The organism is Enteractinococcus helveticum (genome assembly GCF_001657475.1).
Classification (GTDB): Bacteria; Actinomycetota; Actinomycetes; order Actinomycetales; family Micrococcaceae; genus Yaniella; species Yaniella helvetica.
Window position 1 is genome coordinate 1 of record NZ_LXEY01000015.1, and the last position, 57671, is coordinate 57671.

Here is a 57671-nt window from a genome sequence, read left to right on the forward strand (position 1 = left end):
ACCAGCTACCCAAAACCCTGCAGCTGCCCGCTGCGGCCTGGATTAACCAACCCGCCCCACCGTCACAGGAGGACACACAACTCGCCGCCTAAACACACGCTGGTCTCACCCGACTTGAAAATTACCGGTCTGGATGGCGATTCAAAATGATTGATACTCGGTTATAGTTTCGGGCTCAGTTAGGCGTTGGTTTTGGACTCAAACTATGGTGCCGAGAAGTCGTAGTAAAAGCTCACTTCAAAAGACCGGAGACTCTCGGATCGAACCACTCACAGAAGCAATGGCGGCTCAACACTAAACTAGACGCCCAAACAGGTCAGGAAGCTCAAGGTAGCTACGAGTTCTAAAACAGAATCGAAATCGACGACTTCGAACGAGGCACCATCCAAGGGTGGACTTGCTCAGCGAGCCTCCTGGAGAAAGACAATCGGTTAACGAGGATTCAGATAGGACGTGTCAGGCTGGCGGCGGATACTTAAACTGAGAACGGCCCAAGAGCGCGTCTTGAAATGCTACGTTAGCAACTTTCAATACTGCCAATGACAATGTTGTTGGCGCATTGATAATACTGCGACGCGAAACCCTCCGCGCGGCTAGCGCTGCACCAACAGTAAGTAAACCACCAAGCATCAGCGTGCGCTGCACCCCGGTATCGCCCCAGGTTTCAGGGCGCTAAGTTTCAGCACCGAGTAGTGGTCTGCCACAGCGCCTTGAAAAACGCAGCATTTTCATACACAAGGTGTGCGAACCAATCGGTTGCGCTGAGTTCGTCGGAATCAGAATGCACCAGGTTGACTTCAATATCATCGCCAATACATTGCTCGAAAATGTAATGCGCCCGAAATGCATGCCACCGGCTCGTCACCACAGTTACAGTTTCCCAAGATTCCTGGGCTGCAATGTCACGCACGGCGAATGCCTCACCAATGGTCGCAACTTCTGACGGGGTAAAACAGATAACACCGTTCCCGCTGTGTTCCTCGCAGTAATCGGTCACGTCTATTTGTTGTTGCGACTCCCCGGAGCCATTGAGACCCATCTGTCCGTCAAAATGCGAAATGACCAGCGCCTCGGGGTTGTCAGCTTCGACCACTTGTAACGCCGTAAATAATCGATGCTCCTGCGGCGCCAGGCTTACTACTGCATCGCTGTGGGCTTCGATCTCACCTTGTACGGGGAACACCACACCCCCTGAGAAAAACAGGACCCAAACGGTGAGCAAGGCAAGAGCCGCCCGAATGAAAAGTTTCAGCGGAGTCGGTTTGACTCCAACACGTGTTTTCTTGTCATTCAGGGTAGTTGTCATCACTGCTCGTTTCGTCTTTGAGCGCGCAAGGAAATCTATGGAAGAGTCATTATCCTGGTTAGCTTTGGAATCGCGCGCCGACGTTAGTGTATTTCATCCTTGACACATAGACCAAAAAGCTGTAGGACAAACGCTACAGCTATGGAATATGACGACGGCGCTAGTGCCGCGATGTACTGCGCCGCGACACCCACCATGCGGTGAGTCCTGCACCAACACTGAGTAAACCGCCAATCGTGAGCAATAGCGTGCGCTGAGCGCCGGTGTCGGCGAGCTGTGCATCATGTGCGGAGCCGTCGAAGGTTTCAGCATCTTCCGTAGGAGCATCACCCTCGGATTGTGGCATAAGTGTAACGACTGGTGCGTGAACAGTCGGGGCCGCTGCGAGCGCAACCGGAACTGGCCCGGCCACCAAGAGTCCTACAGACAGCAAGAGCATGGCAAGAAATCTCAATGGTCGCCACGTAGTAGGGTGCCGATCGAGGAAACGCTGAACCCTCATGATCTACTCTTTCGTAGAAGAAACGACATGGACTTCCAAGGCACAGAAACCCAACACCTAATAATCCAAACAGGTCCAGGCAACGCACCAGCCACGCTAGGAAAAATACTCGCGTATATTCACGTGAACATCACGTAAAGTGCGCAATTCAGTTCACAAATGTGCTGTTTCAAAAGGGCGTCAGCCACCGGGATATGATCCTGGAATGAAGCTCACACCTTTGAAATTCCGGCGGGCTTTCGCCGGTGTCGCACTGATCGGTGCGATCACTGTTTCCGGTTTTGTACCGGCCAATGCTGCCGAACTGGCAGTTCCTGAAACCACCAGCTCGGTTACTACCGAAACACCAGCGGTTGGCACCGTTGAAACCCTCACCGCAGCGATCACAGGAACCCCACAAGTCGGGGCTACCCTCACTGCTGATACCAATGCTGAAGACGGATCAACCTTTGAATGGCTGCGCGACGGTGTCGCCATCCCAGCAGCCATTGCCTCAGTGTATGTACCTACCAACGACGACATCTGCTCAACACTTGCAGTGCGTGTCAGCCCACCAGCAGGCTCGGGACAAGAACCGGTCACCTCTGCATCCACTGAGCCCATCAGTTTCCCTGCCTCAGCTGTACAGCAGCCCACCGTGTCAGGTTCCAACGTTGTTGGCAAAGCACTGAGCGCGCAGAGCACCGGCTGGCCAACCGGCACTACGGTGTCGTATCAGTGGCTGCTCAATGGCACTCCGATCAGCGGTGCGACGTCATCGCGCTACACTCTGCAGGCAGCAGATCAAGGTAAACGCGTGACCGTTCAGGTCACCGGTGAGATCACTAACTGCTTCAGCCACCAGGTCACCAGCTCAGCAACGGCGGTCAGCAATGTACTCGGCGCTCCCCTGGCTGCGACCACCCCCGTCATCAAGGGCACGCCGAAAGTCGGCAACACCCTGACCGCTCAAACGGGTGCCTGGACCAAGGGGACCAAGCTGACCTACCAATGGCTGCGCAACGGCAAGGCCATCTCAAAAGCCACCGGTGCAACCTATAAGCCAGTCGCCGCTGACGTCGGCAAAAACATCTCGGTCAAAGTCACCGGTTCCAAAGCCGGCCACGAGACCATCTCCAAGGCCTCGAAAGCACTGAGCAAAACCGTTGCTGGCACGCTGAGATCCTCGACCCCAAAAATCTCGGGCACCGCCAAGGTCGGCAAGACCCTCAAGATCACCCACGGCTCCTGGACTTCGGGCACCTCGTTTAGCTACCAGTGGCTACGCAACGGCAAGGCCATCTCCAAGGCCACCAAGAAAACCTATACACCGGTCGCTGCAGACGTCGGCAAACGCATCTCGGTCAAGGTCACCGGTAAGAAATCGGGTTATAAGTCCGTAGCAAAGACCTCTGCGAAGAAGGCTAAGACCGCCGTTGGTACCCTGAGCGCTCCCCGACCGAAAGTCTCAGGCACACCGAAGGTCGGCCACACCGTCACCGCCCAGACCGGCACCTGGACCAAGGGTACCAAGCTGACTTACCAGTGGTTACGCAATGGTAAGGCCATCTCAAAAGCCACAAAGAAGACCTACAAGCCTGTTGCCGCAGACGTCGGAAAACAACTCTCGGTCAAGGTCACCGGCAAGAAGTCCGGGTATAAGTCCGTTTCCAAAACTTCGCCAAAACGAGCCAAGACCACCCGCGGCACCTTGACCGGGGCTCGCCCGAAGGTCACCGGAACCACCACCGTCGGCAAAACGCTGAAAGTCACCCGAGGCAAATGGACCTCCGGAACCACATTTAGCTACCAATGGTTGCGCAACGGCAAAGCCATCAGCGGCGCCAAGAAGTCGCAGTACAAATTGACCTCTGCAGATCGGGGCAAGAAGATCTCGGTTCGAGTCACCGGCAAGCGAAGTGGGTACTCCACGCTGAACAGAACGTCAGCCCAGGTTGGTCCTATTAAAGGGACGACGTCGTCCTCGAACTCCAAAACGTCAAGCAGCTCGAATAAGGTCAAAGCCACCGGTAAGAGTTGTCCAGCTAGCCATCCGATAAAGGGTAACCGTCCAACCGATGGTACCGATTGGAAGTATCACGTACGTGGTGGAGCTTTCTACAACGTCACCGTCCCAGAAGAATGCTTCAAGACCACCACCGCAGCTCGTGCTGCGGGGTACCGTGCATCTAAGCGGTAACCCCCTACCTCGCGTATAAACCGCAGCTGGCCTCTGAACGATTTCAACAAGATTCACTTTGGAAAATCGCTCAGAGGCCAAGCGATTTAACAAAACCATGACTACGCTCGGCAAGGTCCAAGAAGTTTCGGGGTAAATGATTCCCGCTAACCTATATTGAATATCGGGGTCAGCAAGAGTGCACGCTGTCTTGGACGAACGTGCTGCGGAGTTCGTGTTCCTCCACCATCAGAACGAATTCGACAAGAGTACCCTGTCTCTCTTAGCTAACGAGGACGAACGCTTCCGTGGAGCTATTGAAAATACTCATCCTGCAAAAGGCCCAAGCGTTGAGGATCTCTGTGGCGAAACCCAAGATCTAGAACCTATTGGTGAGAAAGCTACCCTCAACGAGTATTTCAAGGAATTGTGGCAACGACGCCACGTCATTAGCCGTAGTAGAAAATTTGATCATGGGTGACATTTTGGAAACTGATGGCGTCAGTTATGCTTCTTTTACTTCCGATGTCCGCACTCACTGGGTCTAATACTAAGTGCTAGCACGTGGCGTATATGCGTATATAGTCAGTTTTATGACTGATAACACCCCTAGGTTCCCAGAAATGGAAGACGAGTCCTCTTCCAAGAAGAGCAAAAAGGTTTCGTTGTGGGTTCTGGGGTCGTTTCTCGTCGCATTACTCATCGCCGCCGGTCTTGCATGGGGATGGCTGTCCAAGTTTCAAGATTTTGAGACCATCGGTGAAGCATTTCCAGAAGAAGAACTTCGCCCGGCGATAACAGAACCAGCTGAAGGACACGACGATCCTGCAGTAAACATTCTGTTGCTAGGTTCCGATTCGCGTGCTGATACATCGAAACCAATTCTTGATGACCTTGGCAGCCGCGCAGACTCAATTATGGTTGCCCATATTCCTTCGGATCGCAGCGGCGTTCAGATCATGTCGATCATGCGAGACTCCTGGGTTGATATCCCTGGGCATGGACAGTCCAAGATTAACGCTGCGTTGGCCTATGGCGGAGTGCCACTTATGGTTCAAACGGTTGAAGGCCTGCTCGACCAGCGGATCGACCATATTGCCGTCATCGATTTCAATGGCTTCAAGAACCTTACTGACGCTGTTGGCGGAGTCGAAGTCAACAATCCGCGCGCTTTTTCCGTGGACGGCATGTCATTTGCTGAAGGTCCAATTACGCTCGATGGCGACGAGGCTCTGATATTTGTTCGGGAACGCTATGCCTTCTCAGATGGTGATTACTCTCGTGCAGCCAATCAGCAGTTGTTCATGCGCTCATTCGCACAAGAAGTACTGACCCGTGATACTTTGACAAATCCCGCAAAGATGAATGAACTTGTGGAGACCACTACGCCGTATGTAGCATTCGACGGTGACTTCGGAATCAGCCAGATGCTTGGTCTAGGTACCTCAATGTCGTCTGTACGTTCGGATGATATCACGAGCTTCACCCTGCCAACCACTGGGACAGGTCGTGAATCCGGTGGCCAGTCCGTTGTCTATGTTGACTGGGATGAGCTGGAAGAAGTCCGCGAGCGCTTCAATAATGATGACCTAGCGGATTATCAACCAGAGCCCTACTAAGCACACTCCATTGACTGCCTTCTGACAGGCATGTCATATTCTCACGAGTTCCGACTATTTGAGTCGGCCTTTGACTCGTCGGACTCCAGCCATGGGTGTGGTTTGCTCAGTGTAGTAGTCCAGCCAGTACCCGTCTTCCGTTGGCAAGATCGTGTGTGGCCCGTAGGCACCTTGGATTGTAAAGGGGCTCATGCGTGTTTCAGCGAACTCGGTGGGGGTCAGTTTTTCTATTCGACTGATGGTCACGCCTCGACCGTAACTCACGGATCCGTCTTGCCCCGTCCGATATAAATTGCCATGTGCTCGGATGAGGGGCCCTGCCATGCGTGCCGAGCGGGGATCTAGGCACACCGGTGTTTGTGGATGGAGCGCCCATGGCCCAAACGGGCTGTCGCTAACCCAAAGCTCAAGCCGCTCCCCCACGGTTTCTGGTCGTCCACCGAACAGATACCAATGCCCTTCATGTTCGATCAGCGTGGGGTCGATAACGCGCTCGGTTTCAAGACCAAGCAGCTGATGTGTCGCTTTGGAGGTGAGCTGTTCTTCATCCAGTTCGAAAAACGTGGGAGGGCCGACGTCTCCCATTTCAGGAAAGAGATATGTCACGCCTTCGTATTCGAGAATCTGAGGATAGGAAAGGTGTCCCCCGTCGACAGGTAAATCGACACGTTGACCCTGCCCATCGGCATAGGCGAAAATCTCACCTTTTCCGGTGCTGCCGTGCATGACTTCTACATACAGACGGCCATTGTGATACGCGCAGGGATCCGCTGCGAAGGTGTAGCCTTCCGGAAGAGTAATGGGCTGCATATCGTCGAAATGAGGTTGTACCGGATTATCTGGGTCGAATGGTTGCGGCACATATGCTACGTTCCAACGTTTTTCACGAAATGCTCCATAAAGTCCGCGTCCGACCAGTGCTGTGGCCATCTTGCCCAGTGTTTTGAGCACCTGGCCGTTGGTCGGTAGTCGGTGTTTCAATTCTGGCGCTGTGTATGAATTGGTGCGCTGGTTCTCTAGAGTATGCATGGCCTTGGCAAGCAACGGAATACTCGCCTCATACGCATTGCTCAGGGTTGCACGGTATGAGGTTGGCACAACGCGAGAGGATCCTTCGGCCAGGATGCGTCCACCCTCGTGTGTGTCGCCCAGTTGATGCACAGCAATATTCATGGTTGCTTCGCCGGCTGTGAGTTCATGGAAGCCGTGTGGCCGCCCGCGATGCCCTTCAGGATTGGCGTCGTGATAAGCGACAACCCCGTGGGGTACGGGAAGGTGCTCAGGATCTTTGAGTAGGTTCATCCCAAATTTTAGGACAACGTCGTGACCTTCCAGCTGCTCGGCGAGACTGTCGGGGATGCGCTGCCAAGACTCTTCCCATTCGGAGGGGAAATACAGGACCTCGACGTCATTGCGTAATAGCGGCGTGACATCGCGTTCCCGAAGCATCGACATTCGCGAGCGACTCGCAAATGTGAGGGCATGGTATGCCGCATGTTGCGCTTTGCGTGGCGGCTCTTGGTCGTTAGTGCAGTGCAGAACTGTTGTAATGTCTAGACCTTGGTTGATGGCAAGCTCGAGGGCTTCGTATTCCCAGGCCTTGAGTGTCCTATCGGATCCCAATAAAAGGGCAGCACGCACGTGTTCCTCCGCAAGGTGTATGACTCGGTGAGATGGGTGTCACAATACACGATTTAGGGTCAGCTGCCGAGAGGTTATTGACTATCATTGGCTGGCCCATCAAGCTGAGCTGTAGCTTGTCAGTGAAGGAGTTCGACCCGATGTCAATCCAACGTCAGTTTCCAAAACTCGGTGAATTGCGAGAACTATTGCAGTTCAAGAAACCTGAACTCAACGCCACCAAACGTCGGTTGACACAGGCACTAACCGTTGAAGATCTGCGTCTGATTGCCAAGCGGCGGACACCGAAGGCTGCGTTTGATTACACTGATGGCTCGGCAGAAGGCGAGATTTCGTATCGTCGCGCCCGGCAGGCGTTCGAGGATATTGAATTTCACCCAGAAATCTTGAGACCTGCTCCTGAGATTGATACCTCGGTTGAGATTCTGGGTGGCCCCAGTGCGTTACCGTTCGGGTTGGCACCGACGGGGTTTGCCCGGATGATGCAGACCGAAGGTGAGATTGCCGGTGCCGGGGCTGCTGGTGCCGCTGGTATCCCGTTTTCGCTTTCGACTCTTGGGACTGTGTCGATCGAAGAAGTCAAAGCCACCAATCCGCAGGGTCGCAACTGGTTTCAGCTGTATTTGATGAAGGATCGCGATATTTCCTACGGCCTGGTGGAACGCGCTGCTGCAGCTGGCTTTGACACCCTGTTGTTCACCGTCGATACGCCAATTGCTGGTAACCGCATGCGGGATACACGCAATGGTTTTTCGATTCCGCCACAGCTAACTGCAAAGACGGTGATCGATGCGCTGCCGCGAACTTCTTGGTGGTTTAATTTTCTGACCACCCAGCGTCTTGAGTTTGCTTCCCTGTCGAATACCGGTGGTACCGTATCCGATCTGATTACAGCAGCGTTTGATCCCACGATTTCTGAAGCTGACCTGGCGACAGTTCGTGACATGTGGCCCGGCAAGATTGTTGTCAAAGGCATCCAAACGCTGGCGGATGCCCAGCGCATGGTCGATGCAGGGGTTGACGGGATCGTACTGTCGAATCACGGAGGACGACAGCTTGACCGTGCACCCGTTCCGTTTCATCTGCTGCCCGAAGTAGCGCGCGAAGTCGGCAATCACACAACCATCTTGGTAGACACCGGGGTGATGAATGGCGCGGATGCGGTGGCAGCACATGCGCTCGGTGCAGATTTTGCCATGGTCGGCCGCGCGTGGCTCTACGGTCTCATGGCCGGTGGCCGTGTGGGCGTAAATAGGATGATTGCCATTCTGGAGTCTGAAATTCGTCGGACCATGGGATTACTGGGCGTTAGCAGTGTGGCGGAACTTAGCCCCAAGCATGTCACGCAGCTGACGCGTCTGGCACCTCGAGATGTTCTTGGCCGCGTGAGCGATTCTCGAGTTTGAGGGGTCAGCAGCGGAAGGTGCCTTCATATAGCGCTTTGATAAACGCTGCATTTTCGTAGGCGAGATACCAGCCCCACTGCTCTGCCGTCATCTCGGAGTCAGGGTAGACGATGTTGACGTCCACGACGTCATCGATGCATTGGCTGAACAGGAACCGGGTTCTAAAAGTGTGCCACTTGCTGGTTACAACCGTGATTGAGTCCCAGGACTGTTCCGTTGCCAAGTCATTGATAGAAAATGCCTCACCGATCGTAGAGATTTCTACTGGAGACAGACACACGACGTCGTCGCGTGGTTCAGTCTGGCAGTATTCGACCACAGCTTCAGGGAGCTGCTGCGGTGTATAGCTTCCGAATTGTCCAAGTCCAGGCTCAACATATGAGATCACCAGGGTATTTGTGCCGGTATTTGCCCATACCTCTTCTGCAAGAGGCAACCGGTAGTGCTGCGGCGAGAGGCTGACCACAGCGTCATTTGGGGAGTCGAGGTCGCCCTGAGACGGGTACAGCACATTGAGCGTTACGAAGAGCAACCAACCGATGACCAAAGTAGCCGTGATGCCACTGATAATTTTGAATTTACGCACGGACCCTCTATTTTCTTTTGTGGAGTCGGATGGTGCTTTCACTATCTATCAGGACCTGGAAACTAGCAGTTGACTACTATCTTGAACTGACGGCCGTGCCTGTGCAAGAGCTATAGACAAATACTTTGACATAGTTTATGATTTGAGTTTTCTGTAACCCATTCATTTTCGCCGCCCTTGCGATAGAATCATGAAGCAACTCACAAATCTAAATGTCTAGGCGAATCACACCTTCTGTCGGCACACATGAAGAGGCAGCCATTTCGCGTAACGCCCTTAGCGGTTGTTGTCACGGCTTGGCAACCCGAGCGTATTGCACTGGTAATGCTCCTCCGCCTGTTCGAGTCGGCAGTGCCCAGGATCGTGGCGGATGGAATGGACCGTATGGCTAGTACTGTTACTGCAGGGCTCGAGATAGATGGTTCAGGACGCGCTGAAATATGGCTGAACTCGAGCGAGATTATCGGACTCCTCCAAATCACTGGCATTGGGGTTGGCTTCCAACAGGTGTACATGCTTGGTGTGCAGGAAGAAAACTCACCCACCAGCTTGAGTCGCACCTCGTTCGTCAGCCATCGAGACGCTAAGTGGCCAGCCGATGTCTGACACCGTTGATCTCAAACCGGCTAAAACCCGCGCTATCGACCGGTACATTTTTGCAGGCGGCTCCCTCAGCTGGGCCATAGCCCAGTGGTTTTTGGTCTGGCTATTCGCTCGCGTTGGCGACGGTGCTGCCGCCGTCGGCCAATACTCGTTGACCTTGGCGATTGTGACCCCGGTGTTTATTATCGGGCAATTGGGCTTGCGCACTGTCTATCTGAGCTTACAAACCAGTTTCACCTGGAAGTCCTATTTGATTCTGCGGCTGATCGGCACTGGGGCTGCAATTCTCATCATCGTGGCCTACTACCAGATTGATCCCAGCGCTAACCTCCCGCTGCTAGCTGCCGTGGTGGCGGTGCGATGCTTCGACGTCTATCACGACATTTTATATGCCCGGTTCCAGCGCGAGAATCGCCTGTTACTCATCGGGCTGCACAGTATCACCAACAGTGCCTTGACCATGGTTATCGCCTTTGTAGCCATCATGCTCACGCACAACATTGCCCTGACGGTGCTGTGTGTGGGTATTGGCTCCGCATTGGTAGCCGCCTCGGCGCAACGCTATGTGTTGAAAGTGCCCCAGGATCCGGCAGCCGCACCGGGGGGTTACCGGCGGATCTTGCGCGCAGGGGTGCCGACCACGATTTCTGAGTCCCTTGCCGCGCTCTCGTTGTATCTGCCCATTCTGTTCCTGTCGGTGATCGCCGACGATGCGACCACCGGTGTTTTTGCCACCGCAGCGTATCTGCTGACGGCCGCCAACCTCACCGGCGACACCCTCAAAGACATCTTCATCACCTCATTTCGTTGGACCTTCGAAGAATCCGGTGCACGCAAACTGCTGCGCCGTGCACATAAGGTCTCGGGAGCACTGATCATCCTGGTGGTCGTGGCGATCCCGATCATCATCTTTGCTGGTTCCCCGGTACTGGAATTCATCTACGGCGACGAATTCGCCCTGACCCACCTGGAACTTGCGGTGCTATCGGCCGCGATGATTCCGGTCGCGTCTTCCTACATCTACGAAGCCACACTCAACGTCCTAAATGCGTATGCCGGCCAAGCCTGGATCTGGTTCATGGCCTGCTCGCTGGGCGTGGGCGTTGGCTTCTTGGTCATCAGTGTTCCAGGCATCCCACCAATGATTGGCGCGATGGCCGTTGCCTTCACTACCGGCTGGGGCCGCTTCATTGGCGCGCTCAGCCTCGCCCTATCCGCCCAGCGTCGCGCCACGTAGCACCGCAGGGCACACAAGCACTCTCCACCGCCCACGCTCCATTGTCGTGGGCGGCTGAATTTTTATTTAAACCGCAACGCGTTGCACGAGAACTTTTTGTGCTGATTTTTGCATGTCGAAAACATGAACTTTCTGCCAAGAATCGATGTCTGATCCAGCAAATGGCCGCGTCAAACCTAGGGAGCGCGGGGGCACAAAAAATCTTTTCACAAAACTCTTGCATATTGCTTAGACAGCAACTAGATTGTTGTATCAGCAACACACCCCGTGATGCGAATCACAGAATGAACTTTAAAGGAGAATCCCATGGTGGATAGCGTTTACGAATCGGACGAAGCCTACAAAGAAATCGAAAACCAGCTAGAACAAGCACTGGACAACGCCTTCAACCTGGGCGCCCAGGAGATGGAAGGCCGTGGCTTCAAGCGTCGCGTTGGCTTCGGCACTCGCCCAGCGGTCATCCACATTGACATGGCTAACGCCTGGACCCGCCCAGGTCACGCATTCACTTGCCGCAACATGGATACCATTATTCCTGCTTGCCAGGACCTGAACGCTGCCGCTCGCGCCAAGGGTGTCCCAGTCATTTTCATCACCACCGCCTACGAAGTTCTCAACGCAGAACTGCCATCAGACATGGGCCTGTGGTCGCAGAAGATTCCTCTGGAAACCCTGGATCCTTCGACCGGTGCAGCTGACATCGACTCGCGCATCGCCCCAGAACCAGGCGAATTGGTCATCACCAAGAAGCGCGCCTCAGCGTTCCCTGGCACCTACCTGAACCAGTTCCTGACCGCTAACCGCATCGACACCCTGATCGTCACCGGCGTGACCGCATCCGCCTGCGTTCGCAACACCGTCGAAGATGCCATGGCTGAAGGCTTCCGTCCAATTGCTGTCCGCGAAGCCATCGGTGACCGCGTTGCCGGCACCGTCGCCTGGAACCTGTTCGACATCGACAACAAGTTCGGTGACGTCGAATCCGTTGGCACCGTTGTGGAATATCTCAACAACCTGCCGAACTTCGAAGACACCGTTCCCACCCCAACCGCCAAAGCCCCACAGCAGGCCCTGGCAGCCAAGTAAGCATTAGCACCATACTCTCCGGGACTTCACACTCTGACTGAGCGTGAAGTCCCGGAGGCGCTTAACAGGGACCCGCTGCGACCAGCACCCTCTCACGCGAGGCTATAACGCCAGATCACCGCGCCACAGGTGCATTGCCAGGCACAGGGCCATCTTTTAGTCACTCTTCAAGTCCCTCGAATTTGACGACCAGCCGCTCGGCTCAACCTTCACAATGCGTCACCCCTGAGCGGGCACGCCTATCCCCCGAAGAGCCTGAGCAGTGACTGATCGACAAACCCAACGAGCATCTACAGGACTTTGCTGCACCCCTTTTTCAGGCCCACCCGGCAAGAGGCCCTGAGTCCTGAAAGAGTGACAAATTTCTATAAATTTCTCACCAACCCCTCTTGATAATTGCTTAGTTAGCAACTAAATTGACTGAGTAGCAACAAAAGGTGATGTGAGTCACACGCCCGCCAAGTAGGTTCGAGCATCGCTCCTAACAGAAAAACTCCCAGCGGTTTTCGGGTTTTGGATCTCCCGTCCGCCTCCCTATTTCCAAGTTCGCGATACAACTTCCATGCCATTTCCATATAGGAGGAACACATGAAGCGCATAGGTGTAGACGTTGGTGGCACTTTCACCGACTTATATTACTCAGATGATGAATCACGCACTGGGTTTGTCGAGAAAGTCCCCTCAACTCCAGAAGATCCGTCGATCGCCGTTGTTGATGGTCTGAAGCGCTTGGTGGCGAAAGCCGGCATCACGCTTGCCGAAGTCGACCAGGTTGTCCACGGCACCACGGTCGCCACGAACACCGCGCTGACCCACAAGGGTGCAGAAGTCGGCATGATCACCACCGAAGGCTTCCGCGATATTTTGCATATTGCTCGCCACAAGAAGCCGCACAACTTCTCGCTGCAACAAGACCTCCCATGGCAGACCCACCCGCTGGTCAAACGCCGCCACCGACTGACCGTCAACGAACGCATCACCGCACCATACGGTGACGTGCTGCGCGCTCTGGACGAAGACGAAGTTCGCGAACGTGTCCGCGAACTGAAAGCCGCCGGTGTTGAAGCCATCGCCGTCTGCCTGCTGCACTCCTATTTGAATCCAGCCCACGAACAGCGCATCGGCGAAATCGTTCGCGAAGAATTCCCAGAAGCTTACTTGTCGCTTTCCAGCGACATTGTTCCGCTGTACCGCGAATACGAACGCTTCTCGACCACCGCTCTGAACGCCTATGTTGGCCCACGCGTCTCCCGCTACCTGACTCGTCTGCAAAATGAAATCGAGTCCCTGGGGTATGAACGTGAAATCCTGCTGATGCAGTCCTCCGGTGGCATGGTCCCAATTAACGAAGCCGCCAAACGCCCAGTGACCCTGATGATGTCGGGTCCTGTTGGCGGGCTGATCGGTGGCCTGTGGGCCGGTGAACAGTCCGGTTTCGAAAACATTGTCACCCTGGATATCGGTGGCACCTCCGCCGACATCGGTGTCGCCTACCAGGGTGAACTGCGCATGCGCCACCTACTGGATACCAAGATTGGTGACTACCAGGCCATGATCCCCATGGTCGACATTGACACCATTGGCGCCGGGGGCGGCTCGATCGCCTACGTGGACCAGGGTGGCGTGTACCGCGTTGGACCCCAGTCGGCTGGTGCTGACCCAGGTCCGGTTTGCTACAACCGTGGCGGTGAAGAACCAACCTCCACCGACGCCCAGTTGCTGCTGGGCCGTCTGCGCCCAGAGCGCATGCTGGCCGGTTCCGGTATCGACCTGCGCCCAGACCTGTCACAGGATGCCATGAAGAAAGTGGCAGACCAGCTGGACATGTCAGTTGAAGAAGCCGCTCTTGGTGCCCTACAGCTGCAGAAATACGGCATGACCCAGGCGATCGAAGAAAACTCGGTCCGCCGCGGGTACGACCCTCGTGACTTCACCCTGGTTGCTGCAGGTGGTGCCGGTGGTCTGTTCGCTTGCGAAATTGCCTCCGAACTCGAAGTTCCAAACGTGCTGGTCCCGGCAAACCCGGGCATTATCGCTGCCCTGGGGCTACTGGCCACCGATGAGCGCTACGAATTCGTCTCGACCGTCCGCTTCCCACTGGCTGACGCTGATTGCCCAGCTCTGCAGTCTTCCTACGAAGAACTCGAAGCTCAGGCTACTGCGCAGTTGGATGCCGAGAGCATCGCCCCAGAACACCGCAAGCTGCAACGTTTGGCCGATGCCCGTTACGAAGGTCAGGGTTATGAGATTCGCTTCGATGTCCCCGATGGTGAGATCAACGATGCCTGGTTGGTCGAAGCCGAAACTCGCTTCCATGCGGCTCACGAAGAAGAATATGGCCACCGCTTCTCGCACAGCGCCGTTGAACTGATCAATATCCGTGTCGAAGCAACCGCCGAAATGACCGAGCTGCCTGCGGTAAAGCCAACCACACAAGCCTCGCTAGAAGATGCCCTTATCGAAACCCGTGAGGTCACTTTCGACGTGGGCGGCAAGCCAGCAACCCTGGCCACCCCGTTCTACGATCGCGAAAAACTGGCCATCGGTCAAAGCTTCGAAGGCCCAGCCATCGTCGAACAGTACGACGCCACTACCGTGGTCCCTCCGGGCTTCGGTGTCACGATCGACGAGTCCGGCAACATGGTGATTGCTTGCCCAGCCAATGAATCCACCGCAGAAGACCTGGCAACCCCAATTCTGATGCGAGTCATCGGTGGTGCGCTGAACTCGGCCGCCAAGGAAATGGCCTCCGTGCTATTCCGTATGGCATATTCCTCGATCATTCGTGAATCCGAGGACCTCGGCGCCGGGCTATTTGATGTCGAGGGCAACGTGTTAGCCGAATCGGACTCGACCCCGATGTTCATGGGCTCCATGCCCAAGATTGTCAAGGGTGTCATCTCGGTGCTGGGTGACGATATCCACGAAGGCGATATCATTCTGCACAATGACCCATACCTAGGTGCGACCCACTCCCCTGACGTGGCGATCATCAAACCGATCTTCTATCAAGGCAGCCTGGTTGGCTTCTCGGGTGCTTCGGGTCAGCTGATCGACAACGGTGGCGCACATTCGGGGCTGATGGTGGATATTCAGGACATGCAGTCGGAAGGCCAGATCTTCCGCGCACTGAAGATCTACGACAAGGGCGTTCGCCAAGAACCGCTGATCAAACACATTTTGGATAACACGCGCACACCAACCTCCAATAAGGGTGACTTCCAGGCCATGATCGCAGCGACCGAGTTGGCGTCCAACCGCTACCTGTCGCTGGTGGAACGCTATGGCTTAGCAGCTGTACAGGATTCCGGCCAGGCCTGGATCGATTACTCCGAGACCATGCTGCGCCAGGAAATCGCCAAGATCCCAGATGGTGTGTACGAAACTGAAATCGGCTACCTCGATGATGATGGTCGCAACTACGGTAAGAAACTGCCGATCGCCGTCAAGGTCATTATCGAAGGTGACGAGATCACCTACGACCTGACCGGCTCGTCCGAACAGGTGCCAACCGCATATAACTGTGCATTTGAAGGAACCACCGTCTCAGCGTTTACCTTCATTACCCGCATGATGTTCTTAGACGAAGTGGCCTTCCCGGTCCACGTTCCGCAGAACGAGGGCATGCTGAAACCACTGAAGGTGATTGCACCGGAGGGTACGATCTTCAATCCGAAGTACCCGGCGGCAACCTTCTCCCGGTTCTCGCAGGTCCAGCGTGCGGTTGACCTGGCACTGCGTGCCCTGGCTCCGGTCATGCCAGAAAAGGTCACCGCCGGAAACTCCGCCCATATTCACTTCATGTCGTATTCCGGGTGGGATGAAGTCCAAGGCGAATACTGGGTCTACCTGGAGGTCAACGAAGGTGCCAACGGTGCCCGCCATAACGGCGATGGTCCGGACTCGGTGGACAACCTGATTGCTAACACCCGCAACAACCCGATTGAAGAGCTCGAGTGGCGCTTCCCAATGCGCACCGACCGCTACGAGCTGCGTGACGAACCTGCAGCAGCCGGTGAGTACCGCGGGGGTATCGGGATCGTTCGCGAAAACACGTTCCTGACCGACACGGTCATCACGTGTGAAGGTGAACGCCACGAATCGGATCTGCCATGGGGTGCCCACGGTGGCCACGATGGCCGGAACGCCTCGCTGATCAAAAACCCAGGCCGCGACGGCGAAGAATCCTGGCCGTCGAAGGTCACCGGGCGCCAGCTTGAAGCCGGCGACTCGATCCAGATCACGGTCCCATCCGCAGGTGGCTTCGGGGACCCAACCAAGCGCGATCCAGCCAAGGTATTAGAAGATGTGCTGGATGACTTCACCACCCGTGAGGCCGCGCGTGAAGATTACGGTGTCGTCCTGGTCGAAGTCGATGGTCGCCTGACCGTAGACGAAGACGCCACCGTTGCCCTGCGCGCCGAAACGGCCCAGTCGGCGGGAAAAGCAACCGCAGCGGCGACCGCGTAACCGGTTACCGCGCCCGATAATAACTGAATACTTCTGAGAACAACCACCCCGCGGGGAACAGCGCCAAGCGTTGCTCCCCGCGGGTCCTCATACCCACACCTTTTCGCACGTCTTCACGGCCACACCTCCACACTATGCGTTTTCTTCTTCATTGAAGCCCTCACTCAAGGAGTCGTTATGCAAGATAACGCCCACGCATTCCGTAAGATTAGCCTGAAGGAAACGCGATTCGTCACGATCATCGCCTTCCTCGCCTGGACCATCGCGGTCTACGATTACATTCTGTTTGGCACCCTGCTCCCCCGTATTGAAGAAAGCTTCGGCTGGGACTCCAGCCACGCCCTGTTGGTCTCCACTCTGGTATCTGCCGGAGTCTTCTTGATCATCATTTTCTTTGGCCCACTGATCGATAAACTGGGACGTCGTAAAGGCATGATGACGTCGGTCGGTGGCTCCGCCGTCGCCGGTGGTGCCAGCGCGCTGGCCCAAGGCTCCGTCAGCCTGGTGGGCATCCGCGCACTGTCCGGGGTGGCCCTTGCCGAACAATCGGTCAACGCCACATATCTCAATGAAGTCTTCGCGCTGTCCGAGGATAAGAAGGTCAAAAAGAACCAGGGACTCATCTACGCGTTCGTCCAGACCGGATGGCCCGTGGGTGCGCTCATGGCAGCAGGCTTCGTCGGCCTGGTGACCGCCTGGTTTGGTCCAGAAAACTGGCGGCTAGCCTTCTTGATCTCGATGATCCCGGCCGCCGTCGTCTTCGCGCTGATCTACTTCTTCCTCAAAGAAACCCCGCAGTTTAGCGCCATGCAGCAGATGAAGGCCCACCAGAAGGCCGGGAACCTGGAAGCAGCCCAGGCGATCTCGGATGCCACCGGGCTGAAGATCACCACCGAGGCTCCGCTGAAGATGATCTTCAATAAGCTCCACCGCCGCAACACTATCGTGCTGTGCTTTGCCTGGATCCTCAACTGGATGGGCATTCAGACCTTCTCCGTGCTGGGTACCACCGTATTGGAAACCGGTAAAGGCGTTGATGCCTCGAGTGCTTTGATGATGATTATCGTGGCCAACATCGTCGGCGCTCTGGGTTATCTGACCCACGGCTGGCTGGGTGACCGCTTCGGCCGTAAGAACGTGATTGTGTTCGGTTGGACCATCGCCGGTATCGCGTTTACCGCCATGATGTTGGGCCCAAGCAATGCAGCATTCGTTGTGCCGATGTACATGATCGGGCTGTTCTTCCTGCTGGGCCCATACGCGGCCATCATGTACTTCCAGGCCGAATGCTTCCAGTCTGAATGCCGTGGTACCGGATCCGCATTTATCGTGTCGATGAGCCAGCCGGGTGCTGTGATCGGTGGGTTCATTCTCACCGCACTGGTCACCGCGAACTTTGGTCTCAGCAACGCCACGATCGTGATTGCGCTGGGTGGCGTACTGCTGTCCGGTCTGATCATGATGCTGGCACGTCCGGTCAAGCAGGAGGTGACCGAAGAAGAACCAGTTTCTGTAACTGTGTCATAAGCTCCTGGCATCGTCCTGTCGCCAGGTGACAAGGGCCGGTACCACCCAACTGCAGCGTTGGTGGTACCGGCTTTTACTATCCGTGGTCGGACTGTTCATCTCTAGCTAATTTGACCGCCTGTCTTGTAAACAGGGGCATCTAATTGGAATTACAACGAACCAAGTTATTGCAGCAATGACACGGCAACTCATCTTATGGTGTAACCTGTCGCACAGATCTCACATTCACATCACCAGGTAAGAGGGCCATATGGGAAACCTAGCCGCAACTAGGCGCCGTAGCTCTAAACTCAGCTGCCGTGAATTTGTTGAAGCGAAGCAAAATATTCTGCGGTGTAACGAATCGGCAAGGATCCCTGTTGTGAATGTGTTCGCAGACTATAACACTGTATTTTTTCACCAGCTAGGTAAAGGAATGCAGGAGGGTGAGAGTGAACGATAACGTACACCCCTTACCCGTACGATGGCCTGAAATATTAGAGGGGTACCAACGCCCGACTGCAATCGCTTACGTAATGCACGTAAAAGAAATTCTGAAGACTGGATCCACGCCATTACATGTAATAGCTTCAAACGGGCATCGATATTACGTAAAACCCCAACATAATCCGCACCATCAATCGTCATTGTTAGCCGAAGTAGTTGTGCATGGGGCAGCCCAATATTTGGGCGTGCCGACTCCAGAATATTCGTTCCTAGATTTACCAGTTGCGGTAGCTCATGCGCATACAAATCATAATGGTGAGCCATTACATCCCGGAGTTTGTTTTGCGAGTCGGGAAATCGATCATGCCCACCAGGAGGACCGTCTTACACACCTAAACCGTGACAATAACCATCACCATGGACCGGGCTATGGAGCTTTGTGGGAATGGTGCTTGGGTGAGGATAACCAATTCCTCTATCGATTAGAGGATAGCCACAGCCTCACTGCCTTCGATTATGGGCTATGGCTCGGCATGGAAAGTTATCTAGACGAAGACTTTTACTCGCACACCCCAGGCCCAGAATATCGTTGGTCCGAAAATGAAAGGGGAATGAGCCCCGGGGCTTTTATAGAACGAGCTGATAAACTCGATTCTCTAAAGCCGTTGAATGTCCTCCAGATCGTGTCCCAAGTGCCGGTTGCATGGGGCTTCTCCGACACTTTGTTGATAGCCATTGCACGTTGGCTATATTCGCGTCGTAGTATGGTGGCCACCTCGTTACGACGACACGCAAACAACGCAGCAAAGGAGTGAACCATGGATGAATACGTATCTTGGGTGCTCCGTTATGTTCCAAATGCTTTCCGTGGCGAATTCATAAATATCGGTGTGTTGGTTGGTGGGTCCGACAACGACTGGGCCCTAAAATACGTAAGTGATTTTCGTCGAGCTAGCAGCCTCGGAGGAGATGCTCAAAAGTTACTGCCACTCTTGCAGGACTTGGCAAATCGCGTCTCCCCTAAAAATCGACAATCCCAGTTAGATACTTCTGGTGTGGTTTTTCCTATCGAAAGTCTCAGCGTGGAGGACGTCGAACGTGCTCGGGTGCATAAAAATAATGCACTTCAACTGTCGGCACCGAGCCTATCCTACGCAGAATCTTCAGAGCAGCTCGTTCAGATTTTGTTCGAGAACTACGTGGTAGAACAATCGACTTCACATGGTCGCCAAAAGCTTACGATTATTCGGGACCATTACCGTGAAGCACTCGAGAAAGTTGAGCTAGGCGACTCCCGTCAGTGGAGTTCAAAAGTTAAAGCTAGAGCTGGTGATGGTGAAGTCGATAATTTCGATTTTGCTATCTATTCCCCTCATACTGTGGATCAGCTGACTCTTGCTATCAATTTTCAACGAGGTGAGGAAAGGGAGCTAAGAAAAACTGTCCATGCGTTCCAGTTCCGGCTCCAGCAAATCCGGGATAGTGGAGCCCAAATCAATATCGGCGGCAGTAAAGGGGCCACGCTTCCTTTCGCGAGTGAAGGAAAGCTCTTCGTCGTACATAACGAGCCCGAAACTACATGGCAAAAGAAAACGCTAGAGAATGCCATCCGTTTTTGGGGAGAGCATGATATCGAACACCGCTCACACGAAGAAATCGATCAAACCCCACGGTTAGCTTTAGCAAGCTAGTCAGTTAGATCGAGAACTGTGTACGAGCGATATGTCCCCCTCCCCCGACGGACTTGTCGTCTCTATTAAAAATGCCACCCGTCTGCGATCAGACCTCCCAACTTCAGAATGGCTGCTTTCAAACCTTGCTCGTCGACTGGCATGTACCAATAGATTTTCCAGAGCGTACGAGCTCACGATGAGCTCTGCAAAAATCTCAGCAGTTGAATTTTCCGATGCCTACGATCTGATATTGCATGAACTGCGCCCCTCCTCGAATCTGGTTGATCAACTGTTCAATGAGCGCTCTGTGCTGCGGATATGAATCAAAAACCTGACAAACTCAGAATGAAAAATTCCTTCGCTAGGTAACGTGTTCGCAACGCGACCAACCATGTCCGAAGAGCAGACTAGTTGCTGCTGAGTCGTTTTCAAGACACTATTGTGCCGCTTAGGGTGCGTACTAAGGATGGTGCTGACGAATAGACGGCTGCCCTAAGGCCTTCCTGGAATTCCTGAGCATAACCTTGGGAGCTGGGAGACGATGTTCGAGCTTGAGCAGGACCCACACCCATCAGCAGTACCTAACGGACTCCTATTTAATTGTTCCCCGACGATCAGAGTCTAAGCTCCCTCGCACACAACCGTAATCTTGGCCAAGAATATGAGGAAATTCCCAGCTGCCCATCGGTATCCAGAACACGACCTTGGCAACTAGTGTGCAACCAGAACACTGAACGTCGTCCGAAAGGATCCTCATGACCACGTGGCTTATCACCGGCTGCTCGACAGGGCTGGGACGCGCACTCGCCCAGCGTGTACTCGAAGCAGGACACAACGCCGTCATCACTGCCCGAGAGACGGAGAGCTTGACAGAACTGGCCGAACAGTACCCCGATACTGCGCTCACATTGCCGCTGGATGTGACGAACGCAGGGCAGATTGCTTCGGCTGTTGAAGGTGCTACGGAGCAGTTCGGTGGGATTGATGTGCTGGTCAATAACGCGGGCTACGGGTATCGCGCTGCGGTGGAAGAAGGCGAAGATGATGCGCTGCAGCAGCTGTTTGCCACGAACTACTTTGGTGCCGTGCACATAATCCAAGAGGTTCTGCCCCATATGCGTGAACAAGGCTCCGGAATGATCATTAATATCTCATCGATTGGTGGTCAGCGCAGTAGCCCAGGCTCTGGATTTTATACCGCTACGAAGGCTGCGCTGGAATCGACCACGGAAGCACTCCAACAAGAAGTCGGGCCACTGGGTATTCGGGTGGCAATTGTTCAGCCTGGGCCTTTCCGTACCGATTTCGCTGGTCGATCGCTGCACCAGTCCGCAGAACCGATTGCAGCGTATGCCGAAACTGCCGGACGTCGTCGGAAAGAAACCGACACGATGGACGGCAACCAGGCTGGCGACCCGGTCAAAGCTGCCCAAGCTATTCTGACGCTTGCCGAACAGGACAATCCGCCAATGCGCCTAGTCCTCGGGAAACAGGCACTTGAGCTGGCCGAAGTGGATTTGAACCAGCAGCTCGATGACCTCATGGACTGGGAGCACCTAGGCATCAACACCGACTACGCATAGTATTTGCGGGTAGCTCACTTGCTGGTGCTGCGGCGGTGCCAGAACAGTATCCCTGCGCCACCGGCAATCATGAGTACACCACCAATTGCGAGCAGTGCGGACGCGGCCCCTGTCGTGACGAGATTATTCGGTGGGGCCGAGTGGGTATCCTGCAACGAATCCGAGCGGGAGTCCTCTGGGTTCGAAGGGCTAGTTTGAGGATTCGTGATGTTTTCTTGCGGGGCAGCTGCAGCAGGTTGATCAGGTCGAACGATTCGTCGTGATTCCACTCGCCCTGGGGCCTCACTCGTACCGTCAGTGGTTTCCTCAACTGGTTCGTTGTCAATAGGATTCTGTGCATTTAGCAGCACTTGTGCCAGGGCGTCAGCGCCGACGAACGGCCCATCTTCGGCCGGTACGATCGGCAAGTTTTGAGGGCCGAAAACTATTCCTTCAGGTGCGTTTTCCGAGTTATCGGATTCAGCTTGAGCAGCCGGACTATTGGCGAAAGGAGAGTTTGACACCTCACGCGGTGCTGGGCCAGGATTCTGTGAGCGTGCTGCACCGTTCGGGGTATTCGCCTCGGTGACCGCTCTGTCATTATTCGCGACGTTGGATCCATTATCAGCGGCCACAAATGGGCTGTTGAGAGCTTCCAATCTCGTAGGGGCTTCAGCTGGAACGGCTGGCGGTTCTGGAGCCTCGACACTGGGCCGAACGGGTTCCGCTGTCTCTTCGAGCAGATCCTCAATCGACGATGGATCTTCAGTATCGTCTTCTTCCTCATCTACGACCTCTGCAGTTCCTTCTTCGGAGGGAGACTCACTATTCTCGGGAGGATTCGAGGTCGGCTCATCTTTGGCTTCAGGGCTGGGTGCAACCGGGGTTACTGAAACCTCCCGTTCTCGGGGAGTTTCTTCCTCGGAGGCAAGAGATGGGACTGCGCTCGCGGCTGCGATCAATACACCGACTGCGCTCGCAGACAATACTGGCCGTAGTTTCATTATGTGTTCCTGACATGCCAATAAATGAAATCGCTGACCTAAAGCACTCCACCAAGGAAAGTTCGAGCCAACAATTTTCGCTCCGTAGTGACAATGTTAATTGTGCTACAGATCGCAATTAACGACGCTGGACACGCCAAGTTCGTGTGTCATGACTAGACAATTGTTGGACAAGGCCGGCTCAAAGCGCGTAGTCATACCCGCTATCGTAAACGTCCATGAATCAGAAAGAGCCCGCGAGAGGAATCAGGAGCTCGTCATTACCGCGACCGAAACTATGCTGCGTCGGGAATGAGTACGGGTGTCAGTCAGTTGTTGATGGCTGCGCTCTGCGCGCTGTCAGCTGCTCGGCCATTTTCGTTTGGACTTTGATGAACATGTACAGCAGGCCGATAGCTCCCAGTCCCCCAAGTGCGGCACCGGCAACGACGTCGTGAGGGAACTGCTCGCCGGCTAGAACGCTGGCAACACTTTCAAGGATGGCCAACGGAAACACCAGATACGCCGTCCACGGCACTGCATAGGCAAGGCCAACAGCGAGCGCAAAAGCAATGACAGTGAAGCTGGATGGATAGGCGAAGCTGGTGTCTGCCGGGCAGGTGCTGCCGAATTCTTCGAGGTGGCACGGGCGTGGTTTGCCGTAGGTGTTTTGCAGAACAAAACTGATGATCATGATGACCAGCGTGGTTAGTCCGCCGAAAATCAGCCGGATAAACGGCAGGTTTTCCTGGATGACCCAGGCGCGGATGACCATGCCAAGATAGGTGACAAGCAGGATGATCATGATGATCGGTGAGACGATCTGGCCGACGGCGATCCAGGGTTCAACGGCCATGGTTTGGGACAGCTCGGCGCTCCATGGCGGCACTTCCGTTAGCGCGCCGATGATAGCTGCGACTAGTAGCCAGATTAGAACCGGTCCAACGATCTGTCGTGTCCCCAAATGCCCTCACGCCTTTGCAATTACGAATGCGCTTGCTGTGCGCACTTTATCGCATTAACTCTAATGCGCTTGCGGCAAGGGTACCCAATTGGTTCGACGTGTGAGAAACCTGGGGCCAACGTATTCGAGGACCAACCTACGCGGCATCGGTGACAGCGGTGCACTGCTGCCGATCGATATAGCTGCCATCGCTGTGCCGCCCGGCAGCGCTGATGTACAACATGGGACAATCTAGAGGAGACCCCTTGTAGCACATCGATCAGGAGCATACGCATGAGTTTGGTATTTGAACACGTCAGCTTGGGGCAGCGGGTACTCTTTGGAAACGGCAAAGCAGCAGACTATCTGGCACAAGAAGTACGGCGTCTCAAGGCTCGTCGGATCATGCTCATTGCCAGTGACCGGGCACAACCTGCGGCGCAACAGATCACCGCCCAGATCGAGGTGCTCGTCAACTACACCCAAGTGGTTATGCACGTGCCCTTTGAGGTTGCCCAACATGCTCGTGCTGTAGCCCGAGAGTACGATGTGGATGTACTGGTATGTGTTGGTGGCGGTTCAGCCACCGGGTTGGCTAAGGCCATCGCTCTTGATACCGGGCTACCGATTATTGCTGTTCCCACAACCTATTCTGGTTCGGAAGCAACCAATATGTGGGGACTAACCGTGGACGCGCGGAAAACCACCGGCGTCAATGACGCCGTACTCCCCAAGACCGTGATTTACGATGCTGAATTCACCATGGAGTTGCCCGTTGAACTGTCGGTGGCCTCCGGTTTGAATGGCATGGCACACTGTATCGATTCGCTGTGGGGCCCGCGCGCTGATCCGATCAACCAGGCGCTGGCCACCGAGGGAATCACCGCCCTGGCGGCCGGTCTCCCCTCGATCGTCGATGATCCGCAAGATCTTGCCGGGCGAGAGCAGCTCCTTTATGGTGCGTATTTATCTGCGGTGTCATTCGCTTCGGCAGGGTCTGGACTCCACCACAAGATCTGCCACGTGCTGGGCGGCACCTTCGATTTGCCGCACGCCCAGACACATGCCACAGTCTTGGCCTATGTGTTGGCGTTCAATATGGATGCGGCTCCGGAGGCTTCTGAGCGCATTGCTCGAGCACTGGGCGCCACCGATGCGCTTGCCGGATTCCAAAGGTTGCGTAAACAACTGGATGCCCCGGTCCGGCTCGCTGATTACGGGTTCACCCAGGACAACATCGCCGAAGCAGTAGAAATCATCCTGCCCGTAGTCCCAGCCAATAATCCACGGCCCGTCACGCGCGACAACCTGACTGCGCTACTCAACGCCGCACTGGTGGGCGATGACCCAATCGTTGTCCGTAAAGCTGACACCGCGGAGTCTCACGATTAGACCAAAGTTTTGTATCTGGCCCTCATGGCACTGAGCTGTTCAGTACGTTTCTGTTGCAATCCTTCAAATATCAATAGCGTGGCGAGTACACCCAAGGTACCGAGAACTGCGGCGGCAAGAACATCATGCGGATAGTGGTGTCCTGCCAAAACCCGCGAGATTCCCTCAACGACCGCGACCGGGAAGACAACGTAAGACAGCCCAGGAATTGCAAAAGCCAAGCCCATCGCAAGCCCGAAAGCGATGACCGTGTGGTTGGAGGGATAGGAAAAATTATCTAACGGTGGGCAGTTTGCTGGTGTCTGGATGGTATGACAGGGCCGAATCTGACCAAACATGCTTTTCAATATCCGGTTGAGCAGATAGATCACGACAATGACGACGCCGCCGTAAAGCAATCGGATGCATGCCGCATTATGTTCGGTGCGCCAGCTCCACAGAAACACGATTCCATAGCCTGCAACAAGTGAGAGAAGCATGACCGTGGATGCGATCGTGCCGATATTAACCAATGTCTGATCAACCGCCGTCTCAAATAAGGCGGCGCTCCAAGTAGGAGTTTCAAAAAGTACGCCGACAACAGCGGCAACGAATAACCAGAGCAATACCGGTACCACAAGTTGTCTCGTCCGGGTCACATCGTCCTCCCACTTTCACGTTGATATCGCACACCTCGGCTGCGTGGAAGTATCGGGGCGTTCCGCCATGGTCAAACTTTTCACCACGAAACCGTCAGATGGGTGAACAAGATACCCTACAGACCTGCACTGAAATGCTACAAACTCATGGTCTTGAGGCCACTGGCGTCGAGTGTGGCCATTGGATGCAGGCATATGCTTTCGTCGAAGAAGAACTTCTCCCAGTGTTTGCTAACCACTGGGCTAATTTCCGCGAGCCGCTACGGCCACGCCAGCACGTAGATGACAGCCAAACCACACACGGCCATCCCAACGACAATGTCGGTAGCGTTGACCCGGATGGGTCGATACACGGCAGGAGGTTGGAGTCCAAACCCCCGCGATTCCAACGAGGCCGCAATTCACTCTGATCGCCGCAGGGCGACAATCAGCACGGCGAAGACGAACCTCAAAGCTTCCCTCATCAATGTAGTCGAGGAACAACCCTCAGATGTTCCAACTCCCGTTGCTCAAGCACTGGATAGGCAACGGCCCAAAACTCAGTTCAACATCGTTCTTGCACCGGCAGCTATAGCCCAGGATTAGGACTCCTAAAATGTAAACGATGCCTGCAACAGGACTCAGAGCTGATACACCATTTTCGTGGTCGACCAGCCCCGTCTCGTTTTTGACTTGGCTACATACAAGAACACTCAGTTGACTCGACGCATGCGAAACGAGCCGGTGCCCAGCTTTCGATCCCGGCGTTTGACTGAGGCTTCGCATAGGACGTCTGGAGGTATCTGAAATGAAATATTGTGTCCATAGAGACACTGTACGCCTCACCGATGCGAGGTCTACAACAGCCTGTGCTGAGCTTGAGAGCCAAGTGGTACCCAAGGATCTTATTCGGTCAGGACGTGTCGAGCGTCTTCGAGCAGAACGACACAAGCCTCGCTCATGAGGCCGCCCCACGCAGTAGAACTTCTCCAGTTTTCACGCAAAGCGGGGAATATGAATCACGTAAACTGCGGGTTTGAATTCACGCAAAGTGCTGCATGACGTATTTTATAAATGATACCGTGTAATTATGCCTTGGTATAATGCAAGATTCGCAGATGAGACCCTAAAGCGGTCGCTTCAAAATTTCGGCGCTGTAATTGTCCAAGGACCACGTGCCGTTGGAAAAACTACTACCGCTAAACAAGCCGCAGCTAGCTCGATACGATTGGACTCATCTCCAGATCTGCCAGCATTTGCCGAAACATCGCCGTCGACGATCATGCAAGGTGATACACCCCGTCTCATTGACGAGTGGCAACTCGCCCCCACTATCTGGAATGCTGTACGCCATGAAGTAGACGAGCGCAGCGGTAAGGGACATTTCATACTGACGGGCTCCGCCACTCCTGCGGACGACATCACGCGCCATAGCGGTGCTGGACGCTTTCGCCGTATTCTGATGCGTCCGATGTCACTAGCGGAAAGCAATGAAAGCACACGGGCCGTTAGTCTGCAAACGATCATTGAAAAACAACCGTTTTCGGCTTTTGGCGGTGGTCCCACCGTTGAATCATATGCTCACATAATCGTTCGAGGTGGTTGGCCAGCGCTGGTGACCGACCCGACAGCCGAAGCCTCTGAGTATCTAGATAGCTACCTAGACGATATGACTCGAGTCGATCTGGCCGCAACCGACCAGCGCGTTGATCCTGCGCGCATGAATGCACTCGTAAGAGCATTAGCTCGAAATGTGTCATCCGAGGTGACACTTCAGAAACTGGCAGCTGAAGCCGATGTGATCGCTCCAGGCCAGGGCCCCCAGGATCGTGGCACCATACGACGATATCTGGATGCCCTCGAACGGATCTTCGTCGTAGAAGAACAGCCCGCATGGTCCACACATTTACGGTCGAAAGTTCGAATGCGAGTACAACCAAAGTGGCATTTCATTGACCCTTCCCTCGCAGCCGCTGCGCTTCAGGCAAGCCCCACAAGACTCGTGCAAGACTTAAACACTTTTGGCTTCCTATTCGAGTCTCTGGCCATACGTGATTTACGGATATACGCGGAGCTGCACCGAGGAAACGTGTACCACTATCGTGATGAGACCGGCCTTGAAGTGGACGCCATAATTGAATTTCGGGATGGCCGTTGGATTGGCTTCGAAGTTAAAATGGGCGGCACCGAACACATTAACAAAGCAGCTACAAGCCTGCTGAAGCTGAAAAACAAACTCACCGAGGAGCGTGCTGCGCAGAATCTCGCGCTGGTAGTGCTGACTGCAGGCGAGATCAGCCATACTCGCAACGATGGGGTATCAGTGATTTCCTTAGGTCATCTGACAGCCTGAACATTTCGACATCGAGCCGTTTCCGCCCCGAACCTCTTACAGCCACGGCAAGCAGTAAGCAATGGCAAAGAAGCTTACGGTCATGCCCAGTACGACGTCACTGGCACGCACATAGATGGGCCGGTACACAGTTCGAGGTTTGAGCCCGAACCCGCGGGATTCTAACGACGTCGCAATTCGTTCCGAGCGACGCAGGGCAACGATCAGCACGGTGAAGACTAACCGCCCGGCGTCTTTGAGCGTGAGTTTTGGTTTGCCCTTGCGATTGCGCTTGACCACCCCACCTTGCCGCATGAGCTGTGCGGCGCGAATGGTCTGCCATTCTTTGGGTAGTCCGAGCAGCAGTTGATAGCCGGCGAGCACGGCGAAGGTGATCGAGGCGGGCAGTTTGAGGTTCTGATTCAGCGAGCGCATCAGATCCACGGGTGCGGTGGAGGTCAGAAACAGAATGGAAGCGACCCCGATCACCAGGGTTCTACCGGCAAGTGCGGCCCCGATGGCAACGCCGTCGTCGGCACGGGCCAAAACGTTGACCAGGAACAGGCCAAATCCAAAGGCGATGAAGGGAATGTGGGCGTACGCCAGCCAGCGGGCGGGCACGTTGCCGATGGTCAGGGCGATGATCACCAGCCCGACCCAGAGCAGCGCGGGGCGGATGGGTTCCCAGATGAACAGCATGGACACGGACACCACAAACAGGGTGATGAGTTTGACGGCGGGGTTCCAGCGGGTCAGGGCTCCGGGTGTCACCAGGGTGGATGGGTGTTGGATGGTCAGGGTCATATCAGGGCTTTCTGGGCGACCGTGATGGTGCGGGTTGCCCAGGCTTGGGCCAGGCGGTGGTCGTGGGTGATGATGACGACGGCGCCGCCACTGTTGGCGTGGGTCGCAAGTTCGTTGAGCATGGTGGTGGTTGCTGCACGGTCCAGGCCGAAGGTGGGTTCATCTGCCAGCAGGACGGTGGGTTCGGCCCGGTGTTGTGCGGCCAGCAGGCCGGCGGCGACTGACAGGCGGCGTTTTTCTCCGCCGGAGAGGCGGAATGGGTTGAGGTCTGCCAAATGGTCGATGCCAAAGGCGGTGGACAGCCGTTGGATGGCGGCTTCGGTGCGCTCAGTGGGGTTCAGACCGAAGCGCAGTTCGTCGTGGACCGAGTGGGCGAGGAATTGGTGTTCGGGGTTTTGGAACACCATGACCGGTGGGCGGCCGGTGATGTCGCCGTGGCAGGCGAGCAGTCCAGCTAGTGCCATGAGCAGGGTGGTTTTGCCGGTGCCGTTGGCGCCCATCACAGCGATGCGCTCGCCCGCGCGGATATCGAGATTGATGTTGGTGACGACCGGGTCGGCTTTGGGTGCCGGGCGGACGGTGAGATTGGCAGCGCGCAGCAGCGGTGCGGCGGCGTCGTCGATGATTGGTGCCTCGTAGACGGGTAATCGCACGCCCGGGGTCCAGACTCCGTTGGCTTCGAGTTGGTGTGCGTGTTTGGCCAAGACATGGTCGGTTGGGCCATCGGCTTGGATTGCTCCGCCGTCGATCACCACGGTGCGTTCGGGTAGGCCGGGGCCGTCGGCGAGTTCGTCGAGTCGGTGTTCCACCAGAATCAGGGCGCCGTCGTCGCCGGTGAGTTCGGTGAGCACCTGCATGACTGCGGCAACGCCTGCGCCGTCGAGCATGGAGGTGGGTTCATCGGCCAGCACCACACTGGGTTCTGCTGCGAGCGCTGCGACCGTAGCGATACGTTGGACCCAGCCGCCCGACAGACTCTGGGTGCGGTGGTGCAACAGGTGGTCGGCGTCCACGGAGGCCAGCAGTTTGTGCACGCGCGAGCCGATTTCGGCTGGGTCGATGCCGTGGTTTTCCAGGGTGAGGGCGATTTCGTCTTCAACCAGTGGCAGCGTGATGCTGGCGTGGGGGTCCTGGGGTACGTTGCCTACGGTTCGGCTCAGCTCGGCCACGGTCTTGGTGATAACCGGTTGGCCGGCCACGAAGCAGTCGCCGGAGATGTTGAGCGGCACCGAGTGTGGGACGACCCCGCGGATGGCATCCAGCAGTGTAGATTTGCCGGCACCCGAGGCGCCCAACAGGAGCAGTTGCTCGCCGGGGTGCACAGTCAGGTTGATGTCTTCGAGGAGCACCCGGTTGGTGCGCGGATCCACAGCAGTGAATCCGCGCAGCTCAACCAGCGGTTGGGTCGGCGTCATTGCGCCCTTCCGATGGCGTAGTTATCCACGACCCCGGTTTTCTTAATGGCTTTGACGAGCATCCAGGCCAGGATGCCACCCAGAATGATGCCCGAGGTGCAGTGAATGGCGAGGCGCAGGCCCAAGATTTCTTGGCCAATCCACCCCGATTGAATCGCGGTGGACCAGAACACGAAGAAGGCGCCGAGGAACCCGCTGATCGCATACCGGGTGATGCCGAAGCGCTTATAGCGTCCAAGGGCGAATGGGAGTTCGGAGCCAAAGCCCTGTAGGAATGCTGCCAGTAGCAACATTGGGCCCACCGGCGAGCCCAGGAACACGAACTCCATGGTCGCGGCGATGATTTCGGCAAGGATGCCGGACCCGGCTTTACGCGTGATCGCCACAGCCAATGGTGCGACCAACAGCCAGCCGCCCTGCAGGAAGTGTTGGGCCAGATCGCCAGCCGGTCCCATGGCAATAGCCAGGCCGTTCCAGGCTTGGACTAATGCCCAATAGACAAACCCAAAGACCACGCCCAGTACGACCACCAGCACGAGGTCTTTGAGCTGCCATTTGAATGGGCTGTCATACGGGTTGCGGTAGGTGGATTGTTGTTTTGTGGCGGTCATGCTGCATCACCGGTGTTCCGTGCGCTTGGAGAATCCAAGGACAGCGACACATGGGAGACGACGTGGGGTACGTGTTCGCCGACTTTTGCCCAGGCGTTGAAGATGACGGCGAGCACGCAGGAGAGGTCTCCGCGCACAGTGGTAGCGAAGTGGTCTTCGCTAACCTCAAGTCCGGAGTCTTTGACCTCTTGGATGGCCTCCATGATCGGATCCATGTGCGGCACGTTGCCATCGGTCAGCGGGTACAGCGACCAGGACGCGGCCGCTGGAATACCGGATTTGTCGAGGAAGACACGCTTTTCGGCAGGTAGTTCACCGGGGATCAGTTCGCAGGCGGCACCTCCTGGGCATCCGCGAGACAGCAGAATGTGGCTAGTCAGGTGACGTCGTTCTGATGCCACTGAGGCCGAGTGAATTAGGGTGGCCGCATAGGCGGCAAGTTTTTGTGCGGCGTCGCCGGTTTTGACTCCCACGTAGGTGGAGACTTCACCGGTTTTGATGTCCAGGCCCTCGGTCAGCCCGTAGGGTGTCAGGACTTCGTTGGTGTGTTCGATGGCATCCAGAATGATGCGTTCAAAGTCATCGGCGTGCGGGTGGACGCTGATGCGCATCCCAATGCCGATTTGTTCGGGGGTAAGCTCTGCCCCGAGCGTTTGGGGCGATAATGTTGGACCACTCACGGTGGTCTCCCTTCCGACCACCGGGCTCTCAACAACTCGAGAACTTCGGACCTCTCCCTACGCCAGCATGATCTGGATCAGGTTGAATCGGGTCTGCGGCATCTCCGCACTCTCAGCACCAGTTTCAGTGCACCCCGGGGTCTATGTCGCACACCACCATAGTCGGTTAAGACGGCGTCTGGCCAACGTTGCGATTTTCTACATAACGCAAAACCCCGGCCTGGTATCGAACTGGCGTGTTCGACACTCGGCCGGGGTGCGGTTGCGTTATGGAAGGTTAGTTGGAGCCCATTGCGCCGCTCATGAGCGTTTCCATGATGCGCTGCTGAGCGTCTTCCTGGCTCAGAACACTGGCGTCGTCAGGACGTGTTGGCGATTCGGTCTCGCCCCAGCCGGTGAACTTCATGGTCATTTCATCATCAGAAAGTTCGTAGAACTTCGGAGCATCGTGATCGGCAATCAGAACCAGTTCCTGGCCGTCTTCTTCACCGGTGTATACCCAGACGTCGATGTCATCGCGGACCTCGTGGGTACCTTGGTCAGAAACTTCGTCCCGGTCGACTGGGGTGTCGCTGGAGTCGCCCTCGCCGGTCCAGTCATCTTGCAGTCTGGAGAACAGTGCACCGATGTTGAACTCGTCCTCTTCACCGGACAGTTCGCTGCTGAAATCGATCCAGTTGTCAGCGAACTCTTCGGAGACTGCATCAAGCTGCTCTTGCTGCGATGCATCAAGGCCCAGGCCTTCGCCTTCGAACATGGCAAAGAGGGCATCTCCGGAAATAAATGCTTCTTCTTGCCCAAAGACGCGCATGAAGTCGTTGTCGCCCACGCTGACGCCGGTAGCCGAACCGTCGAGAGCACCGTAAATGCTCATGTCTGTGGCGCCACCGAACATCTGCTCAACCATCGGATCGCCATCGGCGATCAGTGCGAGATCGGCGGTCATGGTGACCGATCCTTCGTTCTGCATGGTTTCCCACATCAGGTCGTCGATCTCGGACAGTGCCGGTACGTCTTCAACTCCCTGACCGCCACAGCCGGCCAGTACAAATAGCGAGGCAGAGGCAGTCACTGCCAGCATGTTTCGTGAAATACGTTTCATGGTCTCTCCAGTATTGAGGGGCGTAGTGATGTCGCATCGTCGACTGAAACCCCAGTGCACAGCGCATGGAATCCACCGACGTATCCAGCTATCGAACGTAGCACGATGCTTCAAAGCACAACTGATAGTGACCAAGCATCAAAAAGCAATCAAAAACAATCACGCGTTTACACTTGATTTCACTTGAAACTTTTTCTTATATGTCGAGGACACTCCTCATTCTGCTGAACAAAATGCGTTGAAAGGAGCCCGTCATAGAGAGGCTATCGACGACGAGACTCGCCTACATTAATGACATGATCGACTTTCAGAACAGCTCGTATTTTAAACTCAGCCCAATCGACCCACAAGCCGCCCACAAAGAAGTCGCTCCGCTCCTGGTTGCCGGCGAAGAACTGCTATCGGCGTTCAAAGGCATTCGCGACTCAGTGATCTTCACGAATAAACGCGTCATTGCAGTCAATGTTCAAGGTATGACTGGTAAGAAACGGGACTACACTTCGCTCCCCTATTCTAAGGTCCAGGCATTCTCCGTCGAAACTGCCGGTACCTTCGACCTGGATGCTGAACTCGATCTCATGTTCAGTGGATTGGGCACCGTACGGTTTGAGTTCAAGGGCAGAGTCGACATTCGCGCGCTGGCACAGCTGATCGGCAGCTACGTTTTGTAGACATTAGGCCACAACGGACGGCTATCGATGGCCACTACACATCAAGTGCCTTCGACAGCGTGGAGGCACCAACTGCAGACCAGCTGATCGCGCATGTCAAAAACGGCCAGTGGCAAGGTGGCCAATACGAGCCTGCTGCGCAATTCATGGCGGGCAATATGGCGGCTCATATCGGCTCCTACTCCAACGAGATCGAGCTGCTAACCGTCCTGACCGAAGACGGACAAAGCCATACCGTTAGATATCATCCGAACCTTGGCTCATATACGGAGCCGACGCTCCAAGAGGAGTGAACAGAACTGAAGCCAGCCAACAATAGCGCCAATGACGTCCATCGAACGGAGAGTTTCGCATAGCGAAGACAGGCAATAACATCGATCAGCAACATGAGCGGCGAACTTCTCGGCGCGAAGTAGCATAGTGAGATGGGTCATAAAGTACCGATGACAATCGCCACGGCATTGCATCAAATCCAGAATCGCCAGCTGATACTGCCCGCGATCCAACGCGAATATGTCTGGAAGCCATCGCAGGTTATCCGCGTCTTCGATTCGGTCATGCGCGGATATCCAATCGGCAGCTTCCTTTCCTGGAAGGTTCTTCCCGAGACGGTTAACAAGTTCAGGTTCTATGGGTTTATGAAGGATTACAGCGCCTTCGATAATCGCCACAATCCTGTGATCGACATTCCAGCGGACAGAGAGGTAATCGCCATCCTCGACGGTCAGCAGCGACTAACCTCCCTCAACATCGGCCTTCGTGGCACCTATGCATACAAAAACCATGGCGGCTGGGCGAACAAGCCGTGGTCTTACCCAGAGCGCCGCCTTCACGTAAACCTGGCCGAAGAAGCACCGGAGAACGAACTTGGCCTTAAGTATCATTTCCAATTCCTCACGAAGGACGATGTAGAACGAGCGGCGAACGACCCGAACAAGCAATGGCTACCAGTTCCCGAGATCTTCGAGGCATCAGATACTTCGGCTTTTATACAGCTACTGGCCAGGCACGGAGTGGGGAACGATCCGGATGCTTCAGCATTGGCTAGCAAGCTCTGGGAAGCAGTCCACAAAACCGCCAGTCTCCACTTCTATGAAGAGGACGACCAAGACATTGAGCGTGTGTTAGACATTTTTGTCCGGGTCAACTCTGGAGGAACGGTTCTATCCTATAGCGACCTTCTTCTGTCTATTGCCACTGCCCAATGGGAGGGCGACGCTCGAGCAGCCGTTCACGGGCTGGTGGATTCCCTTAATCAGACTGGCAACGGCTTTAACTTCACACGTGACACCATCCTGAAATCGGGTCTGGTTATGGCCGACGTCGGTGACATTGGTTTTAAGGTAAGGAACTTTACGACCGCTAACATGGCCAAGCTCGAAGCCGGCTGGGATGCTATGAGTAGCTCTCTACATGTCGCCGTTGGGCTACTCAGTGACTTCGGCCTATCAGGCGGGTCGCTCACTGCGGACAGCGTACTCATCCCCGTCGCCTACTACGTTCACCAGCGCGGCCTTGATCACTCATATCGTGAGTCACCTAAAACTCGGAACGACCGTGAGACACTTCGATCGTGGGTTCTGCGCTCCCTGATCGTGCGAGGCGTGTGGGGTTCAGGCTTGGACACATTACTAAGAGACTTGCGTGAGGTCATCAAGTCACAGGGTGACTCGTCATTCCCAGTCGTTGCGATCGAGCGGGCGATGTCAGTACGGGGTAAACCGCTCACTGTTACCGACGCTTTAATTGATGACATTTTGAGCCTGAAGTATGGAAAGGCTCGGACCTTCGCAGTGCTTGCGGCACTGTTTCCACATGTGGACACACGAAACCAATTCCACATTGACCACGTATTCCCCGCGACGCTGCTCGACAAGAGAAGCTTACGCCGTGAAAAATGCGGCGACGGCACACCACGATTCACTCCTGAGCAGATCGACGAGCTTATTGATCGCAGGGATCGTCTACCTAACCTTCAGCTCCTTCCCGGTCTTGAGAACATCGGCAAATCTGCCAAAGCACCAGATGGGTGGTTGGCTGAAGAGTACTCGCAGCCGGAAAACCACAGCGCTTTCCTTGCCCGTAACGCGCTACCTCAGTCTCTTCCTAGCTCCGTAACGGAATTCATGAGCTTCTATGATGATCGGAGCGTAATTCTGACCGAACGCATCCACGATTTGCTCACGTCTCACGTCCCCGACCCTTCGACGACGGATACAACAGCTCTCGTTGACCTTGATGAGGAACTCGCCGAAGGCGACGATTCTGACTAATAGCCCAGCCGAGTTCTTTCGCCGATATCCACATTCATCTGCGGAATTCTGGAGGCACCGCAACAAGGTCGTCTCCGGTCGGTTACGTCCGTTTGAGTCGTTGTTCTCTGAACTCGCCGAAGCCGAGATGGGCCAGTTCTTTCGAATCGATGAGCTCCTGCAGGGTCATGTTAGCTCGCATGGTCCCGATGCGCAGCACCCTGCCCGGCAGCCCTGACTCGCTGCTCATCACGTTATCCACAGGCTTCGATGGGAATTCCCCGAAAATTGCTATTCTTGCTCCTACACGTCGCGACCTCTTCGCATAGCGAGAACTACAACAAATCAGTCCGCATAAGTTCCAGCACCTTGCAGGAAGCGAGCCATCCCATTGACGCCAATTAAAAAATCCAAGGAACCAGGCTTCCCTGTTACAAATCCACCTGGCTTACGAAGCTGCCATCAAGGCGGGAAATGGGTCGACTGCCCACATCCGAACAGGAAGAGCGATCTACGTACTATTGAAATGATGATTGGGAATCGACATCAGTTCTTGCTTGTCCAAAGGTCACTGCAGCGAATGCTCATTGCGGCAGAGCGGGGCGTTTTGGTCTATGGCAAATCCGACGATGTCTATGAGATGAGAATACAACCAGCCATCCTAGAACTGCGACTTCAGCGCACAGTCCAATATCCAGATGGAGCTTATAAGATTCGACTCTACTTTAGCGAGCCTGTCAGCCAACCCAGCATTCTCGTGGCTGCACGGCTCCGTGCAAAACCAGCCAATGAAGCAGGACTGAGAAGACAAAATGACCATGTCAAAGACTCGTATCTTCGCATCAAAGAGTTTCTTGGGCTAGAATAGCAACATGCACTGGAATGCATGTTTAGATTTTTGGAGAACACATGAGTATCGAATCAATTCTTGGGATTGACAATAGCGACCCAGAAAGTCGACATGCCGATTATCTGGTTGAAGCTGACCTTAGGTTGATGAAAGATCTTGTTGCATTCCGGAAGAAAAGAAACATTGCACAAGCGACAGTGGCCGAGCGCATGGGCATCGATCCGAGTGGCGTTTCGAAAATTGAAGCGGGTCATCGAGATCTATTGCAGTCAACAATCCAACGTTATGCGTTGGCCATCGGGGCCGTCATCGATCACAAGATTCGCGCCTTTGAGGAAATAGACGCTGGGACGCCCCAGTCTGAACACGCGAACTAGCCAGCGGCAAAAGCCACCTCGATTGCGGGGTGAGTCATGAGCCTCCGGTGTAAATCGAATGGTCCCATTCGTATTGATCTGGTGATGATGTAGCGAAACGAAGCCGATACGGTTCTGGTGCGTTGAACTCTTCGAGCAGTATGTCGACGAGGTCATCACCGGTCAGCCAGGTTCGCTTGAGTCGTTGTTGCCTGAATTCGCCGAAGCCGAGGTAACCCAGTTCATCGGAGTCGATGAGTTCTTGCAGGGTCATGTTGGCTCGCATGGTCCCGATGCGCAGCACGCTCACGGGCAGTCCGGATGCGTCGCAGGCGAATCGGCCGACTGCTTCCATGTAGGCTTTGGCCGCACCGTACATGCCATCGGGTCGCGGTGGATCTGAAGGTTTGACATGGCCATCACTACGACCGGCAAGGTGCTCGCGTTCGTGCCATCCGGCCGCGTGATTACTAGACGCTAAAACAACGCGACGGGTACCGTACTGTATCGCTGCGGCCAGGATGCGGTTGGTCGCATCAATGTCGACGGCGTACAAACCGTCCTTTCCGGCACCAGCACCCGTTGCGAAGTGCAGCACATAGTCTGCTTCGGATACCAGCCGGTTCAGTAGCGCGTCGTCGTCGAGATCTGCCTGATGCGTTTCAACGAAATCATCGTTGTCGATAGGTGCGGAGTCGATACCTATCAGCTCGTACGACTCCGCAAGCCGAGAAGTGATCAGGTTGGCAACGGTCCCGGCGGCACCGGTAACCAGGATGCGATGCCCCTCTGGCTGAGGTTCCCAATTCAGCCCAGATGCGGGTGCCTGTACGGGAAGGTCCATACTGTATTCCAATCTGATATAAACAGCTGAAACCCTAGATCGTGGGGAAATTCATGTCTCCACAGATAGCTACATGACGGTTTTGTCGTTGCGCGTTTCATCAAGCAGTTCGGCGACCTCTGCATCAGTGTATTTCGGCCCACTGGGACTTTCTGGCCATGGGGTCGGGACCTTTGCCGGAGGGGTGTAATGTCCGAGCCGTTCAAGTCGCGCAAGCGCAGCCTCATCATGGTGATAGGTGCTTATGCGCCACCTGGGTTCACCATATTCGGTCACGATGATGTCCTTGGTTGCGGTGACTGGACGAAGTACCGATGCCGTATGGTGTTTGAGTTCCATTGCGGTTACCTTGTACATGGCAGCGATTCTACTGTGTATTGTGCATCACGGTGAGGATACAGGATAACGTACATCAGACTCGCGTTTTATTCGAGCTGGCCGGGGCCAGCCGCGCAGGCACCAGCTCCGATGTGGTCAATGTGCACCATCGAGTTCGGCTCAGCCCACTGGAACCCGATCGCACCCTGAACGTACGGATCGGTCGCGTCAAGTTGCTCTTCAACCCGGTCGCGAGTGGTCGGCTCACGCGAATCGGGGCTGCCGCCGCCGGGTGTCATCGCTTCGATCGTGACATACAGTCGCTCAGGGTCCACTTCGTGCAGGGCGGCAAAGTAGTCTTCGACCGTGACACTGTGAGCCTCGGATTCGTCAGCTGCCAACGCCGTCGTGCCCACCCCCACGCCGTCCTGGGGCGAAACCACGATGCGCGTGCCGTTGCCCAGTCCGAGCAGTTTCTCATAGCCGCGGGCTGCGGTTTCGGGGCTGATTGTCTGGCGGTCTTGACGGCCTTCCAAATACGGTGAGATCAGCACGGTGGTGCCCGGGGCGATGTCGTTGATGATGTGGGTTTGGCGGGCGTAGTAGTCGGTGACCGGGTTCCAATGGGCTTCGGGGGTCAGCGGCATTTCCATGGCCAGGTAGAAGCCGTCGGCCCCGCGCTGCTGGTAAGCGGTCACGAATTTTTGGGAGAACGCATCGACGACGTCGGCGTAACTATTATCCGGCAGCCAGGTTTCACCCGAGGTGCGCATTTGGGGTACCGGCAGTCCTATGAACGCATTCGTGTCGAGCTCGGTGGCGGTGCGGGTCAGCGAGTGGAAATGATCCGCGCCAGCACTGGACTCCGTGATGACCACGCTGTTGTCACCGGCGGCGATGATGCCAAAGGAAGTATCGCCGATCTGCACAATCTGGTCGGGTTCGGCCAGGTCGTTGCCGTCCCAGTGCATCGCCACGGTGTACTCATAGGCATCTCGGCCCCCGATCGCTTCGGCAACTTCGCCGGGATAATCGGCCGCCTCGGCCGGTACGATTCGACCGCCGAAGGTCACGGCGTCTGTGTTCATGGTTTCCAGGATGCTCTGGGTCCGTTGGTCGTCGGCCTGCGGGGACATGAAGCCCGCAACGAATTCACCCTCGGCACGGCAGATTGGTGTTGCAGAAGCTTCCGGGCGCGGATCGGCAGCCGCGCCGTCGTCGTCATTATCTTCATTCAGCTGGACCAGCCCGTAGATGGTGGAGGCTGCGGCCACGAGCACAATGAGCACGGTCAGCAGGAGCCGCCGACGCAGGGTCGAGCGACTGGTCGGGGCGGGTTGGTTCAACGGTGTATCTGGTTGCGGCATCAGTGGTGAGTCTAGCCCTACACTCTGGGGACCGCCGTGGTGGCGCGTTAGAAATTGAGTCGGTGAACAGAACATTGGCGTGGTCGTTAGCTGATGTTCACGGGCTGGTCGTTCTAGTGTCACGCGGAGTGATTACGGTGGCGGGCGTGAAAGTTTTTGCTCACCGTGGTGCCAGTACCCAATACGCCGAACATACCCGCGCGGCCTTTAGCCATGCGCTTGCCGTCGGAGCTGACGGCGTGGAAACCGATGTGCAGATCACCGCGGATGGGGTGTTAGTGTGCTGGCACGATACCACCGTGAATCGGACCTCGGATGGTCAGGGTGATGTGCAGGCCCACACGCTGGCCCAGATGCGCCAGTTGGATGTGCATTCGTGGAAGGCGCGCAGCAAGGCACTGCCGACGGCGTATGGCAGGACGACGAATCAGCTGCTGACGCTGGATGAGTTGACCGAGCTGCTGGTGGGTGCGGGCCGGCCGGTCGAGTTGGCGCTGGAGATGAAGATTACCCCGGCCAGCGCCGGGTTGATTGAAGATGCGGTGTTGGACTGGTTGCAGCGCTGGGGTTGGGATGCGACCACCGGTGTGTTGTGTCCGAATGGTCAGGCCGGTTTGGTGAGTGTGTCGATCATGAGCTTTTCGCTCAACGCCCTGGATCGGGTTGCTGATGCTGTACCGGCCGCGCGCCTGTGCCCGCTGTTTGACTCGTTCAATGCGCACGCCCTGCAGATTGGTTCGCCTCAGACGACGCCGGGCCCAGCGGATTTGCTGGGCCCGTCAACGGGTTGGTTGGCGCATCACGCCTCGATGTTGCGGTTGTGGACCGAGGCCGGGCGGACCGTGCGGATGTGGACGGTTGCCACTGATCGTCAGCCGCAAACCGCCCGTAGCCTGGGCATTCAGCAGGTCACGGTCGACGACCCGGCCTGGGCATTAGAACGCGTGGCCACGGTGACCGTTTAGGCCCACGGGATATCGCCGAACTCCAGTACGATCCGGCCGCGAATGCCACCGGCTTCCATCTTCCGGTGCGCTTCGGCAGCGTCTTCCATCTGCAGCACATCGGCAACGCGCAAGGTCAGCACGCCGTCTTCAACCTGCTGGCGCAGCGCATCAAGTTTGGCGCGTTCTTTAGCATAGTTGGCCACCCAGATGGGTTGGAAGGTCACGCCGCGATCGCGCTCGCCCTTGGCACCGCGAATCGTAATGACCGTGCCACCATCTTTGACGGCGGGCAGAATATCGTCTTCCAAAACCGCGGCATCCACCACGGCGTCAACGCCCTTGGGGAATTCGGTGCGCACTGCATCAGGGAAGGTCTCACCGCGTAGTTTGACGATATCGGCACCCAGGGACAACACCAGTTCGTCGTCGGCATCGGAGGTATCTGCCATCACGACCAGCCCATCGGCTTTGGCCAACTGGATCACATAACCGCCCAGAATCCCGGCCGCGCCGGTGACCACCAGGGTCGAACCTTCCGGCAGGTCCAAGGTGTCCAGGGCCAGGCGGGCGGTCAGCCCGTTCATCGGCAGGGTGCAGGCTTCTGCAAATGTTGCACCTTCTGGCATGCGCACTACAGATTCAATCGGCACGACGACGCGCTGAGCATAAGCGCCGTGTGCGCCGTCGGGCACCACAATGGCCATGACCTTTTCGCCAACCGTCAGATCGGTGTTGGCATCGGCGTCGATGGCTTCAATAATGCCAGCTACATCCATCCCCGGGACGAATGGTCCTTCCTTGCCCTCGGTACGGGCTCCGGCGCGGCGCATCGTGTCAGTGGGACTGACCGCGGCGGTTTGGACTCGAATGAGTACCTCGCCCTGTCCTACTTCTGGATCCGGGAGGTCTACAACGTTGAGAACTTCTGGGCCGCCTGGGGTATCAAATGCAACTGCTTTCATATTGGGCAGACTACCTGGTGAATCTGAGCAATTCCTAGACTCGGGAAACGCTTGCAATATGCAAGATGGCTCACGTATGCCAAGCAATCACAACGCCACGAGCCCTTGGACGAGAATAATTTTGACGATGATCCCCAGCGCAAACAGTGCGGTGCGACGGCGGCGAGTCCTGCGAAAACGATGAGCAGAATGACCGCGCCGATCATGATCGGATACTGCTTGCGTAAGTCTTTGAAAAAGGTGGCGCCGGAAGCCAAGCCAACGGTGTAGACAAATAGTCCTAGTCCGATGGTTTGAACAATCCCCCAGCCTTCACCAATTCTTGGGTCAATGGCCCCGATTGCTAGCCCGACGAATAGTGCGCCGGCCGCGCCGAAGCGTAACGGTCCGAAGGGAATGGCCCCAATCAGGGTGCCGAAGGCAATTGTCAGAAACAGTGCCAGCAGCGGTGCCGCCACAAGTACTTCGACCATACTGCTAACAGTAGCGGCAAAAGCGTTGGCGGTTTACTCTATGCCCTAACTCAATATCGGACCTGATTTTCCTGCATATCCCAAGGTAGCTGCCCTAGACTTGTGTCATGAAATGGAGCGCCGTCGAGATTGAACGAGCCCTGCTTGCGCTGAATGACGACGAACGCAAAGCAGTTCTATATAGCGTGCTGCGCAACATCGACGAGACCAATAACTTTGAGCAAGGCACTGATCAAACGTGGCATAAAGACCTGTTACGCAAACTTCAAGATAACCATCAAGCAGCTTTGATCGATGCACTTGAAGAGCACGCGCAGCTTCGTTCAGATATGTTATCGCTGCGCCAGTGGCGCTAAAGATACATCAAAGTACCGACGGAGGGCAGGCATTGGCCGAGACCTGTTGCAGCTACTCACGGAGCCCCCCGGACGTCGCATCTTCCAGTGAATCACTCTGATAAAGGCGAGAATTTCAATGGAGGTGAAGCGCTTCTGAGTGCGTTAAACAGAAGAAAATCTGGGTTGCAGATATAAGTGAAACCAACTAATCTTGGTCCCATACACCGCGCGATGTCGCTCATGAAAGGAGATACTATGGAAACCTTCACTCCAGATCGAATCTCTATCGACAACAAGGTTCTTGAAGAAGCTCGCGCCGCAGACGAAGTGAATCTGACAGACGCCCAGCTGGTTCTAAAATTTCCCGACGGCAGCGAACAACCTCTAGCCTCGAGCATCCAAAAACTTCTCGCGAGCGCACTTCACTCACTTGCAAAGAATGGCAGCGTAAGTATCGGCCAAATACCAGAAGAATTGACTAGCACCACCGCAGCAGACCTCTTGAGCGTTTCCCGACCGACACTTATGAAGTGGGTCGAAGCCGGGGAGATCAGCTCCCATAAAGTGGGTACACACACCCGTTTTAAACGTCAAGATGTATTGGCACTCAAAATGCAACGCGAGCAGGATCGAAGAGAAGCTTTCGCTGAATTACGAGCTCTAGACGCTGAACTGGACGAAATTGATAATTCATAGTCAGTCCGATGCACGTTAGAGCTTCTAGAATGACGTGATGACCCAACGCGTTTTCGTGGATGCCAACGTCTTATTTAGTAAAACGCAAATGGACTGGTTTTTTCTTCTACGGCTCGAAAACAAAGGAATGTTCCAGCTTCATTCCACAGACGATGTCTTTGCCGAAGTGCTCGCCAATATGCGTAAGAGAAATCCTCGAGCGCCGGGCTACATGATTCGGCGTCGTCATGAACTCATGCGACGAAACATCGATGAAGTACTCGACACATTTCCAGGCAACTTACCATTTACGGGCAAGGATGAGCATGACTATCACATACATGCTGCAGCTATTCATTGTGCCTCAGATCTCGTATTGACGAACAATGCACCGAGCGACAGCACAACCGGTGAAGAACCCTACGAGATCATCAGACCAGACGACTTCTTTATCCTCGTCGCCAACTCAGCATCGCAAGATATGCTGTTCGCACCTATAAAAGATCAAATTGACTACTGGTCTAAAAAGACTAATCAGCAGCAACTTGACGAATCGCTCCGTAAAGCTCAATGCCCGCAATTCGCAGAGCTGGTTCGAGAACAGCTTCGAAAGATGGCTAGACGAGGGCTATAACGGGGGCACTGAGAACCACTCAGCTCTAACCGCTCCCAGACTAGCTGTTTTCGATAAGAACCTCGTTGAACAACAGGTCGATAGTCTTTTGCAGATGGTCGATAAAGGCTTTTGCGGCCCCTTCGACGTCGCAAAACTGTCGCGCTATTTTCGTCAGGGTGGCGCTAATCAGTACCCTGACTGCATGACGCCCTCAGGAAGCGTCAATTCAAGAGCTTCGAAGGTTCATCTCATCGCAAATTTTATTTGCACGCCACACAAAAGATGTACATATTCCAGTACATCTTTGCTAGGCTAGCCTTATGACTATGCTGCCTCCTCACATTTGGACCTCCGCGGATGCCCGCAAAGAGCTGCCAAACGTGTTAAAGCGTTTCCGGAAAGACGGAATCAATGCCCGACCTATGGTGTTTGGCTCCCATCGAAAACCCGAAGCAGCCGTGATCCCCTACGAATTATATGAACGCATTGCGATGATAATTGAAGATCACGAGATCGCGGAACTGGTGCGTAAGCGCTCAGATGAGGGTCCGGCAGAGTCCATGGATGAGCTTTTTGCAGAATACGACGTCGAGCTGCCTCACCAAGAATGAAACCATCTTTATCAATGCTCCCCGGATTCAAGAGGGACTTCGAAGAGCTACCCTCTAATAAGGTCCGGAAGCTCACGCTGCAGGTAATTGCCGATCTAAAACAAGGTCAGCGAAAAGGGCAACCACTGGACGAGCTTTCGCACACGGGTGACCTCTCAGACTGATTTAAACTGTATTTCGATTTCCCACAACACCAAGGTAAACCTCGCTACCGACTCGTCTACCGAAAACAAGCGGGCCGGTACACCATGGTTGACCTCCAGATGGTAGCCGTCGGCATGCGCCAGAACTTGGATGCTTATCTGCGAGCCTTGAAGAGCCTCGACCGGTGACAGCTCTTTGTCTGCACACCACGCTCCGGAAGACACCCGTTCATGACAACACGACATGGCCTCACGGACACCATTGCTTACTTCAACCGCACTACCCGGTCATGTCTTGTCAACGAGAACCTGATCCAACAACAGGTCGGTAGTCATTTGCAGATGGTCGGCCAGGACTTTAACCACCCCATCGACGTCGCGCGCTCCCGGGGAACATCACCTCAAGAAACTTGTATTATCAATGAATTAAAGGGTTATCGATAATTTATTGACCTAGCGATAGACGCTGCCTACAATGAGTGTGTGATTCAATTCACAGACTTTATTGGAGGTCAAAATGACTCAGTATGATGTTCCCGTTCTCATTGCCGGCGCCGGTGGCGCTGGACTCACCGCATCGATGCTCCTGTCTGATTTAGGTATCGATTCCCTTGCCATCTCCAGCGCGCCAGGTACGTCTGTCTTACCGAAGGCCCACGTAGTGCAGCAGCGCTCGATGGAGATTTACCGTCGCCTCGGCGTCGCAGACGACATCTACACCAAAGGCACTCCCCCAGAAAATATGGCCCGCACCGGCTGGTACGCCGGACTGCAGGGCGACCACGAAATCTACGGGCGCGAAATCGCCGTCCAAGAATCTTGGGGCGCAGGCTATACCGATCCAGCCTGGATCGCCGCCAGCCCGTGCCGTCAAACCAACTTGCCACAGATCCGTCTAGAACCAGTCCTACTCGAGCACGCCCTGAAAAAGAACCCAGGCGGCGTCAAATTCAATCAAGAACTCATCGACTTTGTCCAAGACGACGACGGCGTTACCTCAACCATTCGGGACCGCGAAACCGACGAAACCTACACGGTGCGCAGCCAGTACCCGCTGGGCGCTGACGGCGGTCGCATGGTCGGCAACCACTTGGGCATCGAGATGCAAGGCGAACGCAATATTCTCTATAGCGTTTCCATTCACTTCACAGCCGATCTCTCCCAGTACATGAACGATGACCCATCGGTGCTCATCCGCTGGATGTGGCCCGCGCACAGTGGCCTGCTGACGCTATTGGTGCCCATGGGCCCCGAGAAATGGGGGCGAGATTCCGAAGAGTGGGTTTTCCACCTCAACTACGCAACCGAAGATAAGCGCGTCTTCGACGACGAAGCGATGATCGCCGATATGAAGCACGCTTTGGGCTTGCCAGATTTTGAGCCCGAGATACACAAGATCACTCGCTGGACGTTCGAAGCGCTCGTTGCAGAGCGTTTCCAAGAACATCGAACCTTCCTGTTGGGCGACGCTGCCCACCGCCACGGCCCCACTGGCGGGCTGGGACTAAACACTGCCATTCAGGACGCCGATAACCTCACGTGGAAGATCGCTCAAGTACTCAAAGGTCAGGCATCGCCAGCCCTGCTCAACACCTACGAACCGGAACGTCAGCCTGTTGCGGCACGCAACGTTCGCCGCTCAACCGAAAACGCGATGAACCACATCAATATCGGCGCCATGCTCGGCGTGAGCCCTACCCAAAGTGAAAAAGAGAACATCGCATCGCTACAGCGTCTGTGGTCCGATGACCCGACCGATAAGGAATATAAGGCACGTGTGCGTTTCGCCATTGCATCACAGTCGATGGAATTCAGCGAGCACAACGTCGAATTCGGCTACCACTATGATTCAAGCGCGATCGTTGCCATCGGCGAGATACCCCCGCCGAACCCAGATGAGATGCGTCTCTACCAGCCAGGCACCGTACCGGGTTCCCCGGTGCCACATGCCTGGCTCGATGGACCAGACGGCGAGCGCAAAGCCATCGTTGACCTGTTGGTGCCCGGCGAATACCTGCTACTAGCTGGTGAGGACGGCGCAGCTTGGGTTGCCGGTGCCCAGCAGGTCGCTTCGCAACTCAATGTTCCGATTAATGCTTATACGATTGGCCATGTTTCGGGCGACCTCCTTGATCCGCGTAGCGCGTGGGTCAATCAGCGCGGTCACGGTCCGGCAGGTGTAGTGCTGATTCGGCCTGATGGCTTTGTTGCCTGGCGTAGCCAAGACCTCCCGGCCGCAGGCACCACAGCAGAAGCCCTGACCGGTGTGCTGACACAGCTCAGCCACCGCAATGCTGACCTCACTCCCGCCACACAATAGTCACTTGACCTATGCCAAAGCCCCCGGAAAATCTTCCGGGGGCTTTGGCATGGGGTGTCGAACCTACTCGGACGTCGTCCGCATGGCAGTGACGCTAGTCTGTGAGGACCTCGTTCAAGAGCAAATCGGTGGTTTGTTGCAGGTGGTCGGCCAGTGCTTTGGTTGCGCCGTCAACGTCGCGTGCGACCGCAAGATCTTTGATTCGGGTGTGCTCAGCTCGAATGTCGCGCCCACTTTCCGCACCGCTAGGACCCGAGAGCTGCCGATAGATTTCCGATGAGTCGCGCAGTAGTCGCACAATATTAATGAGCCGTGGGCTACCACAACCCACACCAAGTGCGTCATGGAAATCTGCGTGCGCGTGAGCCCACTCGGGCGATCCGATTCCACCAGCTGCAGGATCTGACAGCGCATCAAGTTTATGGTGGGCGGCTACGACTTGGCCTTCCCAGTCCAACCCGGCACGTTCAATAGAGCGGGCCAGCACCCGGGTTTCCATCATGATGCGCACTTCAGACAGATCCATCAGATCCTCGCGCGACACTTCCATAACCCGGAAGCCCTGGTTTTGGACAAACTCGACGAGTCCGTTTTCCGTCAGCCGGATGAGGGATTCACGCACCACCGACAAGCTCACTCCGGCGTCTTTAGCCAGCCCGGAGGTGCGCAGCGGAGTGCCAGGCGGATAGGTGCCCGAAATAATGTCGAGCCGCAGTTGCTCATACATTTTTTCGACACGAGATGCGCCGCGCGCTTCGGCGGTATTTGTCATGGAGCTCACCTGGATAGCCCTCTCTGTCCGTTACAACGGAAGCTCAGTCTACTTACTCATTACGTCTAACCTATACGACGCCGCACACGTGTCTTCTCGAGTGTGCGGCGTCGTCAAACAGGGTTAGCGTTGAAGTTATTGGCCGATCAAGCCCTCAACGTCGGGTTCTTGTTCGGTAAAACCGTGGGTGACCATCAGATCCGCAATGGCTTGAATGCCTTCGACGTCGAGCTCGGCGTCAAAATCATCCAGCTCCAGATTGGCGGCAACTTCTTCTGGCATATTCATCAACTCTGGCAGCAAGTCGCGCACCAGATTCGGGTCCTGCTGGACCATCTGCAGCGTCTCATCCAGCGCTATGCGGAAGTTTTCGACAACTTCTGGGTTTTCTTCAACGAATTTATCGGCCCCATAGACAATCATGGTGGGTTGCCCGCCGGGGATCGACTCGAGGTAGAGCCATGAAGCGACCCGGTGACCGTTGGCCAGGGCTTGGCTCAGAAATGGCTCGACCAGCCAGCCGGCGTCCACATTGCCTTGTTCAACCTGCGGGAGGGTGTCCTGGAAGGCCACCTCCACAAAATCGATGGTCCCTGGATCTCCGTTGGCCTTGGCAACAGCTTCCATCGCATTGAGGTCACCGCCTGAAGTGAGGGTGTTGACGGCCACTGTGGCACCGGCCAGATCTGCGGCGTCCTGGATCTCAGAATCTTCGGGGACGACGATCGCAGTGGTATCCGGTGTTTCAGCTCGCGAGTTTGAATAACCGGCAACCAGCTGGACCTCCAGACCTTGGGTGTCGGCCAGCAGCACGGTCAGTGGATTGCCCACAGCCAGATCAATATCGCCGGTGGTCACTGCCGGCAGGGTTGCGGCACCACCCTGACCGGAGTCGATCTGAATGTCGAGGCCGTGCTTTTCAAAGATGCCCTCTTCGATGCCCACGTTGATCGCGGTCGATGCGGCAATCGGCAGCGTGCCCAGGTTCAGGGTGGTTATTTCTTCGGCGTCGCCTGAACTGGCGGCATCTCCCCCGCCACCGCACGCGGCCAAGGTAAATGTGAGTCCGAGTGCAGCCACGGAAGCTGCAGTGCGTCGAATATTCATGGATTCTCCTCATCGAGTCGACGCGGCACGCCTTGTGGCAGCCGTCACATCCAACTATCGATAACCTCGAAGGTTATCATCAATTTAATCGATCGTCAATAAAACTTTCGACACTCACCCCACCCACCCCTTGCGTGACACGGAGCACATGGTGCTATGATCGCTATACTGAATTATCGACGAGCAGAGATATTATCGATAAAACTCTGCAGGGTTGAGGAGACCGTATGAAACTCTACGACGTCGCCGTCGTTGGCCTGGGGCCGGTGGGCCAGGCTGTCGCGCTTCTACTGGCTGAACGCGGCCACTCGGTTTTGGCCATCGAGAAACAAGAAAAGCCGTATCCGCTGCCGCGTGCAGTGACCTATACGCCCGACGTCGCGCGCCTCATCGATCAATTGGGCTTGAGTGACAAGCTGGCCGAGTTTTCGGTGGCCACCGATACGTATGAATGGCAGACCGCCGACCGCCAGACGATGCTGCGCTTTGATTTCAGCCAACCCTCGGGCCAAGGCTGGCCGGCGTCGACGATGTTTAATCAGCCGTCGTTAGAAAATGCGCTGCGTGAACGCGGGGCCGACTATGACAACATCACGGTGCGCCGCGGCACTGAACTGCGCGGCCTGCATCGCGTGGCCGAGGGCGCGAACCCCGAAGTCGACGGTGCGGAATGCATCCGGTTAGACGTCACCTCGCGCACCACCAAATACCGGCAGTTCTTTGCCCGGTATGTGATTGGTGCCGATGGCGCGAACTCAACCGTGCGCCAATATACCGACTCGCGGATCGAGGATCTGGGCTTTTTCTACGAATGGCTGGTCCTGGACCTCATTCCGGACGGCGGCGATACCTTCACTCCTGACAACCTGCAGGTGTGCGACCCGGCCCGCCCGGTGACTACCGTGTCCGCTGGGCCCGGCCGTCGTCGTTTTGAATTCATGCGTATGCCCGACGACGACCTGGCCGTGTTCAATTCGGATCAAGCCGCCTGGAGCATGCTGGAACCCTGGGGATACACCCCGGAAAATACGCAGCTAGAACGCCGGGCGCTCTATACGTTCCAGGCCCGCTGGGTCGATCGTTGGCGCGATGGTCGTTTGCTGCTAGCCGGCGATGCCGCCCATTTAATGCCACCGTTCTACGGTCAGGGCATGGTTTCTGGGATGCGCGACGCCGCGAATCTGGCGTGGAAACTCGATCTGGTCCTGCGCGGTAGCGCCGACGAGGGTCTGCTGGATACCTACTCCACGGAGCGCGCGGAACACGTCAAACATGCCATCGCAATGTCGGTTGAGCTCGGTAAAGTCATCTGCGAGGTCGATCCAGACAAGGTTGCCGCCCGCGATGCCCATTTCCTGGCCGCGGGACCCAATCCGCAAGAGGCGCTACCGCCGCTACCACCCGAACGGCTCGGCCCTGGCGCCACAGTCGTCGATACAACCGATTTGCCTGGTCTCGTCTCGGTCAACGGCCAGCTCACCTATCGCACCGCCGGTGAAACCGTCACCAAGTTGGGCGACCAGCTGGCCCCGGGCGCAACGTTAGTCGTGGTTGACGGTGAGAAATTCACTGTCGACGACGTCGCTGATGCGTTGGCAAAAACCACCGCGGCCTGTAGCTGGCGAGCAGGTGAAGAACTGGTCATCGTGCGCCTCGAGGACGTCACGGCCGCCGATCTACCCATCAGCGATCCAACCACCGGTGTCATCAATGCGCTCGATGTCGGTGGAGTGTACCGCGACACCTTGACAGCACACAAGCTGTCTGTCGTGGTCATCCGACCCGACTTCTACTATGCCGCAGCACTGGCCACCGACACCGATCAGCACTTGACCGGCCTGTTGGCCGAGGTTGCTAACGCCTACCAACTCGAAGCCTAAATTTTCTTACCGCAATTTTCCTAAGGAGCACTCATGAGCCTGCCAAATAGCCCATCCCCGTACTCTCGCAATCCAAAACAGCGCCCGATCACACCACCGCAGTTACACCACGCCACGTTTATGACCATGGACGTCGATGCGATGGTCTCCTGGTACGAACTCGTTTGTGGTCTGCAACCGGTCTACTACGCCGAACATGCCGCATGGTTGACCAATGATGAGGCCAATCACCGCATCGCACTGCTGCGTCTGCCGGGCACCAAGCCTCCGGTGGATAAACCACACACCGCGGGCCTACACCACACCGCATTCGAATACGCCACATTTGATCAGTGGATTGATAATTATGCGCGCCTGCGGGATGAGGGCATCCTGCCGGCCGTTTGCCTACATCACGGCATGACCATGTCGCTGTACTACACCGACCCGGACGGCAACGGCGTGGAAATTCAGGTGGATGCCTGGGGCGATTGGATCATTTCGAAAGAATGGATGTGGGCATCCCAGGAGTTCGCGGAAGATCAGCTCGGCCCACAGTTCGATCCAGAAAAACTGCTCGAAGCCCGCAACCGAGGCGACGATTTCCAGACCATTCAAAAAGATACCTACAACGGCAAATACACCCCGGCCGAGCAGAAACGCGACGTGACGCTGCCGGATGTCTGGCCAGCACGATTGGAAGCCCAACCGGAACTTTCCAACGGTGTGCCCGGCCCGGATGCCGAAGGCGTTCTGGACCCGACCTTCGACTAATCAGCCATCTTGCCGGTAGAAACAATGATGAATTCTTAAACATAGGTTGTTAGTGAGAAAATCCTGGCGTATTTTCTCACGAACAACCCTTCTCAAAATCTCATATACCGTTCCCGGAAGGGTATCGGCATCGGCCACGGCTCATGATCGCCAGCACTTCTTCGACCACCACAATGACACACGAAAGACTTCTCATGCGTATCGCAAATGTTAATCACCGCGCGACCCTCACCGATTCAGACCGCCATCTGGATATTCACGTCGCCTCCGAAGGCGCATTCGGTCCCGACCCCATGGACATCTACACGCGTTGGGCAGACTTCACCGCATGGGCCTCAACCATTACCACCCGCGAAATCTCCAACGGATTCAAAGCCAAGGCAGTTGATGTCCTAGCACCGGTCCCGTTACCACGCCAGATCTTTGCCATCGGCGTCAACTATCGTGACCACGCCGATGAGGCCTCCATTCCGTATCCAGAAAACCTCATCGTATTCACCAAGTTCCAGTCGTCGTTGGCCGGAGCCGACGTCGACGTCGTCATTCCCGATGTCGAACATGGTGAACTGGATTACGAAACCGAACTGGTCGTCACCATCGGACGAGAAGCGCACAAGGTTTCTGAAGCCCATGCCTTGGACTACGTCGCCGGATACTCCGTGGGCCAGGACCTATCGGAACGAAGCGTGCAGTTGCGGCCACCGGTCCCGCAATTCTCCCTGGGCAAGTCGTATCCAAACTTCAGCCCGGTTGGCCCCGCCGTCGTCACCATCGATGAATTTGAAGATCCCAACGCACTGCGCATTTCCGCGGTTCTAGAAGGCCCACAAACCGAAGACCACGGTGGCTTATGGAAAGTCCAAGACGGCACCACCGCTTCCATGGTCTTCCCGGTCGCCAAAATCATCGCCGACCTGTCCCAAATCGTCACGCTGTTCCCGGGCGACCTGATTTTCACGGGCACCCCGGCCGGGGTTGGCAAAGCTCACGGTATCGCAATGCAACCCGGTAACGTGTTGACCTCAACGATCGACGGCATCGGCTCGATCCGGAACACCTTCGTCAAATAATCCCAAAGGACACCTCGATGACGCACTCTGCGCCACCACCGATCACCTGGCACCCGACCAACCCGGCCAATACCCAGATGTTTCGATTCGCACACTGGCTCACCGACACCCACGCAGTAGACGTGGGAGAACTTCTTAACGACGACGGCAACATCGCCCCCGGGCTCTACCGCCGTCTCCACGCCTGGTCGATCACCGAGCTGCCGGCATTCTGGGATGCGGTGCGCGAGTATTTCGGGGTGCTCGGCGATGGGTTCGACACCGATGCGCTGACCGATGCGACCATGCCCGGAGCAGTCTGGTATCCGAACGCGCAAGTGAACTTTGCCGAAAACGTCCTGGAACGCACGCGAGAGCATGTCAGACACGACGCGACAGCACTGGTGAACATTGATGAAAACAACGTCATTGACACCGTGACCTGGCAGCAGTTACGCACCCGGGTCCATGGCCTGGCTGAGCAACTGCGCGACCTCGGCGTGCAACCGGGCGACCGCATAGCGGCCGTCCTGCCAAATAACGCCGAGGCCATTATCGGACTGCTGGCCAGCGCAACAATCGGGGCGGTCTGGACGATCAACTCGCCAGATCTCACCGTCACCGCAACCCTGGCACGGCTGCGCCAGCTGGCACCCACCGTGCTGATTACCTCGGGCGGGTACACATTTGCCGGTAAGTTCTTTGACCTCACCGAATATAACGCCCAGCTGCGCGCCGGGCTGCCCAGCCTAAACCACCACCTGGGCATCGAAGACTACCGCCAAGCTCCAACCAATGGCCCGGTCGACTATCTGCGCGTCGCGTTCGATCACCCATTGTGGATCCTCTTTTCCTCCGGCACCACCGGTGATCCCAAAGGCATTGTTCACGGCCACGGCGGCATGCTGCTGGAATCGCTCAAAGGCCAGGGCCTGCACCAGGATATGACCCCAACCGACCGCTACTACGTTGCCGCCAATACCTCCTGGATGGTGTGGAACACGCTGGTCCAAGCGCTGGCACTGGGCACATCCGTGGTCGTCTACGGTGGCTCGCCCAAAATCAACGGCCCCGCCCGCCAATTCGAGGTCATCGCCGCCACCGACACCACCCGGTTTGCCGTGGGCGCCCCATACCTGAGCCTGGTCGAACGCTCCGGTATCTCGCCGGCCGAACACTGGGACCTCACCGGGCTGAAATCCATTCTCTCCACCGCCGCTCCCCTGCCCGAATCCACCTGGCGCTGGGTGCACGAACATGTCAACCCCGCCGTCCGGCTCGGCTCTGACTCCGGCGGCACCGACATCTGTTCCGGGTTCATTGGCACCAACCCGCTGGAGCCCATCCGCCTGGGCGAACTGCAGGGACCGATGCTCGGGGTGGCCGCAAAATCCTTCGACGACGACGGTCAGGAAGTTTTCGATGAGGTCGGCGAGCTCGTGATGACCGAACCGATGCCGTCCATGCCGCTCTATCTGTGGAATGACCCCGACGGCGAGCGCTACCGCGACACGTACTTCGACCGGTTCCCTGCAACCGATACCTACCCCCACGGTGTGTGGGCGCAGGGCGATTGGGTTATCCAGACTTCGCGCGGCAGCTTTATCGTCGAAGGTCGCTCCGATGCCACCTTGAACCGGCAGGGTGTGCGACTCGGCACCGCTGAGATTTACGCGGCGCTGAGTCACATTCCAGAAGTCGAGCAGTCCACCGTCATCGGCGTAGAACAACCCGGCGGCAGTTACTGGATGCCATTATTCGTCCAGCTTGCTGAAGGAGCCGAACTTACTGACGAGCTGCAAGACCGTATCGCTGAGATGATCCGCACCCAAGCATCCGTGCGCCACGTGCCAGATGAGATCATCGCCGTCGCCGACATCCCTGTTACCCACAGTGGCAAACGGATCGAAGTGCCGCTGAAGAAACTCTTCGTCCGGGGAACCGCTGATGCGGTGAACCAAGACGCGATCGCCAATCCTGGTTCACTGGCGGAATTCGTCGAGCTTGCCCAGCGTCGCGCCATGGCGTCATAGCGCCGCAAGAATTAAAGGACTGAGGCCCCGGATTTGCTCCGGGGCCTCACGCTCTCACTCACACCTTGAAGAGGTAGTACCTACTCTAAGGACCCTTGCTGATTGGCGGCTTGAGTTCCACTCAAATTCTCAAGTGAATCAGCTGGGAATTCCCTCAACCTAACGTTCAACCCTTACGTGACGTGGTCGTATTCCTACTTGAGGAAGCCAATTCGAATTATTAAATGGATGAGGCCCCAGGACTGGAACCCGGGGCCTCAACACTCTCATCACTCACACCTCGAAGAGGGTGATACCCACTCTAGGAAATGTTCCTGACGCTGAGCTTGCATTCTGCTCAAAGTCAAGCATGAAGGGTCTGGGAAAATGCTGTGCATGCGAATATTCGATAGTCACAACCTCGCTCACCTAGACGATATATGCATCACGAGCTATCAGTGTGACTCACTCGGGTGGCTGTGCAAATCTTGAGGCGTTAGTTCCTGAACTAACGCCTCGAATCGAACGATGTAATTTTTTACATCTTTAGGTAAATTTTTACATCAACGAGTAATTTTTTACCTTGACTCTGAACAGTCTCTAAAACCATGGCATTTCGAGCCCGAAGTTGAACCAGCTTCCCTAGTCGGCTCAAATCCTAAAAGAAGACACCCCTAAGACAAGTGGACCTGACTGGTTGTGTCTGTCCTTACTGCGAAGTAGTCGGTGGGATGACACCGAGCATAAGTGGTTTCATGACCGCCTCGACGAATGAAACGGTGGTATCTGGGCCGTAGAGGTGCGTGAAATGACGAAAGGCCCCGGGACTGGAACCCGGAGCCTCGCGTCTTCATCACTCACACCTTGAAGAGGTAGTTACTACTCTAAGAAACGTTCCTGGCGACGAGCTTGCGTTCCGCTCAAAATCACGCATGAACTATCTGTGAAAAGCCTGCGAGCGCGATACGTTCTACGATTCTGCGGCGTCGTCGGTGACGGGCTGGCGCAGTAGCGTGCGGAGTTTCTCAGGCGCAGTTTTTCGTGGATCTGAAAAGTACACTTCGTGGTGTTTGCCAGTCAGCTGCAGTCCGTGTGTGGGAATGAACTCTTGGTGCATTTGTTCAAGCACAGGACCTTCGTCGTCGTATGACCCAACATGCAGCGTTTGTACGCAGCGCCCCTCTGCCAATGTTTCAAGGCGCACGTCGCCAAGCAGCGCAGGAGGGTTCTTGGCACCAGCTTGTGCCAGTGCACTTTCGAAGACTGCCGCTTCGATCCACTCAGGAGCCATGATCATCACGGTCCACTGCCACTTGGACTTATCTCGTGCGCTAGTAAACGCGCTCATGTCGTCAGCCCACCAGAGTCCTTCTAGTGGTGGGACGACGTAATCGCGCCCGAGCTCGCGTTTACTTATAAATTTCATTTTGTAGGCCACCGGGTACAACGCCTCCGGCGCCTGTGCATACTCAGGCGAGGCGTTCGGATCACCCTGGCCATCGACCATGAGATACTGCATAGTCGGGACGTCGACGAGGCGAAATTCTCCGCGCTTTGCCCGGTAGGCATCCAGTGTTTTCTTGAAATCGATCTTTTCGATCATTACTCACCTTTGCTGAGTTCAATGCAGACGGAATCAAGCAACCAGCGGTTTGATCGCCGTGATCTCATCCGCGCTCTGATCCAGTGACATCTGAGTATCGTAGTCGGTCTGCAGGCTGACCCAGCATCCGTCACTCATGCCGAAAAAGGACTGAGGCCGCGGATCAGCAACGGGGCCTCACGCTCTGACTCACACCTTGAAGAGGATGACTACTATTGTAAGAAACCTTCCTGTTTGCTAGCTTGCGTTCTGCTCAAGAACGAACAAGAACCTCCTGGGAAAGAGTCTGGATTCGCTGGCCCGGGGCCCGACGTGTAAAAAATATGCCGGGTTTTTTACACGTTGCAAAGACATGTAAAAAATACGCTAAATTCTTTACACGTTTTGAGGATATGTAAAAACTTCTTACATATCCCCTTTCGGGCGCTCTGAGCCCGGACTCCCCGTTACCTTTTAGGTGTCACTGCTTTCCGGCAGGATATGCAGTGTAGGTGGCCGGCTGGTTCCGGCATGATGGTTGCCCCCAGTTGACCATAATCCGGGGGGTGTTGTCACCGGAACCGGTCTGGTTCGTTCGGATCGCTAATAGAAGCACGCTCCGTGGGGCTGTGTAACGTGGTTGTGAACGGGTGAACCCTCGGTGACCTGGTCTTGTATTGGAACGACCCGAAGAAGGTGTTCGATGGAGCCGCAACTATTTCTGGGGATTGATGTTGGGAAATCTGACCACCATGCCACCGCGGTCAACCGCGATGGCGAGGTGATGCATGACAAACTCTTGCCGCAGTCTGAGCCAATGATTCAGGAGCTGTTGAAAGATCTTGTCGCCAAATACGGTGAGCTGTTGGTAGTGGTGGATCAGCCCAAAACCATCGGCGCGTTAGTGATTGCGGTCGCTCAACGACTCAGGATCCAAGTCGCGTATTTGCCTGGCCTCACAATGCGTCGGGTAGCCGATTTGCATCCGGGCCAGGCCAAAACGGATGCTCGAGATGCCTACATTATCGCCGAAACAGCACGCACGATGCCTCATACGTTGCGTGGGATCACCATCGCTGAAGAGCAGATTGCTGAATTGTCGATGCTGTGTGGGTTTGATGATGATCTGGCAGCCCAGCTGACCCAGGTGCGCAACCGGTTGCGGGGACTACTGACGCAGATTCACCCATCGCTGGAACGGGTGCTGGGTCCACGGTTAGCTCACCTTGCCGTGATCGATCTACTGGGCCGATATCCCACTCCAGCAGCCCTGAAACGCGCAGGACGAGGTCATGTCAGAATCCGCTTGAAGAAACTCGCACCCCGGATGGCCGGTCGACTTACTGACGAGATCTTTGCCGCCCTCGCCGAACAAACCACCATCGTGACCGGGACCAAAGCTGCTGAACACATCGTCGGGCGGTTGACGGCTCAACTTCAGCAACTCACCAAACAACGAGCAGAGATCGAAACAGAGATCCTGAAAGTCGTTGATGCGCACCCTCTTACCTAAGTCCTGACCTCCATGCCAGGCATCGGGGTCAGGACAGCAGCACGTATTCTCACGGAAGTGGTGGGCAAGGACTTCAAATCCGCAGCACACTTGGTCTCATATGCTGGCATCGCGCCCGTGACCCGCCAATCCGGCACCTCCATTCGTGGAGAATCCCCATCTCGGCGCGGCAACAAAGTCCTCAAACGAGTGCTGTTCTTGTCTGCCTTTGCTTCGATTAAAGGCGACCCCGCCTCGCGGGCCTACTACGACAAGAAATGCGCCGAAGGCAAACGCCACAACCAAGCCGTCATGGCCCTTGCCAGACGCCGATCCGACGTCCTGTTCGCCATGCTCAGAGACGGCACGTTCTACGAATCTCGCCCAGCACAACTTGTTCCAGCAGCTTGACGAAAACGATAGAAGCACCCCCCTAGCGGCCTGTTGCCGCACCTGATGCTGGCTTCGACACCGAAGCGCTCGCACTCAAGTTACACAGGAGGTCATCATGCCTAACATCGACTCGACCTCATCCTGGGAGCACATCATGGCCTGCTCGCACCCAACCCAGCCAACGCGCTACTATCACGGCTACGCGAA

51 protein-coding genes, 1 pseudogene and 1 riboswitch are annotated in these 57671 nt (G+C 55.8%); of the genes and pseudogenes, 31 read left to right on the plus strand and 21 right to left on the minus strand.

The annotated features are described in order from the left end of the window. Window positions 1-679 precede the first annotated feature (679 nt). Together A6F49_RS04920 and A6F49_RS04925 are read right to left on the minus strand one after the other, a co-directional pair. Window positions 680-1306, minus strand: coding sequence for an ElyC/SanA/YdcF family protein (locus A6F49_RS04920; protein ID WP_052504774.1), 627 nt, complete (start codon window positions 1304-1306; stop codon window positions 680-682). A gap of 160 nt (window positions 1307-1466) precedes the next feature. Next, window positions 1467-1745, minus strand: a complete 279-nt coding sequence (locus A6F49_RS04925) for an LPXTG cell wall anchor domain-containing protein (RefSeq protein ID WP_043057388.1) — start codon at window positions 1743-1745, stop codon at window positions 1467-1469. Window positions 1746-2013: 268 nt separating this feature from the next. Between A6F49_RS04925 and A6F49_RS04930 the strand changes: the two genes are divergently transcribed. The 3 genes from A6F49_RS04930 (at window position 2014) to A6F49_RS04940 (ending at window position 5585) form a co-directional block, all read left to right on the plus strand. Next, window positions 2014-3987, plus strand: coding sequence for a sunset domain-containing protein (locus tag A6F49_RS04930; protein WP_150119390.1), 1974 nt, complete (start codon window positions 2014-2016; stop codon window positions 3985-3987). A gap of 190 nt (window positions 3988-4177) precedes the next feature. Further along, window positions 4178-4447 (plus strand): hypothetical protein, encoded by a 270-nt coding sequence (locus tag A6F49_RS04935; protein WP_150119391.1) that lies wholly within the window; start codon window positions 4178-4180, stop codon window positions 4445-4447. Between the two features lie 112 nt (window positions 4448-4559). Continuing rightward, the gene (locus A6F49_RS04940) at window positions 4560-5585 is read left to right on the plus strand and encodes an LCP family protein (protein ID WP_043057386.1); all 1026 of its coding nucleotides are present in this window, start codon (window positions 4560-4562) and stop codon (window positions 5583-5585) included. A 54-nt stretch (window positions 5586-5639) separates the two neighbouring features. On the opposite strand, the gene A6F49_RS04945 is transcribed toward A6F49_RS04940, so the two are convergent. Further along, window positions 5640-7226, minus strand: coding sequence for a glucosamine inositolphosphorylceramide transferase family protein (locus A6F49_RS04945; RefSeq protein WP_043057385.1), 1587 nt, complete (start codon window positions 7224-7226; stop codon window positions 5640-5642). Between the two features lie 140 nt (window positions 7227-7366). On the opposite strand from A6F49_RS04945, the gene A6F49_RS04950 reads away from it, so the two are divergent. Then, window positions 7367-8632 carry an alpha-hydroxy acid oxidase gene (locus A6F49_RS04950; RefSeq protein WP_043057384.1) on the plus strand — a complete coding sequence of 422 codons (1266 nt, stop codon included), beginning with the start codon at window positions 7367-7369 and terminating at the stop codon, window positions 8630-8632. 4 nt (window positions 8633-8636) lie between these two features. Here A6F49_RS04950 and A6F49_RS04955 read toward each other — a convergent pair whose 3' ends face one another. After that, the gene (locus A6F49_RS04955) at window positions 8637-9218 is read right to left on the minus strand and encodes an ElyC/SanA/YdcF family protein (protein ID WP_052504771.1); all 582 of its coding nucleotides are present in this window, start codon (window positions 9216-9218) and stop codon (window positions 8637-8639) included. A gap of 598 nt (window positions 9219-9816) precedes the next feature. On the opposite strand from A6F49_RS04955, the gene A6F49_RS04965 reads away from it, so the two are divergent. From A6F49_RS04965 to A6F49_RS05000, 8 genes are all read left to right on the plus strand, one after another. Beyond that, the gene (locus A6F49_RS04965) at window positions 9817-11058 is read left to right on the plus strand and encodes a lipopolysaccharide biosynthesis protein (protein ID WP_043057382.1); all 1242 of its coding nucleotides are present in this window, start codon (window positions 9817-9819) and stop codon (window positions 11056-11058) included. 306 nt (window positions 11059-11364) lie between these two features. Further along, window positions 11365-12144 (plus strand): isochorismatase family protein, encoded by a 780-nt coding sequence (locus tag A6F49_RS04970; protein WP_082911603.1) that lies wholly within the window; start codon window positions 11365-11367, stop codon window positions 12142-12144. A gap of 588 nt (window positions 12145-12732) precedes the next feature. Then, window positions 12733-16614 carry a hydantoinase B/oxoprolinase family protein gene (locus A6F49_RS04975; protein ID WP_043057381.1) on the plus strand — a complete coding sequence of 1294 codons (3882 nt, stop codon included), beginning with the start codon at window positions 12733-12735 and terminating at the stop codon, window positions 16612-16614. A gap of 177 nt (window positions 16615-16791) precedes the next feature. After that, the gene (locus tag A6F49_RS04980) at window positions 16792-18141 is read left to right on the plus strand and encodes an MFS transporter (protein WP_043057380.1); all 1350 of its coding nucleotides are present in this window, start codon (window positions 16792-16794) and stop codon (window positions 18139-18141) included. 431 nt (window positions 18142-18572) lie between these two features. After that, window positions 18573-19382 (plus strand): HipA family kinase, encoded by an 810-nt coding sequence (locus tag A6F49_RS17660; RefSeq protein WP_161485770.1) that lies wholly within the window; start codon window positions 18573-18575, stop codon window positions 19380-19382. 3 nt (window positions 19383-19385) lie between these two features. Then, the gene (locus A6F49_RS04990; protein ID WP_043057378.1) at window positions 19386-20258 is read left to right on the plus strand and encodes a DUF3037 domain-containing protein; all 873 of its coding nucleotides are present in this window, start codon (window positions 19386-19388) and stop codon (window positions 20256-20258) included. A 178-nt stretch (window positions 20259-20436) separates the two neighbouring features. After that, entirely contained in the window at window positions 20437-20562 is a 126-nt protein-coding gene (locus tag A6F49_RS18580; protein WP_268751172.1) for a hypothetical protein, read from the plus strand. A 433-nt stretch (window positions 20563-20995) separates the two neighbouring features. Beyond that, a complete protein-coding gene (locus A6F49_RS05000) occupies window positions 20996-21823 on the plus strand; it encodes an oxidoreductase (protein ID WP_043057377.1) in 828 nt (275 codons plus the stop codon). A gap of 14 nt (window positions 21824-21837) precedes the next feature. On the opposite strand, the gene A6F49_RS05005 is transcribed toward A6F49_RS05000, so the two are convergent. Both A6F49_RS05005 and A6F49_RS05010 read right to left on the minus strand, forming a co-directional pair. Next, complete coding sequence (locus A6F49_RS05005) at window positions 21838-22806, minus strand: hypothetical protein (RefSeq protein ID WP_043057376.1); 969 nt, start codon at window positions 22804-22806, stop codon at window positions 21838-21840. 304 nt (window positions 22807-23110) lie between these two features. Then, window positions 23111-23749 (minus strand): phosphatase PAP2 family protein, encoded by a 639-nt coding sequence (locus tag A6F49_RS05010; RefSeq protein WP_150119394.1) that lies wholly within the window; start codon window positions 23747-23749, stop codon window positions 23111-23113. 273 nt (window positions 23750-24022) lie between these two features. Between A6F49_RS05010 and A6F49_RS05015 the strand changes: the two genes are divergently transcribed. Next, entirely contained in the window at window positions 24023-25120 is a 1098-nt protein-coding gene (locus A6F49_RS05015; RefSeq protein WP_043057375.1) for a maleylacetate reductase, read from the plus strand. On the opposite strand, the gene A6F49_RS05020 is transcribed toward A6F49_RS05015, so the two are convergent. Beyond that, window positions 25117-25758: a phosphatase PAP2 family protein gene (locus A6F49_RS05020; protein WP_150119395.1), complete on the minus strand. Its 642-nt coding sequence runs from the start codon at window positions 25756-25758 to the stop codon at window positions 25117-25119. The genes A6F49_RS05015 and A6F49_RS05020 overlap by 4 nt on opposite strands. Window positions 25759-26040: 282 nt before the next feature. Here A6F49_RS05020 and A6F49_RS17665 point away from each other — a divergent pair, with 282 nt between their 5' ends. Continuing rightward, a complete protein-coding gene (locus tag A6F49_RS17665; RefSeq protein ID WP_150119396.1) occupies window positions 26041-26343 on the plus strand; it encodes a hypothetical protein in 303 nt (100 codons plus the stop codon). A gap of 484 nt (window positions 26344-26827) precedes the next feature. Continuing rightward, the gene (locus A6F49_RS05030) at window positions 26828-28090 is read left to right on the plus strand and encodes an ATP-binding protein (RefSeq protein WP_043057374.1); all 1263 of its coding nucleotides are present in this window, start codon (window positions 26828-26830) and stop codon (window positions 28088-28090) included. A gap of 36 nt (window positions 28091-28126) precedes the next feature. Here the strand turns inward: A6F49_RS05030 and A6F49_RS05035 are convergent, their stop codons facing one another. The 5 genes from A6F49_RS05035 to A6F49_RS05055 form a co-directional block, all read right to left on the minus strand. Then, complete coding sequence (locus tag A6F49_RS05035) at window positions 28127-28873, minus strand: energy-coupling factor transporter transmembrane component T family protein (protein WP_043057373.1); 747 nt, start codon at window positions 28871-28873, stop codon at window positions 28127-28129. Beyond that, window positions 28870-30288 (minus strand): ABC transporter ATP-binding protein, encoded by a 1419-nt coding sequence (locus tag A6F49_RS05040; RefSeq protein WP_052504767.1) that lies wholly within the window; start codon window positions 30286-30288, stop codon window positions 28870-28872. Before A6F49_RS05040 ends, A6F49_RS05035 begins: the two co-directional genes overlap by 4 nt. Next, window positions 30285-30899 (minus strand): ECF transporter S component, encoded by a 615-nt coding sequence (locus A6F49_RS05045; protein ID WP_043057372.1) that lies wholly within the window; start codon window positions 30897-30899, stop codon window positions 30285-30287. Before A6F49_RS05045 ends, A6F49_RS05040 begins: the two co-directional genes overlap by 4 nt. Further along, complete coding sequence (locus tag A6F49_RS05050; RefSeq protein ID WP_052504766.1) at window positions 30896-31579, minus strand: YkoF family thiamine/hydroxymethylpyrimidine-binding protein; 684 nt, start codon at window positions 31577-31579, stop codon at window positions 30896-30898. Before A6F49_RS05050 ends, A6F49_RS05045 begins: the two co-directional genes overlap by 4 nt. 36 nt (window positions 31580-31615) lie before the next feature. Then, window positions 31616-31726: riboswitch (TPP riboswitch) on the minus strand. A gap of 130 nt (window positions 31727-31856) precedes the next feature. Next, window positions 31857-32681, minus strand: coding sequence for a hypothetical protein (locus A6F49_RS05055; protein ID WP_043057370.1), 825 nt, complete (start codon window positions 32679-32681; stop codon window positions 31857-31859). 296 nt (window positions 32682-32977) lie between these two features. Here A6F49_RS05055 and A6F49_RS05060 point away from each other — a divergent pair, with 296 nt between their 5' ends. From A6F49_RS05060 to A6F49_RS05070, 3 genes are all read left to right on the plus strand, one after another. Continuing rightward, entirely contained in the window at window positions 32978-33352 is a 375-nt protein-coding gene (locus tag A6F49_RS05060; RefSeq protein WP_043057369.1) for a PH domain-containing protein, read from the plus strand. A 59-nt stretch (window positions 33353-33411) separates the two neighbouring features. Next, window positions 33412-33645, plus strand: a complete 234-nt coding sequence (locus A6F49_RS05065) for a hypothetical protein (protein ID WP_043057368.1) — start codon at window positions 33412-33414, stop codon at window positions 33643-33645. A gap of 150 nt (window positions 33646-33795) precedes the next feature. Further along, window positions 33796-35625, plus strand: coding sequence for a DUF262 domain-containing protein (locus A6F49_RS05070; RefSeq protein ID WP_235604870.1), 1830 nt, complete (start codon window positions 33796-33798; stop codon window positions 35623-35625). Window positions 35626-35707: 82 nt separating this feature from the next. Here A6F49_RS05070 and A6F49_RS17985 read toward each other — a convergent pair whose 3' ends face one another. After that, entirely contained in the window at window positions 35708-35854 is a 147-nt protein-coding gene (locus A6F49_RS17985) for a hypothetical protein (protein ID WP_161485771.1), read from the minus strand. A gap of 330 nt (window positions 35855-36184) precedes the next feature. On the opposite strand from A6F49_RS17985, the gene A6F49_RS05075 reads away from it, so the two are divergent. Both A6F49_RS05075 and A6F49_RS05080 read left to right on the plus strand, forming a co-directional pair. Then, window positions 36185-36472: a hypothetical protein gene (locus A6F49_RS05075; RefSeq protein ID WP_150119397.1), complete on the plus strand. Its 288-nt coding sequence runs from the start codon at window positions 36185-36187 to the stop codon at window positions 36470-36472. A gap of 41 nt (window positions 36473-36513) precedes the next feature. Further along, a complete protein-coding gene (locus A6F49_RS05080) occupies window positions 36514-36831 on the plus strand; it encodes a helix-turn-helix domain-containing protein (RefSeq protein ID WP_043057365.1) in 318 nt (105 codons plus the stop codon). A 34-nt stretch (window positions 36832-36865) separates the two neighbouring features. Here A6F49_RS05080 and A6F49_RS05085 read toward each other — a convergent pair whose 3' ends face one another. The 3 genes from A6F49_RS05085 to A6F49_RS05095 form a co-directional block, all read right to left on the minus strand. Then, complete coding sequence (locus A6F49_RS05085) at window positions 36866-37654, minus strand: NAD-dependent epimerase/dehydratase family protein (RefSeq protein ID WP_043057364.1); 789 nt, start codon at window positions 37652-37654, stop codon at window positions 36866-36868. Between the two features lie 69 nt (window positions 37655-37723). Then, the gene (locus A6F49_RS05090) at window positions 37724-38011 is read right to left on the minus strand and encodes a hypothetical protein (RefSeq protein ID WP_043057363.1); all 288 of its coding nucleotides are present in this window, start codon (window positions 38009-38011) and stop codon (window positions 37724-37726) included. A 68-nt stretch (window positions 38012-38079) separates the two neighbouring features. Then, entirely contained in the window at window positions 38080-39339 is a 1260-nt protein-coding gene (locus tag A6F49_RS05095; RefSeq protein ID WP_150119398.1) for a DUF4434 domain-containing protein, read from the minus strand. A gap of 146 nt (window positions 39340-39485) precedes the next feature. Between A6F49_RS05095 and A6F49_RS05100 the strand changes: the two genes are divergently transcribed. Then, entirely contained in the window at window positions 39486-40304 is an 819-nt protein-coding gene (locus tag A6F49_RS05100) for a glycerophosphodiester phosphodiesterase (protein WP_043057413.1), read from the plus strand. On the opposite strand, the gene A6F49_RS05105 is transcribed toward A6F49_RS05100, so the two are convergent. Together A6F49_RS05105 and A6F49_RS05110 are read right to left on the minus strand one after the other, a co-directional pair. Then, window positions 40301-41248, minus strand: coding sequence for a quinone oxidoreductase family protein (locus A6F49_RS05105; RefSeq protein ID WP_043057361.1), 948 nt, complete (start codon window positions 41246-41248; stop codon window positions 40301-40303). The two genes, A6F49_RS05100 and A6F49_RS05105, sit on opposite strands and share 4 nt — an antisense overlap. After that, window positions 41245-41721 carry an aspartate-alanine antiporter-like transporter gene (locus A6F49_RS05110; RefSeq protein ID WP_043057360.1) on the minus strand — a complete coding sequence of 159 codons (477 nt, stop codon included), beginning with the start codon at window positions 41719-41721 and terminating at the stop codon, window positions 41245-41247. The genes A6F49_RS05105 and A6F49_RS05110 overlap by 4 nt, the downstream gene beginning before the upstream one ends. A 107-nt stretch (window positions 41722-41828) precedes the next feature. Between A6F49_RS05110 and A6F49_RS05115 the strand changes: the two genes are divergently transcribed. The 5 genes from A6F49_RS05115 to A6F49_RS05140 all read left to right on the plus strand — a co-directional run bounded on the left by A6F49_RS05115 (window position 41829) and on the right by A6F49_RS05140 (window position 46424). After that, window positions 41829-42077, plus strand: a complete 249-nt coding sequence (locus tag A6F49_RS05115) for a hypothetical protein (RefSeq protein ID WP_043057359.1) — start codon at window positions 41829-41831, stop codon at window positions 42075-42077. Between the two features lie 237 nt (window positions 42078-42314). After that, window positions 42315-42755 carry a helix-turn-helix domain-containing protein gene (locus A6F49_RS05120; RefSeq protein ID WP_043057358.1) on the plus strand — a complete coding sequence of 147 codons (441 nt, stop codon included), beginning with the start codon at window positions 42315-42317 and terminating at the stop codon, window positions 42753-42755. Between the two features lie 37 nt (window positions 42756-42792). Continuing rightward, the gene (locus A6F49_RS05125; RefSeq protein ID WP_052504764.1) at window positions 42793-43368 is read left to right on the plus strand and encodes a PIN domain-containing protein; all 576 of its coding nucleotides are present in this window, start codon (window positions 42793-42795) and stop codon (window positions 43366-43368) included. 302 nt (window positions 43369-43670) lie between these two features. Further along, on the plus strand, window positions 43671-43961 hold the full coding sequence (locus tag A6F49_RS05130; protein WP_043057357.1) for a type II toxin-antitoxin system Phd/YefM family antitoxin: 291 nt from the start codon (window positions 43671-43673) through the stop codon (window positions 43959-43961). Window positions 43962-44621: 660 nt separating this feature from the next. Next, a complete protein-coding gene (locus A6F49_RS05140) occupies window positions 44622-46424 on the plus strand; it encodes an FAD-dependent monooxygenase (RefSeq protein ID WP_043057355.1) in 1803 nt (600 codons plus the stop codon). 94 nt (window positions 46425-46518) lie between these two features. On the opposite strand, the gene A6F49_RS05145 is transcribed toward A6F49_RS05140, so the two are convergent. Next, entirely contained in the window at window positions 46519-47196 is a 678-nt protein-coding gene (locus A6F49_RS05145; protein ID WP_043057354.1) for a GntR family transcriptional regulator, read from the minus strand. 135 nt (window positions 47197-47331) lie between these two features. Next, a complete protein-coding gene (locus tag A6F49_RS05150) occupies window positions 47332-48303 on the minus strand; it encodes an ABC transporter substrate-binding protein (RefSeq protein WP_043057353.1) in 972 nt (323 codons plus the stop codon). A gap of 227 nt (window positions 48304-48530) precedes the next feature. Here A6F49_RS05150 and mhpA point away from each other — a divergent pair, with 227 nt between their 5' ends. The 4 genes from mhpA (at window position 48531) to A6F49_RS05170 (ending at window position 54018) form a co-directional block, all read left to right on the plus strand. Then, window positions 48531-50183 carry a bifunctional 3-(3-hydroxy-phenyl)propionate/3-hydroxycinnamic acid hydroxylase MhpA gene (mhpA, locus tag A6F49_RS05155; RefSeq protein ID WP_043057352.1) on the plus strand — a complete coding sequence of 551 codons (1653 nt, stop codon included), beginning with the start codon at window positions 48531-48533 and terminating at the stop codon, window positions 50181-50183. Window positions 50184-50216: 33 nt separating this feature from the next. Beyond that, window positions 50217-50936, plus strand: coding sequence for a VOC family protein (locus A6F49_RS05160; RefSeq protein WP_067605620.1), 720 nt, complete (start codon window positions 50217-50219; stop codon window positions 50934-50936). Between the two features lie 194 nt (window positions 50937-51130). Further along, a complete protein-coding gene (locus A6F49_RS05165) occupies window positions 51131-52006 on the plus strand; it encodes a fumarylacetoacetate hydrolase family protein (RefSeq protein WP_043057351.1) in 876 nt (291 codons plus the stop codon). A gap of 17 nt (window positions 52007-52023) precedes the next feature. Further along, the gene (locus A6F49_RS05170) at window positions 52024-54018 is read left to right on the plus strand and encodes an acetoacetate--CoA ligase (RefSeq protein ID WP_082911604.1); all 1995 of its coding nucleotides are present in this window, start codon (window positions 52024-52026) and stop codon (window positions 54016-54018) included. Between the two features lie 949 nt (window positions 54019-54967). Here A6F49_RS05170 and A6F49_RS05175 read toward each other — a convergent pair. Continuing rightward, on the minus strand, window positions 54968-55600 hold the full coding sequence (locus A6F49_RS05175; RefSeq protein WP_043057350.1) for a GyrI-like domain-containing protein: 633 nt from the start codon (window positions 55598-55600) through the stop codon (window positions 54968-54970). A 682-nt stretch (window positions 55601-56282) separates the two neighbouring features. On the opposite strand from A6F49_RS05175, the pseudogene A6F49_RS05180 reads away from it, so the two are divergent. Then, window positions 56283-57482: pseudogene (locus A6F49_RS05180) on the plus strand (IS110 family RNA-guided transposase). Window positions 57483-57671 lie beyond the last annotated feature (189 nt).

Coding starts and splice junctions, on each gene's coding strand:
- A6F49_RS04920 (WP_052504774.1), bottom strand. CDS start 1,306: ATGACAACTACCCTGAATGACAAGAAAACACGTGTTGGAGTCAAACCG.
- A6F49_RS04925 (WP_043057388.1), bottom strand. CDS start 1,745: ATGCTCTTGCTGTCTGTAGGACTCTTGGTGGCCGGGCCAGTTCCGGTT.
- A6F49_RS04930 (WP_150119390.1), top strand. CDS start 2,014: ATGAAGCTCACACCTTTGAAATTCCGGCGGGCTTTCGCCGGTGTCGCA.
- A6F49_RS04940 (WP_043057386.1), top strand. CDS start 4,560: ATGACTGATAACACCCCTAGGTTCCCAGAAATGGAAGACGAGTCCTCT.
- A6F49_RS04950 (WP_043057384.1), top strand. CDS start 7,367: ATGTCAATCCAACGTCAGTTTCCAAAACTCGGTGAATTGCGAGAACTA.
- A6F49_RS04965 (WP_043057382.1), top strand. CDS start 9,817: ATGTCTGACACCGTTGATCTCAAACCGGCTAAAACCCGCGCTATCGAC.
- A6F49_RS04970 (WP_082911603.1), top strand. CDS start 11,365: ATGGTGGATAGCGTTTACGAATCGGACGAAGCCTACAAAGAAATCGAA.
- A6F49_RS04975 (WP_043057381.1), top strand. CDS start 12,733: ATGAAGCGCATAGGTGTAGACGTTGGTGGCACTTTCACCGACTTATAT.
- A6F49_RS04980 (WP_043057380.1), top strand. CDS start 16,792: ATGCAAGATAACGCCCACGCATTCCGTAAGATTAGCCTGAAGGAAACG.
- A6F49_RS04990 (WP_043057378.1), top strand. CDS start 19,386: ATGGATGAATACGTATCTTGGGTGCTCCGTTATGTTCCAAATGCTTTC.
- A6F49_RS18580 (WP_268751172.1), top strand. CDS start 20,437: ATGAGCTCTGCAAAAATCTCAGCAGTTGAATTTTCCGATGCCTACGAT.
- A6F49_RS05000 (WP_043057377.1), top strand. CDS start 20,996: ATGACCACGTGGCTTATCACCGGCTGCTCGACAGGGCTGGGACGCGCA.
- A6F49_RS05005 (WP_043057376.1), bottom strand. CDS start 22,806: ATGAAACTACGGCCAGTATTGTCTGCGAGCGCAGTCGGTGTATTGATC.
- A6F49_RS05015 (WP_043057375.1), top strand. CDS start 24,023: ATGAGTTTGGTATTTGAACACGTCAGCTTGGGGCAGCGGGTACTCTTT.
- A6F49_RS17665 (WP_150119396.1), top strand. CDS start 26,041: ATGACAGCCAAACCACACACGGCCATCCCAACGACAATGTCGGTAGCG.
- A6F49_RS05030 (WP_043057374.1), top strand. CDS start 26,828: ATGCCTTGGTATAATGCAAGATTCGCAGATGAGACCCTAAAGCGGTCG.
- A6F49_RS05035 (WP_043057373.1), bottom strand. CDS start 28,873: ATGACCCTGACCATCCAACACCCATCCACCCTGGTGACACCCGGAGCC.
- A6F49_RS05040 (WP_052504767.1), bottom strand. CDS start 30,288: ATGACGCCGACCCAACCGCTGGTTGAGCTGCGCGGATTCACTGCTGTG.
- A6F49_RS05045 (WP_043057372.1), bottom strand. CDS start 30,899: ATGACCGCCACAAAACAACAATCCACCTACCGCAACCCGTATGACAGC.
- A6F49_RS05055 (WP_043057370.1), bottom strand. CDS start 32,681: ATGAAACGTATTTCACGAAACATGCTGGCAGTGACTGCCTCTGCCTCG.
- A6F49_RS05060 (WP_043057369.1), top strand. CDS start 32,978: ATGATCGACTTTCAGAACAGCTCGTATTTTAAACTCAGCCCAATCGAC.
- A6F49_RS05070 (WP_235604870.1), top strand. CDS start 33,796: ATGACAATCGCCACGGCATTGCATCAAATCCAGAATCGCCAGCTGATA.
- A6F49_RS17985 (WP_161485771.1), bottom strand. CDS start 35,854: ATGAGCAGCGAGTCAGGGCTGCCGGGCAGGGTGCTGCGCATCGGGACC.
- A6F49_RS05075 (WP_150119397.1), top strand. CDS start 36,185: ATGCTCATTGCGGCAGAGCGGGGCGTTTTGGTCTATGGCAAATCCGAC.
- A6F49_RS05080 (WP_043057365.1), top strand. CDS start 36,514: ATGAGTATCGAATCAATTCTTGGGATTGACAATAGCGACCCAGAAAGT.
- A6F49_RS05085 (WP_043057364.1), bottom strand. CDS start 37,654: ATGGACCTTCCCGTACAGGCACCCGCATCTGGGCTGAATTGGGAACCT.
- A6F49_RS05090 (WP_043057363.1), bottom strand. CDS start 38,011: ATGTACAAGGTAACCGCAATGGAACTCAAACACCATACGGCATCGGTA.
- A6F49_RS05095 (WP_150119398.1), bottom strand. CDS start 39,339: ATGCCGCAACCAGATACACCGTTGAACCAACCCGCCCCGACCAGTCGC.
- A6F49_RS05105 (WP_043057361.1), bottom strand. CDS start 41,248: ATGAAAGCAGTTGCATTTGATACCCCAGGCGGCCCAGAAGTTCTCAAC.
- A6F49_RS05110 (WP_043057360.1), bottom strand. CDS start 41,721: ATGGTCGAAGTACTTGTGGCGGCACCGCTGCTGGCACTGTTTCTGACA.
- A6F49_RS05115 (WP_043057359.1), top strand. CDS start 41,829: ATGAAATGGAGCGCCGTCGAGATTGAACGAGCCCTGCTTGCGCTGAAT.
- A6F49_RS05120 (WP_043057358.1), top strand. CDS start 42,315: ATGGAAACCTTCACTCCAGATCGAATCTCTATCGACAACAAGGTTCTT.
- A6F49_RS05125 (WP_052504764.1), top strand. CDS start 42,793: ATGACCCAACGCGTTTTCGTGGATGCCAACGTCTTATTTAGTAAAACG.
- A6F49_RS05130 (WP_043057357.1), top strand. CDS start 43,671: ATGACTATGCTGCCTCCTCACATTTGGACCTCCGCGGATGCCCGCAAA.
- A6F49_RS05140 (WP_043057355.1), top strand. CDS start 44,622: ATGACTCAGTATGATGTTCCCGTTCTCATTGCCGGCGCCGGTGGCGCT.
- A6F49_RS05145 (WP_043057354.1), bottom strand. CDS start 47,196: ATGACAAATACCGCCGAAGCGCGCGGCGCATCTCGTGTCGAAAAAATG.
- A6F49_RS05150 (WP_043057353.1), bottom strand. CDS start 48,303: ATGAATATTCGACGCACTGCAGCTTCCGTGGCTGCACTCGGACTCACA.
- mhpA (WP_043057352.1), top strand. CDS start 48,531: ATGAAACTCTACGACGTCGCCGTCGTTGGCCTGGGGCCGGTGGGCCAG.
- A6F49_RS05160 (WP_067605620.1), top strand. CDS start 50,217: ATGAGCCTGCCAAATAGCCCATCCCCGTACTCTCGCAATCCAAAACAG.
- A6F49_RS05165 (WP_043057351.1), top strand. CDS start 51,131: ATGCGTATCGCAAATGTTAATCACCGCGCGACCCTCACCGATTCAGAC.
- A6F49_RS05170 (WP_082911604.1), top strand. CDS start 52,024: ATGACGCACTCTGCGCCACCACCGATCACCTGGCACCCGACCAACCCG.
- A6F49_RS05175 (WP_043057350.1), bottom strand. CDS start 55,600: ATGATCGAAAAGATCGATTTCAAGAAAACACTGGATGCCTACCGGGCA.